Source organism: Streptomyces sp. NPDC006458 (genome assembly GCF_040612135.1).
Classification (GTDB): Bacteria; Actinomycetota; Actinomycetes; order Streptomycetales; family Streptomycetaceae; genus Streptomyces.
The window spans coordinates 57,672-115,342 of the sequence record NZ_JBEXPR010000025.1 but is presented as its reverse complement, the minus strand read 5'-3'; the positions used below and the strand labels follow the sequence as shown (position 1 = coordinate 115,342).

Sequence of the window (57,671 nt, the reverse complement as noted above, 5' to 3'; positions counted from 1 at the left end):
CCTGAAGACCCCCGGCAACCGCCGGGTCGCCGAGGTCGCCCACCACCTGATGCGCGGCGCGGCCTTCCACACCCGGCTCGCCCAGCTGCGCACCGCGGGCGTGCACATCCCGGCCTCCGCCGCCGACTACCGGCCCGTCCCGCTGGAGACCCCGGCGCACGGATCCTCGGTGGGGCTGCGATGAGCGCCCTGACGCCCGAGGAACTGGAGGAGCGGCTCGGCGACCCGGCCGACGACGCCAACCCGCATGGCTTCGCCGCCGCCGTCGCCCGCGACGAGCAGGACGCCTTCCCCGAGGAGCTCTGCGCGGAACTGGTGCGCTGCGGGTTCCACCTGAACTACCTGCCCGCGGCCTGGGGCGGCACCTTCGAGTCCTTCGACCGCAGCCTCACCCTGGTGCGCGCGGCCTCTCGCCGGGACGTCAACATCATGCCCGGCACGATGTTCAGCATCATCGCGGCGACCTGTCTGCAACTGCACGGCAGCGAAGCGCAGCAGCGCAGGGCCGCCGAGATCCTGCGTGGCGGCGGCGCCGTCGCCTTCGCGCTCACCGAGGCCGCGCACGGCAGCGACCTGCTCACCAACGAGGTCCGCCTGAGCCCCGAGGGACTGCTGACGGGCGAGAAGTGGATGGTCGGCCTCGGGCTGCGCGCCGAGGCGGTCTACGTCGTCGCCCGCACCGGGGAGCGCGGCCCGGCCGCCTTCTCCGCGGTCCTGCTGGAGACCGCCCAGACGCCCGAGGGCACGCTGGAGCGGGTGCCCGCACCGCTGACCGGCGGCATGCGCGGCATCGACCTGGCCACCCTGCGCTTCCACGACACACCCGTCCCGCGGGACGCGCTGGTCGGGATGCACGGGGAGGGCCTGGAGGCGGCCGTCAAGGCCCAGCAGGCGGTCCGCCTGATGAGCATGGCCGGCAGCCTCGGCATCGCCGACACCGCCGTACGGCAGGGACTCGACTTCGCCGTCGAGCGCACGGTCGGCCGTACCGTGCTCGCTGAATCCCCGTACCCCCGGCGGGAGCTGGCGGTGGCCTCGGCGGCGCTGCTGGCGGCCGACGCGGTGGCGCTCGGCGCGGCGCGCGGTGTGCACGTGGTGCCCGAGTCGTTCAGCGTATGGGCGCTGGCCGCCAAGCACGTGGTCGCCGAGGCGTGCGACGAGCTGATCCGGCACTGCGGCACGGTCCTGGCCACCCGATCGGTGCTGCGCGAGGGCGAGCGCGGCGCGGGGCTGTTCCAGAAGCTCCAGCGCGACTCGGCCGTCGTCCGCGTCATCGACGCCAGCACACTGTCCAACCTGCGGTCGTACGCGGGTCAGTTGCCGACCCTGACCGGTGGCGACGGCGGCGAGCCGGACCCGGCCGTGCTGGACACCGTGTTCCGGCTGGACGCGCCGCTGCCGCCGTACGAGCCCGCCCGCCTCGACATGTTCGCCCGGGGCTTCGACCCGCTCCTGGCCGGTCTGCCGAAGGCCGCGGCGGAGCTGGCCGGCAGCGAGATCGCCGACCTCGCGGCCGAGCTGACCGAGGCCGTGACGGGCCTGGGCGACCTGGTGCGGGACGCCCAGCAGCGCGGCGCCGACCCCAACGCGCTCGTCGACGCCGCCGAACGGTACGCCTGGCTGCACGCGGCCGCGGCCTGTGTCCACCTGTGGCATGCGAACCGCGACATCTCCCTGTACGGCACCGGGCCCGGCTCCACCGGCTGGCTCGGCGCCGTCCTCGGCTACCTGCTCGCCCGCGCCGACGGCACCGACCCGCGCCGCTGCGGCGCCCGGCTGATCCCCGCTCTCGACGCGCTCCTCGCGCTGCGGGAGGTCAACCGCATGTTCACCGCCCCGCCCGTCCAACTGGCCACCAGCCGATAGGAGTTCCGGATGTCCAAGTCCGATGTGACCGAGCTCGCGACCCGGCTGGAGGAGTACCTCGGCGACCCGCACGACTCCGGCAGCCGGATGCCCTTCGCCCAGATCCTGGACCACGACGTCCGCGGCGAGTACCCCTACCAGTTCGTCAGCCTGCTGCGCCGCTGGGACCTGCACATGCACTGCCTGCCCGCCGAGTACGGCGGCCTGGCCGGCAACGTGGAGACCGGCATCACCCTGATGCGGCTCGTCGCCCGCCGCGACCCGTCCACCGCCGTCGGTCTCGCCCTCAACAGTCTCGGATTCATGCCCGCGTGGGTCCTCGGCACCCGGGAGCAGAACACCGCCCTGATCGCCGACATGAAGCGCGGCAGCTCGGTGTCCTGGGGCCTGTCCGAGCGTGTCCACGGCAGCGACCTGGTCGCCAACGAGGTCAACGCCGAGAAGGTCGAGGGGGGATACCTGCTGACCGGCGAGAAGTGGCCGATCGGCAACGCGACGGTCGCCGACAAGATGGTCGTCTTCGCCCGTACCGGCAAGCGTCCCGGCCCCGCCGCCTACTCACTCTTCGTCCTCGACAAGTGGAAGGCCGACGCCGACACCGTCGAGGACATGCCCTTCGAGGAGCTCTACGGCGTCCGCGCCCTGGACCTCAGCGGGGTCCGGATGAAGGGCGCCTTCGTCCCCGACTCCGCGATGATCGGACACGAGGGCCAGGGCCTGGAGATCGCCCTCAAGACCAGCCAGACCGCCCGTGTGGTGCTCATGCACCTGGCCCTGGCGGCCGTGGACACGAGCCTCCGGCTCGCAATGGACTTCGCCGAGCGCCGCGTCCTGCTGGGCGACGCCATCGCCGACGTCCCCTACACCCGGCGCCAGCTGACCGAGGCTTTCGCCGACCTGATGGTCGCCGACGCGGTGGTCCTCGGCGCCGCACGCGCCCTCCAGGCCGCGCCGGAGCAGATCAGCATCTGGTCGTCGGTGGTCAAGTACCTCGTCCCCACCATGCTCCAGAAGACGCTGTCGCAGCTGACCGTGGTGCTCGGGGCACGCACCTTCCTGCGCGACCACCCGCACTACGGCATGCACCAGAAGATGGTGCGCGACATCCTGATCACCGACATCGCCGACGGGAACACCGTCGTCAACCTGCGCAACCTCGGCCATCAGCTGGCCGGTCTGCTCGCCAACGCCAACGCGCCCGGGCCGGCCGCGGCGGAGGCCGCCGCCGAGCGCGCCGCGACCCTCTTCGGCATGGACCGGGAACTGCCCGTGTACGCGCCGGTGAAGCAGGAGCTGTTCAGCCGCGGACTCGACGACGCCGTCCTGGCCGCGCCGGACGGACTGCGCAGGCTGCGCGCCCTCGCGGAGGAGGCCAAGGGGACCGAACGCGACCGGCTGCTGCGCGCCGCGGACGTGGCGGAGGAGCTCCTCGACCGGGCCGGCCCCATGGCGGAGCGGGCCGCCGCCCTGAAGACCGCCCTCGGCAAGGACTACGCGCAGTCGCCGGAACTCTTCGAGCTGGCCAAGGAGTACTGTCTGCTGCACGCGGCGGCTGCCTGCGTCCTGACCTACGTCCACTCGCACGACGCCGTGGAGGACCCGCTGCCCAGCGGCGCTCTGCTGCTGCTCCAGCTGGAGCGGCTGCGCAAGCAGATCTTCCCCCACGAGTCGGTCACCGACCAGGCGGTCGTCGACGAGGTGATGCAGGTACTGCGCCACTTCCACCAGGAGAACCGGCTGTTCTCGTACTGGCAGATCCCTCTCGCCGAGCGCACCGTCGACCCCGCCGATGTCGTCAGGTGACCACCGCCGACCCGCTGACAGCCCAGCCCTGACGCCCGAGGGCGGCAGGCGGCCCCCCGGGGTACCCGCCGGGGCGCCCCGGGCGGCCGGCGGCCCAGGGGGCAGGCGCCGTGGCGGCTTGCCGCCCCACCGACTTCATCCACGTACGACGACCACAGTTAGACACCGACCCTGAAGGGCCTGACCATGACTGACCCCACCATCCCTCGTATCGCCGTCGTCGGTGCCGGTGTCTCTGGCGTCTCCGCGGCCTACCACCTGCGCAACCACGCGTCGATCACCCTCTTCGACCGTGAGGAGCGCATCGGCGGTCACGCCAACACCGTCGAGGTCGAGGAGAACGGCAAGCTCCTCGGCATCGACACCGCGTTCGTCGTGTTCAACCGGCCCGCGTACACCAACCTGTGCGAGTTCTTCGACGAGCTGGGCGTCGAGCAGGTCGAGCACAAGGGCGCGTTCAACTTCTTCGACCTGGACTCCGGCCTGGAGTACGGCACCAACGAGCTGGGCCTGGAAGAGGAGGAGGTGGCCGCCCGCTACCCCGAGGAGTTCCAGACCATCTGGCGCGAGGCCCGCCGCTTCCACACCGAGGGCCGCCGCGACTTCGTGCGCAAGAAGGCGGACATCCCGCTGGGCGAGTACCTCGACAAGAACGGCTACAGCGAGGCGTTCCGCACCTCCTACGTCATCCTGCTGTGCTCCGCGGTCTGGTCGATCCCGGCCGAGCTGATCTGGCAGATGCCGGCCAGCACCGCCATCGCCTTCTTCATGGGCCACGACGAGGGCGGCCTCGGCGGCCAGCACGTCGACTGGCGCACCGTCGGCGGCGGTTCGATCACCTACGTCCGCAAGGCCCTGGCCGCCATCGACGGCGAGATCCGCACCGGCGAGCCCGTCACCCGCATCCACCAGGACGACGACTCGGTGACGATCACCACCGCCAAGGGCAGCGAGCAGTTCGACTACGTCGTCATCGGCGCCCACGCCGACGAGGCCCTCGCCATGCTGGAGAACCCCACCGAGCACCAGCGCGAGGTGCTCTCCAAGGTCCGCTACAACGCCTCGCGGGTCGTCCTGCACACCGACCCCTCGGTGATGCCGGCCGACCGGGAGCGCTGGGAGGCGTGGAACTACGGCAAGGTCGCCGTCGACGGCGAGGACCGCACCTACGTCGCCTACTACATGAACAAGCTCCACGGGTTCACGGCGGAGAAGGACTACTTCGTCACCCTCGACTACCCCCTCGAGGTGGCCGCGGACACCGCCATCGCCGAATTCCCCTACACCCACCCGATCATCGACAACCCGGTTCGTGAGATGCAGAAGGACATCTACGACGTGAACAACGGAACCCGGGTCAAGCTGGCCGGCGCGTACTTCCACGCGAAGCGTCACGGTGTCGACCAGATCGGTTCCCACGAGGCCGGATACTCGTCCGGAATGGACGTCGCCCAGCGCATCATCTCGGAACTCTGATCACCTCCGAAATCTGAGTATTTCCGGACTCCGAGCATTTCCCGGGAGGGGATCTCCCGGGAAAGCTCTCCCGGAAAAAGCATCGCGCCCCCGCTCCGGCGGGGGCGCGACGCGCGTTTCGTGACACCTCACAACGCGGTGAGGGCCTTTCCGTTGAACAGCTCCTGGAGATAGCCGGCCACCGAGAACACGGGCGGCGGCTCGACCGGATCAGCGGCCCGCGCGTGCGCGGCGCCGTCCCGGGGCAGCGCCGTCGGCGCCGCCAGGACGGCGGAGCGGGCACCGATCTGCTCCAGACGGGCGGTGAGCAGCGGCGTACGGTCGGCGCCGCCGGGCAGATGGCGGCGGGCCCGCCGGTAGGCGGCGATGGCCTCGGCCTCCCGGCCGCAGCGGCACAGGGCGAGCATCAGCTGGTCGTGGAACGGCTCGTGCAGCGGATGCGCCGCGGTGACCTCCTCCAGCTCGGACACGATCTCGCGGTGCCGGCCCGCGCGCAGGGCGCAGTCGAAGAGCAGCTCCAGGGCTTCCTCCCGCTCCTCCTCCAGCCGGGCCGCCAGATGCGCCCCCAGCGGGCCGTGGACGGCCCCTTCCAGCGCCGCGCCGCGCCACAGCCCGAGGGCGTCCCGCAGCAGCCCGTAGGCACCCTCGGGATCCTGCACGGCCGTGGTGCGGGCCCGCTCCAGACCGTGCCGGAACATTCCGAAGTCGGTTTCGCCCGGCCGGACATGGAGGAGATATCCGGAGTCCCGGGCGACCAGACGCGGCGCCTGGGCGCGCTCCGGCTCCGCCGTGCCCAGCGCCCGGCGCAGCAGGGAGGCGTGGGCGTTGAGGGAGTTCGCCGACTTGACGGGGGACCTGACTCCCCAGAGTTCTCGGACGAGTTCCTGTCTTGGTATCGGCTCGTTGGGCCGCGTGAGCAGTGCGCCGAGAAGCCGTCGCTGTTTGGGGGCGCTCAGCGGGGTGCTGACCCGGCGGATACCGTCGTACAGCTCGGGTGAGCCCAGAATCCGGAACTGCATCGTCATTGCCTTCCCGGTGACGAGGGAGCGGTGGCGCATTGCGCCGACCATTTCGTCTTGAGAAGACCATGCGGGAGGCCGGTACCGCATGAGTGCGATTACTTAATCCTGTGCCGCGCGCCGAGTGGTGGGAATTCCCGAACCGCCCCGGGAGTGAGGCCGGTTGAGTACCCCTCACTCAGGCCGGGTCCGACTCCGGCCGGGCCGCCTCCGGGACGCCGTAGCGCTGGTGCGACTCGGCCTCCTGGGCGAGCCGGCGCAGGGCGAGCAGGGCGGGTTCGAGGAGGAAGGTCAGCAGCACGGCCTGCTCGGCCTTCTCCAGCGGATCGCGCGGGGACCGCAGTTGGTCGAGGTCGAGCGCGGCGATGCCGTGGACGAGGCGCGCGTAGGGGAGCAGGAACCGCCAGTCGTAGTCCATGCCCAGGGAGCGCAGGGTCAGCAGGGTGTGGTCGAGGACCTGGCGCGCGGGGTTGTGCAGGGAGACCGACCAGCCGAGTTCGGCGAGCAGTGCGTCGGTCTCCGAGTCCCCGGGCGCGTTCTCGCAGAGCGTGTCGCCGCCCGGGTCGGCGCCCAGTGGCCACATGCCCGACACGAGGCCGAGCAGGGTGTGGACGTCCGTCTGTTCCGCGGCGACGGCGTTCACTACGTTCCTGGCGGCGCTGACCGACAGTCCGCGCACGCCGATCAGAGCGCGGACCAGCTTCAGTCTTCGCACATGCTGTTCGTCGTACTGGGCCTGGGTCGCGGCCGTGGGCCGGCCCGGGGGCAACAGGCCCTCGCGGAGGTAGTACTTGATGGTCGCGACGGGGACGCCACTGAGCCGGCTCAGTTCCTTGATGCGCACGGGTTTTCGCTCTTCCCTGGCTATTGGGTAGTGCCACTGTCTAAACTGGAGAGTGTGACTCGCCAACTGGGGAGGCGATGCTACCGCGCTCGCGTCCGCCCGCGGTAGCGCGGTCGTCCCACCCCTTGAGCGCACCCTGAGCACCCGGCCCGGAGAAGCCCCCGCCTCCGGGCCGGGTTCATTTTTTCCCATGCAACTCCATGTGCCTGACCTGCGGTTCACCGCGACGCGCCGCAGGGGCTGCCCGGATGTGCCGGGCAGCCCCTGCGGTGGTGGCGCGATGCCGGACCGTCTTCTCGGCCCGGTCCGGGCGCTGGTGACGCTACATCAGACGGACTTCAGAGCGCGGTCCTCGCCGACCTCGGACGCGTCCGTGGCCTGCGTCGGGACCGCTCCGGCCGACGGCCGCACGACGAGCAGGACGAGCACACCGGCCAGCAGCGCGGCCACCCCGCTCGCCAGGAACGCCTGGTCCAGACCGGCGGCGTAGGCGTCCTCCACGACATTGCCCGCCGCGTCGCGCGCGTCGGCGGCCACCTGCGCGAGCGCGCCCGAGGACTGGCCCGCGGTGACGAGCTCGGCGGCCCCGTCGGCGTCGCGGAACAGGTCGCTGTCCTCCAGCCGCGTGGTGACCGTGGCGGAGACGATGGCTGCCACGGCCGGGATGCCCAGCGCGAAGCCCAGCTGGCGGAAGGTGTTGGCGGCGCCGCCCGCCATGCCCGCCCGGTCGGCCGGTGCCGAGGCGAGCGCGGCCGAGGCGAGGATCGGCGAGGCGATGCCGACGCCGATGCCGGTGACGATGAAGCCGGGCAGCAGCGCGGTCCAGCCGGAGGAGCCGGTGACCATCATCTCCAGCAGCGAGCCCGCGCCGATCAGCAGCAGACCGCCGCCGATCGGGATGTGCGGCGGCATGTTCGACAGGAACCGGCCCGCGAGGCCCGCCGCGACGAACGACATGCCGCTCAGCGGCGTCAGGATCAGACCCGCCTTCACCGGGCTGAGGTCCAGCACGGACTGCGCCCACACCGAGACGAACACCAGGTTGGCGAAGGCGGCCGCGCTGAACACGGCGGCGCCGAACATCAGGCCGCCGAAGGACGGTGAGCGCATCAGGCCCAGGTCCAGCATCGGGTCCCGCTTGCCGCGCTCCACGAGCACGAACAGCAGCAGCGCGGCCACGGTGCCGCCGAACAGCAGCAGGGTGCCGGTCGCCGTCCAGCCGTCCTCGCCGGCCCGGATCAGGCCGTAGATCAGCAGGGTCGAGGCGAGGGTGAATGTGAGGGTGCCGGGCAGGTCGAGGCGGCTCTGCGGGCGGGTGGCCGCGCCGGCGAGGTGCTTGGCGCCGAGGAACAGGGCGACCGCGGCGACGGGGAGGTTGACCAGGAAGATCCAGCGCCAGTTGAGGTGTTCGGTGAGCAGACCGCCGATGATCGGGCCGGCCGCCGCGGCGGCGCCGTTCACCGCGCCCCACAGGCCGAACGCGATGCCCCGGTCGCGGCCCTCGTAGTTGCCCGCCAGAAGCGCGGTGTTGGTGGCGAACATGGCCGAGGCGCCGAGGCCCTGCACGGCCCGCGCCGCGATCAGCATCTCGCTGCTGTTGGCGAGGCCGCAGGCCAGCGAGGCGACGGCGAACACGGCGAGACCGGCCAGATAGACCCGGCGCGAGCCCTTGATGTCCGACAGCGAGCCGAGCGCCATCAGCAGGGCGGCCAGGACGAGCACGTAGACGTCCACCACCCACTGCAGGGAGGTGAAGGACGTGTCCAGCGAGTCGGTCATCGACGGCAGCGCGACGCTGACGATGGTGACGTCTACCAGAAGCATGAAGGTGCCGAGGCACACGGCCAGCAGCGGCATCCATTTGCGCATGGAGGGCCTCTCGGGGCGGAGGTCGGAGCGCGGCGGGGCAGCGAGCAGGGGCCGGCGCTCCACACGGCAGGGAAAAGTGCTGAGAGTGAGCGGCAGCGTGGTGCGGAGAGCCGGTCCCATCCCAGTTAGACAGTGACTAATAGCCTACAACACCGTCTTAGACACTGACCAATAGGCTAGGGTTGGATCTCCCCCCAAACTCCTTCAGAGCCGCCACACACCCGTCCTCGTACGGGTGGTCCACAGCGTGAGGTAGTCGCCATGTCGCAGACGACGTCCCGCCGAAGGTCCCGCGCCTCGGCAGGGTTGCCGCCGATCACAGCGGACAAGATCATCGAAGCCGCGACGGAACTGACCGCCGTGCACGGCCTCGACGGCTGGTCGATCCGCCAGATCTCCACCAAGCTCGACGTCTGGCCAGGCGTCGTCGCCCACCACGTCGGCGATCGGGAAGCCGTCGTCATGGGCGTCGTCGACCGGGTCATCTCCAGAATCCCGGTGCCCGACCGGCAGCTCCCCTGGCGCGAGTGGTTCAGCGCGCTGATGATCGAGGGGCGCGGCGTGCTGCGCGGCTACCCGGGCGTCGCCCGCCGCATGGTCGTCGTCGGACCCAACGTCCCGGCCGCCCTGCAGACCATCGACACCGGGATCAACGTGCTGCTGGCCGCGGGCTTCGGCGAGCAGTCCACCCTCATCTACCGCTACCTGCTGAACAGCGCCTTCATGCTCGTGGCCGTCGAGGACGACCGGGCCAACTTCCCCACGGCCCGGGTCGACATGCACCGCGCGATGGCCGCCTTCGCCGACGACCAGGCCCGTCCCGGCCTCGCTGCGGCCGGCGCCGAAGCACTCAGCCAGGTCCGCGACCCGGCCGAACTCGCCCAGGAGGAACTGCGGTTCTTCCGCTTCACGGTGGAGCGCTCGCTGGACGGCGCCGAGGCGATGCTCACGGGCCACTGAACACGGCGGAGGGGCCGGACCCTGGTGGGTCCGGCCCCTTTGTCGAGCCTCTCGGCTCAGACCGCCGATGTCGCCGGGACCGCTCGCGGCCCCGGCCTCGGCCGCCGTCCTCGCCCGGACCGGCCGCACCCGGTCGTCGTCGGCGAGGACGGCGGCAGCTCTGTGGCGCCGGTCAGTGCGCCATGTTCTGCTCCTGCTCGCCCGCGTGGGCCGCGGTGAGCAGGTCCACCAGATGGCCGGCGATGGCGCTGACGGTGGGGTGGTTCCACAGCAGCGTGGCCGGGAGGGCGACCCCCAGGTCACGCTCCAGCGCCACCCGGATGGCCGCGGCGAGCAGCGAGTCGACCCCCGCCTCCGTCAGCGGCCGGTGCACCGAGACCGCGTCCGGCTGCGCGCCGAGGACGTTCGCCACCCGGCGCCGCACCTCGTCGAGCAGATACGCCGCCAGCTCCTCGCCCGCCAGCTCCATCCAGTCCGGCACCTCGGCCGGCTGCCCCGAGTCGTCCCGGGCCAGCTCCGAGAGCAGCGCGGGCCGCGGACCGGTGTGCCCGCGCAGCAGGCCCAGCACCGCCACCACCGCACCGGAGGGAGCCGCGGCCGTCTGGTCGAAGGCCCGCAGCGCCTGGTCCGGGACGATGTCGCAGGTGCCGCGCGCGGCGAGCTCCACGTCCGTGGCCTCGGCCGCCGTGGCCATGCCCATGCCGCGCCAGCTCGTCCACGCCAGGGCCACCGACTCGGTCGCCCCCTCGGCCCTGCGGTGCGCGGCCAGCGCGTCCAGGTAGGCGTTGGCGGCGGCGTACGCGCCCTGACCGGGCAGACCCAGCAGCGGGCCGGCCGACGAGAACAGCACGAAGAAGTCCGTCGAGCCGGGCGGGAACAGCTCGTGCAGGACCAGCGCGCCGTCCACCTTGGGCCGCATGACCGCGCGGATCGCGTCCTCCTCCAGCTGGTGCAGCAGCGCGCTGTGCACCGTACCGGCGGCGTGCACCACACCCCGTACCGGCGGCAGGTCGAGCGCGTCCAGAGCGGCCTTCGTCGCGGCCGCGTCCGTGATGTCGGCGGCGACCGTCCGCACGGTCACACCCGCCGCCTCCAGCCGCCGCAGGGCGTCGACCCGCGGGTCGCCGTCCGCCCACTGCGCGCGCGGCGGGACCGGCGTACGGCCCAGCAGGACGATCCGGCGCGCGCCCCGTGCGGCGAGGTGGCCGGCCAGCTCCAGACCGAGCACACCGAGACCACCGGTGATGAGGTACGTGCCGTCCGGGCGGCAGGCGAACTGCGTGCCGTCCGCGGCCGGTTCGGCGGGCAGCAGACGCACGGTGTGCACCTCGTCGCCCACCACGGAGAGCACCGGCTCGGCGGGCCGCAGATGCAGCAGCGCGAACAGCGGTTCCACCGGAAGCTGCGACCAGGACTCGGCGGGCAGGTCGACCACGCCGCCCCAGAAGTCGGGGTGCTCGCTGGCCGCGACCCGGCCCAGACCCCACAGCGGTGACCCGGCGAGCGAGGACGCGTCCGCGCCCTCCCGCACCCCGCGCGTCAGGCACCACACCACCGGCTTACGGCCGGGCAGCGCGGCCACCTCCGCCATCAGACGCACGAACTCCGCCGCCACCACGGCCGGTTCGGCACTGTCGGGGGCGTAGAGGACCTGGTCGGCCTCCTCCAGCCGATGGCGCGAGACGCTCACCGTCACCCCGCGCGCGGCGGCCTCCGGCACCAGCGCGCACGCCAGCTCCGTCGGGCCCAGCACCAAAAGCGTGCCGCCGGGCCGGTTCGAGTGGGCCGTGGTGTCCAACGGGAAGGGCTGCCAGACCAGTTCGAAGCGCTCGGCGCCGGTGCGCTGCTCGTCGGACAGGTCGCCGTCGAGCTCGCCGTAGCGCAGCCCGCGCAGCGTCACGACCGACTCCTCACCGTCCACCTCGCCGCGCACGTCCACATGCACGGTGAGCGGCTGGTCGGGGTCGAGCCGGACGTCGATGACGGCGTCGCGCGGCGCCGGGCCGCTGCGGGTGACCTGGTCGATGTAGGCGGGCATCCGCAGCACGGCCGGGCCGGAGAAGATCACCGAGGCCATGGACAGCGCCGCGTCGAGCACCGCCGCCCAGGTGGCGTCCCGGTCGGCGCGCACGGACGCCGTCAGCGTGCCGTCGCCGCTGTACAGCTCCTCGATCGTCCACGGGTAGCCCATGTCGGCCACGCCGAGCTGGGCGAGCCGGTCCACCACGTGGTCGGGGTCGAGCGCGTCGGAGGCGCCGGTCGGGCCGAGCGGCTCGGTGGGCGCCGACCGCTCCCCGAGGGTGGCCGTCGTGTGGGTGAGCCAGGCGTTGTCGGGTGAGCCCAGCGCGCGCGAGACGAGCCGCAGTCCGCTCTCGTCGAACACGATCTGCACCTGCCGGGTGTCCTCCTGCGGCACCACCACCGGCTGGCGCAGATGGACGTCCGTCAGGGTGTCGGTGCGGCCCGCGGTGAAGAAGGTGTTCAGCAGCACGGTCGCCGGCACGATCTCCGTGCCCAGCACCGGGTGCCGCCGCGGGTACGGGCGGGTGCGCAGGTCGAGCGTGGTCTGCCAGACCCGCACGTGCGAGCCGTGCACCGCCGCCTCGGTACCGAGCAGGGTGTCCTGCGGCGAGGGGCTGTCGAACCGGCCGTCCACCCAGTGCCGCTCGTGCCGCCACGCCGTGGTGGGCAGGTCGGCGAGCGTGCCGCCGGGCTGGAGCACGGCCCAGTCCACGGGTGCGCCGTGGCAGTGCAGCCGGGCCAGCGAGGTCAGCAGCGTCAGCCGCTCCGGCTTGCCCCGCCGCAGGGACGGCACGACCAGCGCGTCGCCCGCGCCGCCGAGGGTCTCGGTGATCGAGTGGCTGACCACCGGGTGCGCGGAGACCTCCAGGAACAGGCGGTGCCCGTCCTCGATCGCCGCCTGCACCGCCTGGTGGAAGCGGACCGCGTTGCGCAGGTTCCCGGCCCAGTAGCGCGCGTCCTGCCGCAGCCCGGCCCGCGGGTCCTCCACGGCCGTCAGATACAGCGGCACAGTCGGGGTGCGCGGCTCCAGCTCGGCGACCGCGGCGGCCAGTTCACCGCTGATCAGGTCCATCTGCGGGCTGTGGAAGGCGACGTCGGAGTCGATGCGGCGGATCGTCCAGCCCAGCTCGGCCCACTCCTCGGCGGCCTCGTCGACCGCCGGGATGTCACCGGCGACCACGGTCGAGGCGGGAGCGGCGGCGATCGCCGCGCACAGCGCATCCGTCACCCCGATGTGCTCCCGGACCTCGTCGAAGGGCCGGTCCACCATGATCATGGCGCCCTGTCCTGCCACCTTGCGCAGCAGGGCCGAGCGGCGGCACACCAGCCGCGCCCCGTCCTCCTCGGTGAGCGACCCGGCGGTGACCGCCGCGGCGATCTCACCGACGGAGTGCCCGATGATCGCGGCCGGCTCGACACCGTGGCGGCGCCACACCGCGGCCAGCCCGATCTGCACGGCGAACAGCATCGACTGGATGATGTCCACCGAGCCGAGGTCGCCGCTGGTGAGCACCTCGCGGGGCGTGACGCCCAGCTCCTGGGCGAAGACCGGCCCCAGCCGGTCGATCGCGGCGGCGAACACCGGCTCCTGCTCCAGCAGTTCACGGCCCATGCCGGACCACTGGGCCCCGTGCCCGGAGAACACCCACACCGGCCGGTCCGACCGCCCCGAGAACTCTCCGGTGACGACCCGCTCGTTCGCCTCACCGGCGGCCAACGCGGCGACCGCGGCGGCCAGTTCCGTCTCGTCCGAGGCCAGGACCACCGCACGCGCGCCCAGGTGGGCCCGGCGGTGGGCCAGGGTGTGGCCGAGGTCGGCCGGGGAGTGCGTGCCGAGCGTCTCCTGGATGCGGGCGGCCTGGGCGGCGAGGCCCGGGGCGGTCGCCGAGGACACCGGGTAGAGCAGGGGACCGCCGGCCTCGGCCGACGCGGCGGGGGACTGCGCGGCCCCGTCCGCCGGGGCCCCGGCGTCGGGCGCCTGCTCCAGCACCACGTGCGCGATCGTGCCGCCGTACCCGTAGCTGGCCACACCCGCGAGCCGCGGGCGCCCGGTCTCGGGCCACGGCGTCGTCTCGGTCACGACACTCAGCCCCGAGGTCTCCCACGGGATGTCCCGGCGCGGCCCCTCCACCGTCACGGTGGGCGGTATCAGGCCGTGGTACATCGCGAGCGCGGTCTTCACCAGACCCGCGACACCCGCCGCCGCCTCGCAGTGACCGATGTTGGTCTTCACCGAGCCGATCAGGCAGGGCTGTCCGGTCCCGCGTCCGGCGCCCACGACCTCGGCCAGCGCAGATGCCTCGATCGGGTCGCCGACCCGGGTTCCGGTGCCGTGCGCCTCGACGTAGTCCACCTCGGCCGGGTCCACGCCCGCCGCGGCGTACGCCTTGCGCAGCAGATGCGCCTGAGCGGAGGAACTCGGCGCCATGATGCCGTCGGTGCGGCCGTCCTGGTGCACCGCGCTGCCGCGGATCACCGTGATGACGCGGTCGCCGTCGCGTTGGGCGTCGGACAGCGTCTTGAGGACGACGACCGCGCAGCCCTCACCCCGGCCGTAGCCGTTGGCCGCCGAGTCGAAGGCCTTGGAGCGGCCGTCGGGCGAGATGGCGCCCGCGTGGTCCAGGACCGTCGTCAGACCCGGGCCCGCCATCAGCATCACACCGCCCGCGAGCGCCACCGGGGTCTCCCCGGCACGCAGCGCCGCGCACGCCTGGTGGATGGCCACCAGCGAGGACGAGCAGGCGGTGTCGACGGCGACGGACGGGCCGCGCAGGTCGAAGGTGTAGGAGATGCGGTTGGGCACCCCGCACAGCGAGGAGCCGATGCCGGTCCAGGCCTCGACGCCGGGCAGGTCCTCCAGCAGGCGCCGGCCGTAGTCGTCGGTGCCCACGCCGATGAACACACCGGCGTCGCTGCCGGCCAGGGTGGGGGCGGGGATGCCCGCGTGCTCCAGGGCCTCCCAGGCCACCTCCAGCGCGAGCCGCTGCTGCGGGTCCAGCTGGCGGGCCTCGGTCGCGGAGATGCCGAAGAAGGAGGCGTCGAACCCGGCGATGTCGTCGAGGAACGAGCCGTGGTCGGTGACCCGGGAGAGCACCGCGGCGTTCTCGCGGGACTGAGCGCGCTGCGGCGCCCAGCGTTCCTCGGGGATCGGGCCCGACACGTTCACCGCGTCGAGCAGGAGCCGCCACAGGGCGTCGGGGGAGTCGGCACCGGGCAGGCGGCAGCCGATGCCGACCACCGCGATCGGCTCAGCGGGACTCGACGGCTGAGGGTTGAGGTCGTTCATGGCGTCACCGCTCACGGGTCGGCGTCGGCCGCTGTCGGCGACGCGGGGAAGGCAGGGGGCGGGGGAGAGGAGGGCGCTCAGGCATACATGACCGCCTTGTCCCAGTCCTCGCCCTCGGCGAAGAGATAGCGGGCCTTGAGAATGTCGCGCTGGGCGGTGAGGGCGGAGGCGGGCACCAGCGTGCCCAGCGGCAGCGCGGTGATGCGGTGCGGGACACCCAGCTCGCGGTCGATGGCCGCGCCCAGCTCCTTGGCCGCACGCTCACGCACCGCGTCGGGCGCCTCGAACTCCAGGACCACGGCGTCCCGTTCGGCCCTCGCCCGCCAGAACAGCACCTCGTACTCGACCGGCAGGGAGAAGACCAGCTCCTCCAGGTGCTGCTGGGTCACCGAGGCGGAGCCCACCGGGTGGGCGGTGCCCGCGCGGCCCAGCACCCGCACGGTGGGCAGCAGCCAGCCGCAGCGGCACGCCGTGTCGGACACCTCGACCTCGTCGGCGAGGTTGTAGCGCAGCAGCGGCATCGCGTCGCGGTACAGCGGCGTGACCACGATCTGGCCGCGCCCGGTCGGGGACAGTGTGCCGGTGGCCGGGTCGTACACCTCGAAGACCGCCCGGTCCGCCCACAGGTGCAGCACTCCCTCGGGGCACTGCCCGGCGATCGTACCGGTCTCCGTGGAGCCGTACTCCTCGACGAGCGGGATGCCGCCCCAGACCTCGCTCAGCCGCCGCCTGCGCACCTCGGTGAGCGGCTCGGCGGCGGTGTAGAAGCCGCGCAGGGCCGGGAAGTCGCGCTCCGGGCGCAGCCCGGCGGCCTTCGCGGCGGCCGCGAGCATGGCGATCTCGGTCGGGTTGCACCAGACCAGCGTCACGTCCAGGGAGCTGAGCACCCGGACCATGCGCGACAGCGGGGTGGCCAGCGAGCGGGCGTCGCCCGGGACCACGGTGGCCCCGCGCAGCCGGCCGGCCGCCTGGGCCAGATGCCCGGTGATGACCAGCCCGTAGGGCGTGCGCACCAGGAAGGTGTCGGACGGGCCGATGCCCACCCACTTGCGGGCGAACCGCTCGGCGAGGTCGGTCCAGTCGCCGTCGGTGTAGTAGGAGGCGGTCGGCTCGCCGGCCGTGCCGCTGGACTCGTGGTAGGTGGCAAGCTCCTCGCGGGGCACGGCCAGCATCCCGAACGGGTACTGGTCGCGCAGGTCCTGCTTGGTCGTGAGCGGGACCTCGGCGAAGTCGTCGGCGGAGCGGGGTACTTCACGGCCCTCGTAGCGGGCTGAGTAGAACGGCGAGCGCAGTGCCTGGGCGAGCACCCGCGGCAGCTGGGCCCTCTGCAGTTGCGCGAGTTCGGCGGGACTCGACCAGTCGCCCTGCTCCGGACGCGACCTGGACATGACTGCTCCCCTCGTGGATGCCTGGCCGCCGGCGGGGACACGGCTCGGCGGGATCGCGGCCAGCACAACATCCGGGGCGCGCACGGATCGCGAGTAGTGGCTACTTATTCGGGCCGCCACGGGCACCCTGCGCAGGCCGTGGGCGGGTTCCACCCACGTGCCGCGGCCGTGCGGCGGGTGACCGGATGAGTACTGGCCACTCATGAGCGACGACCACGCGTGATGTTGTGCTGGCGACCAGGCATCCCCTGCCGCTTGCACACGGATCGAGCCAAGAAGGAGTCGGCGCGATGAGGACTGCGCACCTGTACCTCGCCGGGATCGGCAGCCACCTGCCGCCCCTGTTCCCGGCCGAACAGGCGGTCGCGGAAGGCCTGTACGACGACGTGGCACGGGAGGTGTCGGGCATGGTCTCGGCCGCCGTGAGCGAGGCCACCCCCGCGCCGCAGATGGCGATCGAGGCCGCCCAGGTGGCCCTGGCCGGCTCCGGGCACGACCCGGACGACATCGGCGTCCTGCTGCACAGCTACACCCACCACCAGGGCCCCGACGGCTGGTCCGCGGTGCACTACATCCTGAACAACACCGTGAACCGGCCCATCCCGGCCGTCGAGGTCAAGCAGGGCTGCCTCGGCATGATCGCCTCCCTGGAGATGGCCGCCAGCCGGCTGATCGCGAACCCCACGCACGACGCCGCGCTGATCACGACCGGCGACAACTACTCCACCCCGGGCGTCGAACGCTGGCGCGCCTCGGGCCTGTTCGTGCTCGCCGACGCGGGCTCCTCGGTCGTGCTCTCGCGCCGCTCCGGCTTCGCCGAGCTGCTGGCCGTCGGCTCGCTGTCCGACTCCTCCATGGAGATCCTGCACCGGGCCGGCGAGGAGCTGTTCCCGCCCGGCGTCACCCGCGGCCGCGGCCTGAACTTCGCCGAGCGTGCCGAGAAGGTCCGTGAGCAGTGGGCCGAGGGCCAGGCCCCGCCCATCAAGAACTTCGGTGACCGGGTCGCCGAGATCACCGAACGCACCCTGAAGGAAGCCGAGGTGACGTTCGACCAGATCACCAAGGTGTGCCACGTCGGCATGGGACGGCCCGCCCTGGAGGCGATGTTCCTGCTGCCGCTGGACGTGCCCGAGGAGAAGACGGTCTGGGAGTACATCAGCACCATCGGCCACACCGGCGCCGCCGACCTCTTCCTCGGTCTGGAGCACGTCTGGCGCACCGGGCAGGTCGTCCCCGGCGACCACGTCCTGCTGATCGGCGCCAGCACCGGCATGGAGGCCGGCGCGGCCGTCGTGCGCATCACCGAGCCCGCCCCGGAAGCCGAGTAGGAGCCCGAGATGCTCGACGGATGCACCCCCTGGCCGGAGGATGTCGCCCACCGCTACCGCGAGCAGGGCATCTGGACCGGCGAGACCCTCGGCGCGGTGCTGCGCGACCTGGCCGCCCGGCACGGTGACCGCACCGCGCTCGTGCACGGCGAGGGCCGCGTCTCCTACGCCGAACTCGACCGCTGGGCCGACCGGCTGGCCGCCGGCTTCGCCGCGCACGGTGTGAACGCCGGCGACCGGATCGTGGTCCAGCTGCCCAACGTGCCCGAGTTCGTGGCCATCGTCTTCGGGCTGCTGCGCCTCGGCGCCAAGCCGGTGTTCTCGCTGCCCGCCCACCGCTCCACCGAGATCACCCACCTGGTGGAACTGAGCGGCGCCGTCGCCTACGTGGTGCCCGAGACGCACCGCGGCCACGACCACCGCGAGCAGGCCCGCCAGGTGCAGGCCACCACCGGCACCCTGAAGTCCCTGTTCGTGCTCGGCGAGAGCGCCGAGGGGTTCGTATCGATCGCCGAGGTGGAGGCCGCCGCCCCCGAGAACCCGGCGCCGCTGCCCGAACCCGACCCGGCCGACGTGGCGTTCTTCCTGCTGTCCGGCGGCACGACGGCCCTGCCGAAGCTGATCCCGCGCACCCACGACGACTACGTCCACATGTCGCGCCGGGCCGCCGCTGTCTGCGAGTTCACCGAGGACGACGTGTATCTCGCCGTCCTGCCCATCGAGTTCAACTTCGCCTTCGGCTGCCCGGGCGTCGTCGGCATCCTCCACGCGGGCGGCACCGCCGTCCTCGCCGACACCCCCAACCCCTCCGACTGCTTCCCGCTGATCGAGCGGCACGGCGCCACCGCCACCGCGATGGTCCCCTCCATCATGGCGCTCTGGCTCGACGAGGCCTCCTGGACCGACGCCGACCTGTCCACCCTGCGGCTGGTGCAGGTCGGCGGGGCGCGCATGCTGCGCGAGTTCACCGAGCAGATCGAGCCCACGCTCGGCGCGAAGCTCCAGCAGGTGTTCGGCATGGCCGAGGGACTGCTCACCTTCTCCCGGTCCGACGATCCGGCGGAGTCGGTGCTCACCACTCAGGGCAAGCCGGTCTCCGAGGGCGACGAGCTGCGCATCGTCGACGACGAGGGCCACGAGGTGCCGGCCGGCACCGTCGGCGAGCTGATCACCCGCGGCCCCTACACCCTGCGCGGCTACTACCGCGCCCCCGAGCACAACCGCCGGGCCTTCACCGAGGACGGTTTCTACCGCACCGGCGACCTGGCCCGGCTCACCACCGACGGCGACCTCGTCATCGAGGGCCGGATCAAGGAAGTCATCATCCGCGGCGGCGACAAGATCAACGCCGGGGAGGCCGAGGAACTGCTGCTGCGGCAGCCCGGCATCGTCGCCGCCGCCGTCATCGGCGTGCCCGACGAGTTCCTCGGCGAGCGGATCTGCGCGTACCTCGTGGCCGAGGGCGACGAGATCCCGCTCGCCGACATCAAGCGGGCCGTGCACGCCCAGGGCGTCGCCGAGTACAAGCTGCCCGACGTCGTGCGCTATGTGCCCGAACTGCCCCTCACCCCGCTCGGCAAGGTCGACAAGAAGGCGCTGGCCGCTTCGGCCGCGGCCGGAGAGAAAGGCTGACGTGGACACCATGACGCCGCCCACCGAACACGAGCTGCGCGCGATCCTCGCCCCCGTGCTGGGCATCGAGCCCCGCGCCATCGACCCCGACACCAGCCTCGTCGTACTGGGCATCAGCTCGCTGGAGGTCATGCGCCTGGTCAGCCGCTGGCGCAAGCAGGGCATCCGGGTCGACTTCGAGGCGCTCATCGGCGAACCGACCCTCAAGGGCTGGCTCGCCCACTTCGCGTCCCTCGCCGGACCCGAGGGCCCGGCCGCCGGGGAGGCACGATGAGCACCCTGCTGATATCCGGCGGCACCGTCTACACCGCCGACGCCCAGGAGTCCGTGCACGCCCGCGGCGCCGTCCTCGTCGTCGACGACAGGATCGTCGCCGTCGGCCCGGCCGCCGAGGTCGAGCAGGCCGTCGCCGCCCTCACCCCCGGACAGCGCGGCGAACTGCGCACCCTCGACGCGAGCCGCATGATGGTCCTGCCGGGCCTGGTCAACGACCACTGGCACGAGATGTTCGCCATGGGCTTCCCGCTGCGCGGCGCCCTGCGCCCGGCCTCCGACCGCGAGGACCAGGTCGCCTTCCTCGGCGGCGGCGGCAACATGCACGAGATCTCCGCCACCTTCGACCGGTTCGACGGCCTCATCGCGGGCCTCACCCCGGACGAGGCCCAGGCCATCGCCGAGTACTCGATGTGGACCCAGCTGCGCGGCGGCGTGACCACCCTCGGCGACATGGGCTCCCTCAACCGGCCCGCCTCGATGGTCGCCGCCGCCCGCCGGCTCGGTCTGCGCTTCTCCGCCAGCACCTGGGCGAGCGACGCCGTCTGCCCGGCCGACGGAACCGAGTTCAGGCGCACCCGTGACGCCGACACGATCCTGTCCGGTGTCGAGGAGCTGATCGGCCAGGTCGCCGGGGACACCACCGGCCGGCTGCGCTGCCGCCCCAGCATCGCCTACGTCACCAACATGACGGACGAACTCGCCACCGGCATGGCCGAGCTGATCGCCCGTCACGACCTGCCGTTCGCCACCCACGTGGGCGCCCTGCGCCACGAGGCCGACGTCCTGCGCGCGTACTACGGAACCACGGGACTGCGCCGCCTCGCCGAACTCGGCCTGGTCGACGAGCGGCTGACCGCCGCGCACGCCGCGTTCCTCGACGACGACGAGCAGAAGCTGATGCTCGCCGGGCAGGCCCACATCAGCCACTCGCCCGCCAAATACGGCCCCTCCGGCGAGTCCGCGGTCACCGAGACCGGAGTCGTGCCGGCCCTGCGCCGCGCCGGACTGGACGTCTCCCTGTCCACCGACGGCTCCTCGCTGCCCAACGCCGGTATGGCCGAGGCCATGCGCGCCGCCTGGCAGATGTACAACGAGCTGAGCGCCGACCAGACCGAGGTGCTGCCCACCGACGCCCTGGCGATGGCCACCCGGCTCGGCGCCAAGGGCCTGCGCTGGGACGACCAGGTCGGCAGCCTGGAGCCCGGCAAGCAGGCCGACCTGGTGCTGATCCCCACCCACGACTACCGCTACCTGCTCAACTCCCGCCCGCTGGAGAGCTTCCTGTGGCTCGGCGGGTCCGCGGACGTCGACACCGTCATCGTCGGCGGGCGCACCCTGATCTCCGGGGGCAAGGGCGTGGAGGCCGACGAGAACGGGCTGCGCGAGCGCTACCTCGACGCCCTGCGCGGCTTCACCACCCGCGTCCTGCGCATCCCCGACGAGGTCGTCGGACGCGTCCTCGGGCAGGTGTCCCGATGACCGCCCTGGTCACCGGCGCGGCCGGCGGCATAGGCACCGAGATCGCCCGCGCCATCGCCGCCTCCGGCGCCCCGGTGGCCCTGCTCGACCGGGACGCCGAGGCGCTCGGCGAACTCGCCGAGTCCCTGGAGAGCGAGGGCCGCAGGGTACTGCCGCTCCCCGTCGACGTCACCGACAGCGCCCAGGTGGACGCCGCCGTCGCCAAGGCGGAGGCCGAACTCGGCGCCGTGGAGAACCTGGTGAACGCGGCCGGGGTGCTGCGCAGCGGCCCGGCAGGCGACCTCAGCGACGAGGACTGGAACACCACGTTCGCCGTCAACGTCACCGGGGTCTTCCACACCAGCCGCGCCGTGGCCCGCCTGATGGTGCCGCGCGGCCGCGGCGCCATCGTCACCGTCGCCTCCAACGCGGCCGCCACCCCGCGCATGTCCATGGCCGCCTACGCCGCGTCCAAGGCGGCCTCCGCCATGTTCACCAAGTGCCTGGGCCTGGAACTGGCCGCCCACGGCATCCGCTGCAACGTGGTCGCCCCCGGTTCCACCCGCACCTCCATGCTGACCGCCCTCCAGGGCGACGCGGCCGAGCGCGCCTCCATCGACGGGGTCCCCCAGGACTACCGGGTGGGCATCCCCCTCGGCCGCATCGCCGAGCCCGAGCACATCGCCGACGCCGTCCTGTTCCTGCTGTCCGAGCGCGCCGCCCACATCACGATGCACGAGCTGACCGTCGACGGCGGAGCGGCCCTCGGAGTCTGACCGGCGGCCGAGGACCCGGGGTTCACCACCGGGCCTTCGGCCCCCGGACCCCGACCGGGGCCGCCCTCGGACCTCTCGGACCCTGACCCGACCAGGCCCGGGAGCGGCCCCTCCCGCCCCCGCCGCCCTTCCCCGCCCTGGAAAGGACCCCACGTGGCGATCGCGCCGATCGATCCCTATCCGATGCCGTCCGCGGCCGAGCTCCCGGTGAACACCGTCTCCTGGTCCGTCGACCCGCAACGGGCGGTGCTGCTCGTGCACGACATGCAGCACTACTTCCTCGCCCCGTTCGCCGAGCACGCCCGGCCCCGCACCGATCTGATGGACAACGTCACCGCCCTGCGCGAGCGCTGCCGGGCCCTCGGTGTGCCCGTCGTCTACACCGCCCAGCCCGGTGGCATGAGCGACGAACAGCGTGGCCTGCTCAAGGACTTCTGGGGACCCGGCATGTCCGCCGACCCGGCCGACCGCGAGATCCCGGGCCCGATCGCCCCGCGCTTCGGCGACACCGTCCTGACCAAGTGGCGGGCCAGCGCCTTCCACCGCACCGGGCTGCTCGACCTGTTGCACGAGCAGGGCCGCGACCAGCTCGTCATCTGCGGGGTCTACGCGCATGTCGGCATCCTGCTCACCGCCTGTGACGCGTTCGCCCACGACATCCAGCCCTTCGTCGTCGCCGACGCCATCGCCGACTTCAGCCCCGAGTACCACCACATGGCCCTGGAGTACGCCGCGACCCGGTGCGCCGTGACCCTGCCCACCACCACCGTCCTGCGGTCGCTGACCGCGGCGGCGTTCGCCGGCGCCGGAGGGGCGTGATGGACACGCTGGAGGAACTGGTCCGCACCGGCGGGCCGTTCGCCCTGCTGCACCGCCCCGAACGCGGGGCCCCGGGCCATGTCGAGCTGCTGACCGGTGAGTTCACCGAGGTCGCGAGCACCCAGGAACTTCCGGTGCCCGACTTCGGCGACCCCGACACCCACGAGGTCCTCGCCGTCCTGCCGTACCGAGTGGTCGGCGAACGCGGATACGAGCACCACCCCCACGACGACGCCAAGGAGCCGCTGCTCGCCATGCGGGTGCGCGGCCAGGCGCAACTGCCCGTCGCCGAGGTGCTCGACCGCGTCCTGACCTGGCCCGTCAGCACCGAAGAGGGCAGCTTCCACCCCGACGACGAGGCCTACGGCGACCTGGTCCGCCGGGTCCTCGCCGAAGAGATCGGCCGCGGCTCGGGCGCCAACTTCGTCCTCAAGCGCAGCTACATCACCGAGATCCACGACTGGTCCGTGCGCACCGCGCTCGCCCTGTGGGGCCGGCTGCTGCGCGGCGAACCGGGCGCCTACTGGACGTTCCTGATCCACACCGGCACCCGTACGTTCATCGGCGCCAGCCCCGAGCGGCACGTCAGCCTCGACGACGGCGTCGCGGCGATGAACCCCATCAGCGGCACCCACCGCTACCCGCAGGGCGGCCCCACCGAGGAGTCGGTGCTGGCCTTCCTCGCCGACGCCAAGGAGACCAACGAGCTGTACATGGTCCTCGACGAGGAACTGAAGATGATGAGCCGCGTGTGCGACACCGTGCACGTGGTCGGGCCGAACCTCAAGGAGATGGCCCATCTCGCCCACACCGAGTACCACATCGTCGGCACCACCACCCGCGACGTCCGCGACATCCTGCGCGAGACGCTGCTCGCCCCGACCGTGACCGGCAGCCCCGTCGAGAGCGCCTGCCGGGTCATCGCCCGCACCGAGCCCACCGGCCGCGGCTACTACTCCGGCGTCGCCGCCCTCATCGGCCGCGACGCGGCCGGCCGCCGCCGCATGGACTCCGCCATCATGATCCGTACGGCGGACATCGACGAGACCGGCCGGATGGACCTCGGCGTCGGCGCCACCCTCGTGCGCGACTCCGACCCCGCCAAGGAGGCCGCGGAGACGGCCGCCAAGGCCGCCGGACTCCTCGGCGCCCTGGACCGCACGGGCGGCACCGGCGGCACGGCCGCACCCGCGGCCAAGCTCGGCGGCCTGCCCCGCGTGCGCGAGGCCCTGGAGCGGCGCAACGCCCCCCTGGCGCCCTTCTGGCTCGGTGCCGCACCCGCCCGGCCCACGTCCGGACAGAAGCTGCTCATCGTCGACGCCGAGGACACCTTCACCTCGATGTGCGCGCTCCAACTGCGCAGCCTCGGCCACGAGGTGGACGTCCGCCGCTTCGACGAGCCCTACCGCATCACCGGCTACGACCTGGTCCTGCTCGGCCCCGGCCCCGGGGACCCACGCGAGCGCAGCCACCCGAAGATCGCCCATCTGCGCGCGGTCACCGGCAGCCTGCTCGACCTGCGCATCCCGTTCGTCTCCGTGTGCCTGAGCCACCAGGTGCTCTCCGGGCTCCTCGGCCTGGACCTGCACCGCCTGCCGTTCCCGAACCAGGGTGTGCGCCGCACGATCGACCTCTTCGGCGCGTCCACGCCCGCGTACTTCTACAACACCTTCGCCGCGCACAGCGACACCGAGCGACTGGACAGCCCGCTGTGCCCCGGCACCGTGGCGGTCGCCCGCGACGCGGCGACCGGTGAGGTGCACGCCCTGCGCGGCCGCGGATTCGCGTCCGTGCAGTTCCACCCCGAGTCTGTGATGACCCGTCACGGCACGGAGATCCTCGACACCCTGGTCACCGGCGCACTGGCACCGGTGCCGCACGAAGCGGAGCTCTTCGCGTGACCACTGTGGCCGACCTTCCCGACGCCCACCTCGTGCAGAGCTGGCGTGCGCTGCCCGCCCGCCAGCAGCCCCCCTGGCCCGACCGCGCCGCCCTCGACGCGGCCGTCGCCACCCTTGAGGCCGGCCTGCCGCTGGTCGTACCCCGTGAGTGCGACCGGCTGCGCAGCAGGCTCGCCGAGGTCGCCCGCGGCGAGGCCTTCCTCGTCCAGGGCGGCGACTGCGCCGAGTCCCTGGACGCCGCCAGCGCCACCTCCATCTCGCTGACCGCCGGTCTCCTGCAACAGCTCGCGACCGTCCTCGGTTACGCCCTGTCCCGCCCCACCGTCACCGTCGCGCGCATGGCCGGTCAGTACGCCAAGCCGCGCTCGAACCCGACCGAGGCCCGAGGCGGCGTCGAACTCCCGGTCTACCGGGGCGACGCGGTCAACGGCCACGCCTTCACGGCCGCCGACCGCACCCCCGACCCGCACCGGCTGGTACGCGCCTACCACGCCTCGGCCGCCACCCTGAATCTCGTACGGGCCTTCGGCAACAGCGAGTCGGCCGGCTACGCCCACGCACTGGAGGGCATCCTCGCCTTCGCCGGATCCGGCCCGAACGCCGCCCGGCGGCAGCCGCTCGCCCGGTCGATCGCACACGCGGGCGGCTTCACCGGCTCCGGCGGCTGGCACACTCCCGGCGAACTGTTCATGTCCCACGAGGCCCTGCTCCTCGACTACGAGGCCGCGCTGACCCGCGTCGACCCCGCGACCGGGCACCCCTACGCCACCTCCGGCCACCTGCTGTGGATCGGCGAGCGCACCCGTGACCCCGACGAGGCGCACGTCGACTACTGCGCCCGGATCGCCAACCCGCTGGCCGTGAAGGTGGGTTCCGGCATCTCGGGCGACGAACTGCTGCGTCTCATCGACCGTCTCTCGCCGGACAACGAGCCCGGCCGGCTCACCCTCGTCTCCCGCATGGGCGCCGGGCGCGTCCGTGAGGCGCTGCCCGCGCTGGTGGAACGCGTCGTCAAGGAAGGCCGGGCCGTCGCCTGGGTCTGCGACCCGATGCACGGCAACACCATCACCGCGCCCACCGGCCACAAGACCCGCCGCTTCACCGACGTCCTCGACGAACTCATGGGCTTCTTCGAGGTGTTGGGCTGCGCCGGAGCCCACCCGGGCGGCGTGCATCTCGAACTCACCGGCGACGACGTCACCGAGTGCGTCGGCGGCGACACCGGCATCGACTTCGAGGACCTCGACACCCGCTACCTCTCGCTGTGCGACCCCCGGCTCAGCGGCGAACAGGCCCTGGAACTCGCCTTCCGCCTCGCCGAACGGCTCACCACCGGGGGCGCGTCGTGATCACCGACGTCCTGACGGGCGCCCCCACGGCGCCCGGTCCGGCGGGCACCGCCACCGTGACCGGCCCGGTCACCACGACCGGGCTGCTCGCGGGCATCCTGCCCACCACCGCGGCGACGGCCGAGACGCGAGGCGGTGAACTCCCGGACAGCGAACTGTTCCCGGAGGAGCGGGCTTTGATCACCCGGGCCCTGCCCAAGCGCCGGGCCGAGTTCACCTCCGGCCGTGGCTGCGCCCACCGGGCCCTGGCCGGACTCGGCATCGCGCCGGTGCCGGTGCTGCGCGGACCCAAGCGCGAGCCCCTGTGGCCCCCCGGGGTGATCGGCAGTCTGACCCACTGCCACGGCTACCGCGCGGCGGCCGTGGCGCGGGAGTCGGACCACGCCTCGATCGGCATCGACGCCGAGGAGGACAAGCCGCTGCCCGAAGGGGTCCTCGACCGCATCGCCCTGCCGGCGGAGCGTGCGCAGCTCACCCGGCCGGGCGGCCCGCACTGGGACACCCTCCTGTTCAGCGCCAAGGAGAGCGTGTACAAGGCCTGGTACCCGCTGACCGGCCGCTGGCTCGGCTTCGAGGACGCCTACCTCACCCTCCACCCCGGCGGCACCTTCGAGGCCCGCCTCCTGGTCGCCGGCCCCGTCCGCGTCTTCCACGGCACCTGGGCGGCCCGCGACGGCCTGCTGGTCACCGCCATAGCCCACTCGGCGGCACAGCACCGCTGACCCCGTACCGAGGCACCGCACGACGGCCGCGCGGGCAGCCCGGACTCCCTGCCCCGCGGCCGTCGGTCATGGCGGCGGCGGGGCAGCGCAGCGGTGCGTACGATCGGCGCGTGACGATCACCCACGAGTGGCGCGGCGACTTCGACGACGACGCCCTCGACGCCCTGCACGCGGAAGGCTTCGGCGGCCCGGCCGGCCGCTCGAACTGGCGTGCCCGGCTCGACCGGCACAGCCTCGGCTGGGTCTGTGCCCGTGCGGACGGCGACCTCGTCGGCTTCGTCAACGTCGTCTGGGACGGGGGAGTCCACGCCTTCCTGCTGGACACCGTCGTCGCCGAGCGGCACCGCTCGCGCGGTGTCGGCGCCCGGCTCGTCGCCGTGGCTGCCGAAGAGGCCCGCGCGGCCGGCTGCCAGTGGCTCCATGCCGACTTCGAGGACCGGCTGCGCCCGTTCTACTTCGAGGCCTGCGGCTTCCGGGAGACGGCCGCCGGGCTGATCTCCCTCTGAGGTCCTCCCCGAGGGGACCGTCCTTCCCCCCGGTACCGAGGGGAAGCCGAGCCGGGTGGTGCGCGACGGTCAGACCGCGTCGGAGAGCGCCGCGAACTCCTCGTCGGTGAGGGCGAGGGACGCGGCCCGGAGGTTCTCCTCCAGGTGCGCCACGCGCGAGGTGCCGGGGATCGGCAGCATCATGGGGGAGCGGCGCAGCAGCCAGGCCAGGGCGAGCTGCGACGGCGTGGCGTCGTGCTGCCGGGCGGCGGCGTCCAGCGGGCCGCCGGGGCGGGCCAGTTGGCCGGTGGCCATGGGGAACCAGGGGATGAAGGCGATGTTCTCCGCCTCGGCGTAGTCGAGGACGTCCTCGGCGGCGCGGTTGGCGAGGTTGTACAGGTTCTGCACGGAGACGATCTCCGCGTGCACGCGGGCCTCCTTCAGCTGCTCGACGGTCACCTCGGAGACGCCGATGTGCCGTATCTTGCCCTCGTCCTGGAGCAGCCTGAGCTCACCGAGCTGGTCGGCGAGCGGCACCTGCGGGTCGATGCGGTGCAGCTGGTAGAGGTCGACGCGCTCCAGGCCGAGGTGGCGCAGGCTCAGTTCGACCTGCTGGCGCAGATACTCGGGCCGGCCCACGGGCCGCCAGTCGCCCGGACCGGAGCGGGTCAGGCCGCCCTTGGTGGCGATGACCAGGTCGTCGGCGTAGGGGTGGAGCGCCTCACGGATCAGGCGCTCGCTGACGAAGGGGCCGTAGGAGTCGGCGGTGTCGATGAAGGTCACACCGAGTTCCACGGCCCGTCGCAGGACGCGTATCGCCTCGTCCGGGTCCTTGGGCTCGCCCCAGACGCCGGGGCCGGTCAGCTGCATGGCGCCGTAGCCGAGCCGGCGGACGGGCAGATCACCGCCGAGAGCGAAGGTGCCGGAAGCGGCGACGGGGCGGTCGCTCGAGGGTGTGCTCATGAAGGCGTTCCTTGTCATACGGTCGGATGTCGACGGCGGCTGCTGAGCGCCGACCGGAGGCCGCGCACGTGGCCCGGCCGCCAGTCTGCACCACCCGACGGGGCGTTCGGCGGGGACGGGCGTGAGACGGGCCCCACCTTGTCAAGTCGGGGTGGGCCGCCTCCCCGGTACGCCCGTCAGCCGACCGCCGCCGGTGCGCCCAGCAGCCCGGTCAGCAGGGCGTCGGCGGCGGGGCCGAACAGCGCCCGGCCGTCCTCGACCGACTCCAGTCCGATGACCAGGGCGATACAGATGTCGGCCGCCTCGGCGGGCTCGACCCCGGGCGCGGTGCCCGCCTCGCCGAACAGGCGGATCAGCAGCCGCCGCAGGTCGGCGGTGAAGGAGGCGCAGATCCCGCCGAACAACCGGGCCTTGGTGTCCAGGAGTTCGGCGGTGTGCGGGGAGGGGCCGCTCAGTTCGACGACCAGGTCGTGCTTGGCGGCCAGGACGCCCCGGACGCGCTCCGCGCAGGGGGCGTCCGGGTCGTCCGCCGCCCGCCGGGCCCGCTCCAGGGCGCGGGTGTGCAGACGGGCGGCGAGCCGGCGGAAGGCGTCGTCCTTGCCGCGGACGTACTGGTAGACCGCTGACCGGGACACGCCCATGGTGGCGGCGATGTCGTCCATCGTGGTGCGCCGTACGCCGTACCGGGTGAGGCAGTCGTACGCGGCGTCGAGGACCTCGTCGAGCCGGTCGGTGCCCATCGTCAGGCCAGCTTCTTGAGGACCTCGGCCGCGAGCGGGGCGGAGGAGGCGGGGTTCTGCCCGGTGACCAGGTTGCGGTCGACGACCACGTTGGGCACCCACGGCTCGCCGGCCCGGACGTCGACGCCTGCCTCGACCAGACGGGTCTCCAGCAGCCACTTGGCCTTGTCGGCGAAGCCGGCCTGGGTCTCCTCGGCGTTGGTGAACGCGGCGACCCGGTAGCCGGCGAACGCGTTGGAGCCGTCCTCCAGGGTGGCGGCGAGCAGCGCGGCCGGGGCGTGGCAGACCACACCGAGGGGCTTGCCGGAGGCGAGGGCGTCGATGAGGAGCCGGCCGGAGGTGGCGTCGACGGCGAGGTCCTCCATGGGGCCGTGGCCGCCGGGGTAGAAGACGGCGTCGTAGTCGTCCAGACGGGCGTCCTCCAGCCGGATCGGGTTCTCGATCTCGGCGAAGGAGCCGAGGGCGGCCGCGATCCTGTCGGCGTTCTCCTCGCCGCCGTTGACCTCGGGCGCGAGGCTGCTCTTGTCGACGGTCGGGACGACACCGCCGGGGGTGGCGACGACGATCTCGTGGCCGGCGGCCCTGAACACCTCGTAGGGGGCGACGGCCTCCTCGGCCCAGAAGCCGGTGGGGTGCTGGGTGCCGTCGGCCAGCGTCCAGTGGTCGGCGCCGGTCATGACGAAAAGGATCTTGGACATGGATGTCTCTTTCGAGGGTGCGGGTCCGACGGGGGCCCGGCGGACGGGACGGCACGCTCCGACGTTCTGCGAGATCTGACGTTTCGCGTCCAGATCGTCAGTGCGGCGATGTCCTCGAAGGTAGGCCGGTGGGGCGCGGGTGACCAATGGGGAATCCAATGCCGGCCATCGGAATTCCGATGGTTTCCGCGGGAATACCCGCCGCGGGATCAGCCGAGCGCCGCGGGGGAGTGGGCGTTTCGCAGCAGCCGGCGCGGAGAGCCGGAGCCGTCGGCGGGCACGGACCAGACGTCCTTGGTGCCGTCGTCATGCTGCTGGACATAGGCGAGCGTGGAGTCGTCGAGCCAGGCGGCCTGGTCGTCGACGCTGCGGGTCTCGGCGGTGCGGGTCACCCGCCTCGTCGCCAGGTCGAGCACGGACAGCCGCCAGCCCTTCGCCGAGTCGCCGTCGACGGGCGACTTGAACGCGATCCTGGTTCCGTCGGGCGAGAGCGAGGGGCACTCGACCCCGTCCCGCAGGGTGCGGACGGTGCGCTCGGCGAAGTCGCCCTGGACCAGGTAGCGATGGCCCTTGGTGTACATGGTCGCGTAGAAGGTGTTGTCGTCGCCGGTGAAGGTGACGCCCCAGTAGTTGACGTCGAGCGACTGGTAGGGCTTGCCGTCCTTGACGACGTGGAAGGTCTCCAGGGTCTTGAACAGCGTGCCGGTCCTCGTGTCGTAGATGCCGGTGCGGGTGGCGAAGTTGAGGGTGGCGTAGCTGTCGCCGCCGACGAACGCGGTCCAGGAGACCATGCGGCCGCTGCCGGAGACCCGCACCCGGTTGGGCACACCGCTGACCGGGATGGTTCTGCGTTCCTTCAGGTCCGGGCCGAGGACGCGCATCGTGACGGTGCCGAGGACGCCGTCGGCGTAGAGGCAGGCGACGGTGCCGGCGGCGGCGTAGACGCGGTCGCACTTCGTCCCTGACACCGCGCGCGGGCCGCCGGGGTCGTTCCTGTCGACCGTGGTCACCTGCCCGGTGCTGGTGAGAGTGAGCAGGCGGGGGCCGGGTGCCAGCGACAGCTTCTCGGTCGTGGCGGGCGTGTCGGGGGTCTTGGCGGAGGAGCTGAGCTGCACATATCCGACCGCCACGCCGGTCAGCGCGACGGTCGCGGCGACCGTGGTGAGGATGCGAGCCGTGCGCCCGGACCGGGGCCGTGCGGGGGGAGGGGTGGGCTGCGGTTCGCTGTCGGTGTTCGACGGCCGGCTCATGCGGTCACCTCGGTGTCGGTAGGAGGGGTGGATCGGTTGATCAGCAGGAACGCCGTGGCCACGACGGCCAGTGCGGCGAGGACGGCGGCGCCCCGGACGGCGGCGGCCGGGCCCCACATCTGCCAGGCGAGTCCGAACAGGACGGAGGAGACGAGGTAGGCGAGGGCCTGTCCGGTCTGGATCAGCGCGATGCCGGTGGTGCGCAGATGCCCGGGCAGCACCGGCCCCGCCAGCGCCATCAGCACGCCGTCGGTCGCCGCGTAGAAGAAGCCGTACAGCAGCAGCACCAGGACGGGCAGCGGCCAGCCGTGCAGGGGGCTGAACAGGAGCAGATAGACGACGACCAGGGCCGTGTACCCGCCGAGCACGACGGGTGCCCGGCCGATCCGGTCGGCCAGGGCTCCGAGCGGCATCGCCAGCAGCAGATAGGCCAGGCTGGTGCCGACGGCGAGCAGGGGGAAGCTGCCGAGGGAGAGGTCCTCGCGGCGTTGCAGCAGCAGGTAGACGAACCCGTCGCCGATGACGGCGAAGCCCAGCAGACACGCCGCGCCGAGCAGCCTGCGCACCGGCGCGGACCTCAGCAGGGTCAGGGCCTCGCGCGGGCTGGCCCGGGCCGCGGGCGGGCGTTCGTCGCGCCGGTCGCGGACGAACAGGACGAGGACGAGCACGCCGAGTGCGGCGATGCAGCAGCTGGTGACCAGGACGGCGTCGACGGCCTGCCCCGAGGCCGCGAGCACGCCCAGGGCGACGAGCGGGCCGAGGAAGGCGCCGACGCTGTCCATGGTCCGGTGCACGCCGAAGGCGCGGCCGAGCGCGTGCGGTGGGGCGGAGAGGGTGATCAGCGCGTCCCGGGGCGCCGTGCGCAGTCCCTTGCCTGCCCGGTCGACCGCGATGACCAGTCCGATCGCCCCGGCGGAGCGGCCGACCACGAGCAGTCCCAGCTTGGTGACGGCCGACAGCGCGTAGCCGAGTCCGGCGACCGCCTTGGGCCGTCGGATCCGGTCCGCGACATATCCGCCGACGAGCCGCAGCAGCGCGGTCGCGCCGGTGTGGATCCCGTCGATCATGCCGTACGCCAGCGGGCTCATGGATAGCCCGAACACCAGGTACACCGGCAGGATCGCGGTGACCATCTCCGCGGAGACGTCGGTGAGGAGGCTGACCGTGCCGAGCGCGAAGACATTGCCGCCGACGGCCTTGAGCCCGCGCAGGCGGGAGCGGGGGCCCGCGTCCGGCGCGGCGTCGGACCCGGGCCTGTCGATGGAGGACAGATACATGCGGGCGGACCTTTCTGGAAAGCGGTGACCGGGTGGGAGGGTCCGGCGGGGAGCCCGGGAGCCCGGGAGCCCGGGAGCCGGGGAGCCGGGGAGCCGGGGAGTCCGGGAGCCGGGGAGCCGGGGAGCCGGGGAGTCCGGGAGCCGGGGAGTCCGGGAGCCGGGGAGCCGGGGAAGGCCCGGGGCGAGCCGGGGGGTGCCCTCCCCTGCGGGGCGGGCACCCGTCACGGGGAGGGCCGGTCAGTGACAGCTGTTGGTGCCGCTGTCGGTGAAGGTCTTGCCCGCCTGCGGCACGAACTGCCAGTCGTAGCCGCTCGCGTGCAGGGTCAGCTTCAGCACGCCCCAGGTGCTGCTGTTGCGCACCTCGCTGTTGGGCTGGATGGTGCCGAAGCCGCCCAGGCCGGTGCCGCCCATGCCGGCCACGAACTGCCGGATGCCGCGGGCGTTGTCCACACCGCCGGTGGCGTTCATCGGGGCGAACCGCTCGTAGTTGTGGTTGTGCCCGGTGACGACGACCTCGGCGTTGTTGTCGTACAGCGCCTGGTACAGCGGCTGCACCGCGGTGTTGGGGCCGTGGCTGGCGCCGGAGGTGTAGCGGGGGTGGTGCCAGTAGGCCACGGTGCACGGCTTGGTGCTGGCCGCCAGGTCGTTGCGCAGCCACTGCTCCTGCGCCGAGCCGGCCGAGCAGGAAACGATCGAGCAGTTGGAGTTGAGCGCGACGACATGCCAGTTGCCGAGGTCGAAGGAGTAGTACCCCTTGCCGGCCGCGCCCGCCGAGGCGCCGTAGTAGTTGAAGTACCCGGACGCCGCCGCCGTCCGGGGACCCGGTGCTGGTCGGCGCCGGGGACATCGCCGACTGCGGCACCGGCGGCGACGAGGCCACCGCCAACCTGCTGGACGGCAGCGCCGCGACCGCGGCGGTGGTCGTGCCCACCGCTATGTGACCGACCGCCTGACCGTCACCCTCGACGGCGCCGACTGCGCCGCCCGGCTCGACGGCACGGGCATCACACGGCGACAGCAGTTCCTCTACGCCCGTCTGCTCCTGGTCCATCGCTGCCCGGGCTCCGGGAAGGGCGAGTTCGTGGTGCGCTACGACGTGTTCGCCGAGACGGCCGCCCTCGGCGCGGAGCACACCAATGTGGTCGACTACGAACTCGGGGGTGCCGGCGGGAGCGACGTCTTCGACACCGGTCACCGTGAACTGCGGGTGGGCCGGAGCGCGGCGGGGGCCGCCGACTCCGGCCATCTGCCGCCGTCGACGGGCCGTTTCGTGTCCCTGGGCCTGGAACACATCCTCTTCGGCGTCGACCACGTGCTCTTCCTGGTGCTCCTGCTGCTCGGCGCCCGCGGCCGGCGCAGCGTGGTCCGGCTCGCCACCAGCTTCACCCTGGCGCACAGCGTCACCCTCGCCCTGGCCGTGCTGGGCTGGGTGGAGGTCCCGGCGAAGATCGTCGAACCGCTGATCGCCCTGTCCATCGTGTATGTGGCGGTGGAGAACATCGTGCGCGGCGAGACCCGGCACCGCACCCTGGTGGTCTTCGGCTTCGGCCTGCTGCACGGGCTCGGCTTCGCCGGGGCCCTCAGCTTCACCGGCCACTTCTCCGGGCGGCTGCTGCTGTCGCTGCTGAGCTTCAACCTGGGTATCGAACTGGGCCAACTCGCGATCGTCCTGGTGGTGTTCCCGCTGGTCCTGCTGGCCCGCCGCTATTCCTGGGCGACCGTCGTCCAGGCCGCGGCCGCGGCCGTCGTCGGCTTCATCGGCCTGGTCTGGTTCCTCGAACGCGTACTGGCCCCGGCCGGGGCGGCCTAGGGGCCGTACCGCGCCCCTTCCGCGAAACCCTCCCGGGCCGCCGTCGAGGGCCCCCGCGAGAAGGCGCCCGCCGACCCGACCGCCACCTTCAGCACCCGGATCCCGGCGCCCCGGTTCCCCTCCGGCGAGCTCTGGAGCTTGCGGGGCTCCTGGCTCACCGACACGGTGTTCGCGAAGGTCACCGGCTACGAGATCCAGGGCTGGAGGGCCGGTTCCGAGGAACGGATCTGGACGCTGCCCCTGTCGGGCCTGTCGTGCGCGGGCTCGACGGAGGCCGGCGACGGCCACGTGGGCCTGATCGTCCACGAGGAGGGCAGACGCGGCAAGGGCAACGCCTATCAGCCCTGTGCACAGGTTACGGCGTTCGACCTGGACACCGGCCGGCGGCTGGGGAACCACACGGTCACCGGCACCACGGGCGACGTCCCCGTGGCCTTCGACCGCCTCGCGATCAGCGGCGAGACCGCCGCCGTCGCGGGTGTGCACGGCGGCGCGGCCTTCGACCTGCGGACCGGAAGGCTCCGCTGGCGGCCCGGCGCCTCCTGGTGCGTCGACGAGGACTGTGCGGGCGGCCCGCGCCTGGTCGCGGTCGTCGGCTGCTACGACACCACCGACGAGGCGACCTACCACGTCCAGCTCCTCGACCCCGCCACCGGCGACGTCCGCTACCGCCTACCGCCTACCGCCTACCGCCTACCGCCTACCGCGCGGCGCCCAGCGCCCCCGCGTGCTGTCCACCCGTCCGGTCGTCCTCGCCGCGGTCTCGGGGGACATCGCCAGTTCCACCGGGCAGGACGTCTTCGCCCTCGACGAGCGCGGCCGCCTGCGCTCCAGGTTCACGGTGGAGGACGACGTGTACACCCTGGACTGCTCGGCCGACTCCGGCCGCACCGGCGCGGTCGTCGGCAACGAGCGCTCTACGTCGGCACCGAGCGCGACGCCGCCGCCCAGGTGGTCGCCTTCTCCCTGGCCGCGGGCAGACCCACCGGGCAGCGCACCGACGGCCAGGGAGCGCCGTTCGACCTCCTGCGCACGGACGGCCCGAACGTCCTCGCCCACCAGATCGGACCGGGCGGCCCCCGCGTGGTGTCCCTGGACGGCCGGACCCTGCGCTTGAGCACCCTGCTGCAGGACGCGGACGGCGGCACGGTGCCCGGCGACGCGAGCGAGGTCCGCTACGCCCACGGCCGCCTCTACCTGAGCTCCGAACTCCTCTACGGCCCCTCCGCGAGCGACGACTCCGGGCAGTACCTGGCCTACGGCTGCGCCACCACATCGTGACCCGTGGGGCGTGCGTGAAAAGATGATTCGGTCATCCCCGTGAGAAAGGCGCGTTTCCATGTCCAGGGTCAAGCTGACGACGAACCACGGCAGCATCGTTCTCGAGCTCGCCGACGCCGAGGCGCCCAAGACGGTCGAGAACTTCCTGACGTACGTCAGGAACGGTCACTACAACGGAACGATCTTCCACCGTGTGATCAACGGCTTCATGGTGCAGGGCGGTGGCTTCACCGCTGAGATGGCGCAGAAGCCCACCCTGGCCCCGATCACCAACGAGGCCGACAACGGCCTGAAGAACACCGCGTACACCGTGGCGATGGCGCGCACCGGCGACCCGCACTCCGCGACCGCCCAGTTCTTCGTCAACGTCTCGGACAACGACTTCCTCGACTTCAAGGCGAAGAACCCCAACGGCTGGGGCTACACCGTCTTCGGCCGGGTCGTCGAGGGCCAGGACGTGGTCGACCAGGTCAAGGCGGTGCGTACCGCGACCGTCCGCGGCCACCAGGACGTGCCCACACAGCCCGTCGTCATCGAGTCCGCCGAGGTCGTCGGCTGACACCGACGGCACGCCTTCCGTTCTCGCCTTCGACCGTCGAGCCGCATCAGCGGCCGGCGGTCGAAGTGCGTGGAGAACCGGCCCGATTCCGGTCCGCCGAACATGCGGAACCGCTCGTTCGGCCGGACAATCGAAGGTGGGGGGTTCCGAGTTGGACAGGGTGCGCGGGCCCCTCGAATCCGCGGACATTCGTAGGGCATCGAGCACCTTCCACACGTGAGGAGTCGCCATGCCCATGCTTCTGATCAAGGGCTTCTACGACGTCAAGGGCACCCAGCCGGACGGGGACACGGTCGCCTTCACGGCCGAGAACCCGGAACACTGGGACCTCGTCGGCGGCGGTCGCGGGCGGGCCGTCGAACACAGCGTCACCGGCCGGGCGAAGCTGCGGCTCGACGCCGTCGACGCACCCGAGACGCACTACGGACCCAACCGGGTCCACCAGCCGCTGAAGTTCGCCCACGCGGCCCGTGACGAAATGCTGAGCTGGCTCGGTTTCACCGATGTCCAGCGCGCGGGAAACGAGACCGTGACCGCCACCACCCCGGAGACGGTGCCCGGGTTCGTCCTCACCCGCAACGCCGACGTCCACGGCCGCTGCATCGCCCTCGCGGGCCGCGGCACACACGACGTGGAGAGCGGCCGGGAGATCGACGTCGACGTCGCGCAGCTCGCCTCGACCGTCAACCACCATCTCATCGCGGACGGTCTCGCCTACCCGATGTTCTACCGCAGCCTGTTCACCTCGCTGCGGGTGGAACTGGCCGCCAGGACCGAGGCGGCCCGAGACACCGGCCAGGGCCTGTGGCCGAGCGACTTCACGCTGACCGGCGCGAAGATCACCGGCCTGAGCACGCTGACCGACGAGGCACTGCTGTTCCCCAAGCTGTTCCGCCGCATGGTGGACTACCTGGCCCTCGGCATGCCGCTGGGCTGCCTCCCGGCCTATCTGGCCGGCGGAGGCGACCGCTACTCGATCCTGTCCACCGGTGAGCGCTGCGTGGGCCTCCACCGCGTCGTGGAGGTCACCGACGGCGAGACCGTGCGGATGACCCGGCCGCCCGAGGACCTGCTCTTCGAGGACGCCTGAGTGAGTGACGTCTGAGCGGGTCGGGACGCCGACGGAGGGCCAGGACCGAGGTCCTGGTCCTCCGTCGAGCTCCGGGCCTGGTGGGCACCCGTCGACCGGGCAGGCCCGGAGCCCGTCTGGTGCCCGTCACCAAGCGGGCTTCGCGACACTGCCGTAGGACCAGTTGGAGCCCTTGGACATCTCGAAGTGCAGGTGCGGGCCGGTGGAGTTGCCCGTGCTGCCGACCTTGCCGAGCTGCTGTCCGGCGCTGACCTTCTGGCCCATCTTCACCTGACGCTGCGAGAGATGGCAGTAGGTGTAGATGTGGCCGTTGTCGGCGGCCAGCCCGATCCACTGCCCGTACGCGCCGCCCTGGCCGTTGGACCAGGCGATCCTGCCACCGCGTACGGCGACCACGGGGACACCCGTGGGCGCGGCGAAGTCCTGCCCGGTGTGCCTGCCGACACCGTCGGGCTTCCAGGCGTAGGAGCCGCGCTGGAAGAACTCGAAGCTCACCTTGTGGCCGGGCACGGGCGACTTGACCTTGCCGCCGGCCGGACGCGGCGCGGCGGCGGGGCGGGCGCCCCGGCAGTCGACCTTGAAGCCGGCGTGGCGGCCGAGCGTGGTCAGCGAGGTGCAGCCGGGCACGCCGTCGGCGTCGGCGCCCTTGAATCCCTGGGCGACCTGCTCGGCGCGGTAGGCGGCCTTGGTCTGCGGCCCGAACTGGCCGGTGGCCCCGTCGGGAATCTTGCGACCCCGCTTGATGAGGGCCTTCTGTACGGTGCGTACGTCCTCGTTCCGCTTGCCGAACTGGACATTGGACAGAGCGACCATGAGGGCTCCTAGTACCAGTGGGGAGCCCGGCGCGAATCGGCCTGTTGGACGCGGGCGGCGAAGTTCGAGCCGGACTGGTTCACTTGATAGCGGTCGCGTACGTAGTTGATCGTCGCGCACATGCAGGCGACCACGTCGTACGGCGTGGTGGCGGTACCTGACTGGTGGTAGGTGGCGAACGTGACCGGGACGCACTGCGTGGCACCCCGCGAGCAGTTCCGCGGGTGGCCGTCGGCGGCCCTGCCGCCGCGGGCGTTCATGTCCGTCGTGTTCACCCGGAACCTCGGATGATTGCTGGCGGACTCGCGCTTGGCGATGGTGGTGAGCGCCGGGACACCGAACCTCGGCTCCATGCCGGTCAGTTCGCACGCCCTGCGCGCGTACCGCCGCATCGCGTCCTCGCCGCTCTCGTCCCCGGGATCGCGGTACGTCACCTGGCTCAGCACGAGCCGTCCGCCGCCGCCCGCCGAGACCCGGGCGCAGTCGACCTCGAAGCCGCCGAGCCGCCCGAGGACCGTCAGGGACGCACACCCCGGCACACCGTCGGCGTCCGCACCTTTGAAGCCCTGGGCGAGTTGTTCCGCCCGATACGCGGCTCTGGTCTGCTCGCCGAACAGCGCGGTGGCGCCGTCGGCTATCCGGCGGCCCCGCGCGATCAGCGCCTTCTGCACGGTACGCACGTCCTCGTTCCGTTTCCCGAACTGGACGTTCACCAGAGCGACCATGACGACTCCGCTCCTGGTCTCTTCCCACGTCCGGCCGATCGGCCGGAACCCTTCGGGCTGCGTGGCACCGACGGGAGCCGAGCCACACACCACGTTCACGGTACGGAACCGGTGTCATCGCGGCGTCACGCCCGCGTCATCGCCGCGTGAGCGGGGCCGGGCCGAATTGCAGGCGCTGAGCGGCGGGCGGAAGATGGTGAGGGGACGGCGCGTTGGGAGACTGGTGGTGACTGCTCCTCCCCGGCTGCGACTGCTCGGCCAGTTCCACCTCGAACTCGGCGCCGAGACGGTCGAGCTTTCCCGCAACGGCCAACGGGTCGTGGCATACATGGGACTGCGCGGGCAGGTCTCGCGCACGGTCCTCGCCGGCACCCTGTGGCCCGAGGTCACGGAGGAGCACGCGCGCGGCAGCCTGCGGACCACTCTGTGGAAGCTGCCCCGTGGCGAACCACCCCTGATCGGCTGCTACGGCGACACCCTGCTCATCACACCCGCCCTGCGCGTGGATGTGCACGTCCTGACCCGGACGGCACTGCGGGTGGTACAGGGCGGCGCCGAGGAGCTCGACGAACTGCCCCCGCCGGGCATCCTGACCGGGGAGGACCTGCTGCCCGGCTGGGACGAGGACTGGGTGCTGCTGGAGCGCGAGCGGCTGCGTCAGCTGCGTCTGCACGCGCTCGACGCGCTCGCCGAGGCCCTGGTGCGGCAGGACAGGCCGGCCCTCGCCATGGAGGCCGCCTGGGCGAGCGTCCGCGCGGAACCGCTGCGGGAGAGCGCTCACCGGGCGGTGGTCTCGGCACATCTCGCGGAGGGCAACCTCGCCGAAGCGGTCCGTCACTATGAGGCGTTCCGGCGGTTGCTCGACGAGGAACTCGGCGTGGAACCCTCGCCCCGGTTCGCCCGCATGCTTCCCGAGTGCTCCGGGGTCTCGCTCAGGAAGGCAGCATCATGCACCAGAGCGTTCGCGACTACTGGATCAGCTTCAACGACCCCCTCGAAGGACGCGTCCACTTCATGTACCTGGACGTCAAGGGATACGTGAGCACCGGTATCGGCAACAAGATCGACGAGACCGCGCGGGACAACTCGGCGCCCACGGAGGGTGAGCGGGCCCTGTCCCTGGCCGCCGCCGGCCGTCTGCGCTGGCTGGTCGACGGCGTGGACACCGAGGCCACGCCCGAGGACGTCGCCCTCGACTGGGACACGGTGAAGTCGCACCTGGAACTGGCGCCCTCCGGGCTGCACGGCGGGTTCGAGGAGTTCACCCGCCTGCACGTGGACGACGCCGAGATCGACCGCCATGTCTTCGCCAAGCTCGACGAGATGGAGTCGGTGCTCCTCGGCCGGGAGGGATTCGGCGGCTTCGCCACCTGGCCGGCCAGCGCCCAGCTGGGCGCGATGAGCATGTGCTGGGCCATGGGCCCGAAGTTCCGGTTCCCGAAGTTCCAGGGACATGTGGGGGCGCGGGACTGGGTGCTCGCCGCGGACGAGTGCCACTTCACCCCCGACGTGGGCACGATCAGGATCCGCAACAGGCTCGACCGGGCCCACTTCCTGCTGGCCCGCGCCGTGGAGGACCGGGGTCTGCCCCCGGAACAGGTCGCGTTGGACGTGTCGGACGTGTTCGGCGTGCAAGGAGCGCTGCTCGCGCTGGACTTCAAGCCCCTGTCGCAGGACGGCGGGGACGGCCCCCTCACCCAGGGCAAGGTCAGGGAGTTCCAGACGGCCAACGGTCTGGCCGAGAACGGGGCGTTCGACGACCCCGACACGGTGGCCGCGCTCGCCTCCCAGCTCTCCGGCCGCGGCTTCACCGTGTTCGGGGCCTGAGCGTCTGGGCGGAGGCGGCCGAGCGCGCATGTAGCGTCTGGGCGGAGGCCGCCGAGGGCGTGAGCGTCTTTGCGCCGGCGGCCGAGCGGATGAGCGTCTTGACGGAGGCCCCCGAGCGGCGTGGCGACCAAAGTCGGCGAAAGCCGGCTCAGCCGCACGGCGGAGGCTGCTCGCGCTCGGCACACGGCGTCGCTCGGCACACGGCGTCGCTCGGCACTCGGCGTTGCTCGGCACTCGGCGTCGCTCAGCACACGGTGTTGGGGTTCAGCAGCCTGCGCAGGAAGTCCTCCGGGTCGGGGATGAGATCCGCCGCCGTGCCGAGGTCGAGGCCCGGCACCAGTTCGAGGGGCAGGGCGAGCGGGCCGAGCACCAGGGGCGCCAGGAACTGCCAGTTCTCCATCGCCTGGAGGGAGCGCAGCAGCTCGCGCAGGGTCTCGCGCCAGTCCACGGCGGGAACCTGCGCGGGCACGGGGAAGCCGACCAGGTGGCCCGTCTTGCCGCCCGCCGTGGGCATGCGGGAGAGCCCCACCAGCGCGTCCTCGTGCAGCGACGGGTCCTCGTTGAGGTGCTCTCCCCAGATCTGGGTGCGCAGATCACGCACGGACACGCCGACCCGGTGCGGCACACCGCCCATGGTGCCGTCGGCCAGCTCCGTGTCGAAGACCGCGAGCTGAAGCTCCGAGTCGGTGGTGTGGGACCGGAAGTTGAGGTTGGCGCTGCCCGCGGCGACGTACTGGTCGTCGACGATCATCAGCTTGGCGTGCACGTAGACCTGGAGCGTCGTCGCGGCCTGTTCCAGATGGAAGCAGTGGACGTTCCCGGGCGCGGCGGAGGCGATGCGCTGGAGGGTCTCGGCCCGCAGGGCCTTGTGGACGTCCCCGAGCCCCGGCGCGTCGAAGTCGCGTGCGGTGACCAGGACGACCTGCACGCCCCGCGCCGCGGCGTCCCGCAGGTCGTCGACGACGGGTGAGGGCCACAGGTACTGGTCCTCGATGTAGATGTAGTGCCGCGCCCGGCGGATGGCCTTGCGGTAGCTGGCCGTGACGGTGAACTCGCCGCCCGGCAGGAAGGAGTAGACGCCCTTGCAGGTGAGCGTGCGCAGCACCTGGACGGCCTGGGTGCCCGCGGCCGGTGGTCCGGGTGCCTCGGAGGAGGGGATCGGCGGGGGAGCGGCGTCGATGCGGCTGGGCCGGGTGGGATCGTTCCAGCGGTCGACGAGGGCCTGCCAGACCTGCTGGACGGCGGGCCCGAACACCGCGCACTGCACATCGTGCCAGCCGGGCTGGGTGATCTTCTTCCCGAGGAAGTCGGGCTCCCGCTGCCGTACGGGCGGGTCGATGTGAGCGGCGTTGTCCCAGCGGTCGAGGCAGACGTCGATCCCGCCGACGAACGCGCAGGGCCCCTCCACGGCGCCCTGCACCACCGCGCACTTCTGGTGGTGGGAGCCGAACTCGCCCACCCTGGCGTCCAGTACCGCCTGCGCCCCCGCGTCGACCAGGCCGGTGCGGAAGTCGAAGTTGTCCTTGGACGGCAGGGTCGGAATCCTGGGCCTGCGCACCGGCAGCGTGGAGAACGCCGAACCGTACAGCAGCGCGCGCACGACGACACCGTCGGCGCGGAGCTTGAGCAGCCGGTCGAGGATGCCCGGTGACCCGGTGGCAGCCGGACGCAGCATCTGCTCGGGCGAGAACCGCCAGCCCGCGAACAGCACCCGGTCCCCGGAGGTGAGGCCGTCCAGCCGCGTGGCCAGGGTCTCGTAGTAGGCCTCGCCGTCGACGAAGAACAGCACGAGGCTGTCCCGGCTGAAGGCGGGGGAGCGGAAGGGGCCCATCTCGGCGTCGGTCAGCAGCCAGTCCTCGGGGACGACGGTCTCGGCGGGCGGGCGTTCGGAGGCCGCGCGCATCTCGTCCAGCTTCAGGACGGTCTGGGGCCCGACGTCGTCGATCACCTCGGCCGGGGGAACCCCGAGCACCTCGATCTTGAACCGGGCGACCGCCCCGGCGGTCTCGTCGCCGTAGTCGCCGTCGGCCCCGAACCGGGGCAGGCAGTCCGGATCCCGGTCGAGCAGGGCGGTCTGCACCTTCCGTACGGCCGGATCGGTGCGGTGCCGGGTCCGTGAGATGCGGTCCCGGTCCTCGGCGATCGCCTCCAGCAGCGGATCGCCGGCGAAGAGTGCGCAGGTGAGCATGCCGGATCTCCTTCAGCCGAGGCCGAGCGGGCGCGGCCGGGCGCCCGTCGGCGACCGGGGGCCGTGGTGGTGTTGGAGTAGTGGTCTTCAGGTGGCGCGGTGCAGATCGTCCGGCGCCCCGGCACCCGCTCCGCTGTCGCCCGTCGCACGGGACGCGGACGGCAGGGGCGGCAGGCCCTCGGCCAGGCCCGGCAGCAGGACGGGCTCCAGCCGGACCTTGTCCTGGACCTCCAGGTACCGTGCCAGCTGCTCGGGCCGGTAGTCGCCGAGCCGGTCCCAGCGCTCCTTGGCGGGCACCGCCAGGAACTCGTTCCCGTCGGGCCGGCCCTGCTCGTCCACCGCCTGGCCGATCGGCCGGTCGTACGGCTTGGACATCCGGTACATCCCCTTGCGCGAGATGTGCAGCGGGCCCGAGCCGTCCGGCCGCACCCGGAAGTCGATGCACTCCTCGGGCTTCATCACCTTCGGCCCGGCCTCGCTCAGCGCGTCGGCGTTGAACTCCAGCCCGTACCGGCGGGCCTGATCGGCCATCCACAGCAGCGTGATGTCGGACAGTCCGGTCTCCTTGTAGCTGCCACCGACATCGCAGTGCACCCCGGCGAACCACACCTGCTTCAGCTCCTGGCCCTGGCGGTCCGCGCCGGGCTGCTGGTGCCAGAGGGCCGGCCGGAACGCCGAGCGCTTCTCGTCGACGGCCAGCGCGTGGAAGGCGGCCCTGATCCAACTGCTCAGGTCGGTGCCGTGGAAGGCCCAGCGCGCGTTGCACCGGTTCGCGGCCGGCTGGAGCCAGGACGCGCCCGGGTACGGGATGCCGAGGGCGCCGACGGTGTCCCACACCCCGATGAAACGTATCTCTGTCTCGCGCGCGTACGAGCGGCGGAACAGCGTGGAGGCCGCCCCGTTCGGTGACTCGATGCGGTCGCGGTACAACGCCCAGGCCTGCGGGATCCGGTCCGCGTGGTCCCGGCGCAGGATGCCGCAGTTGCGCACCAGCCCCGACAGACTGCGGGCGGTGAACGCGCCCCGGCTGAAGCCGAACAGGAACAGCTCGTCGTCGGGCTCGTACGTCTCGACCAGGAACCGGTAGGCGTCCACGACGTTGTGCGACAGGCCCGCGCCGAACGCGCCCCCGCGCAGCCGGTCGCGGCGTTGGGTGCCGACACCGGTGTGGTAGTAGACGCGCTGTTCCTTCCCGGCGGCGGTACCCGGGACCACGGACAGGGCAACCTTGGCGACGTTGGTCTTGCTGGGCTGGTCGGCGAAATTCCACGTGCCGTCACAACAGACGACGAGACGCTTGGCCATGACCATCCCTCCTCGCGAGAGCGCGGAGCGGCGCACAGAACCACTTCCATGCTTGCACCACACGGCGGACCGCGCCATGCGACAGATGCGCGGCGACGCGCCGCCCTTCCTCTACCCTGCTGACCTTGCGTGACGTTCGATCACACACCGTCATTCATGGCGCGCTCATCGGAAGGAGCCCCTGTGGCGCGGGTCCGGACGGTGTTCTTCTTCAGAGGCGGCAAGTACGTCCGCTACGAGATCGATCCGACGACCGGGGCGGAGACGGTCAACCACGACGTCTACCCCCGACAGGTCGCGGAGGCGTGGACCGCGATGCCCGCCTCCTTCGCGAGCGGCTTCGACGCGCGGTGCTCAACTGGCCCGACGGCTTCGTGTACTTCTTCAAGGGCCCCGAGTACGTCCGCTGGGACGCGACCGACGACACGGTCGACGCCGACTTCTATCCGCACGACACGGCCGAGCAGTGGCCCGCCCTGCCCGCCTCCTTCGCCGCCGGCATGGACGCGGCGATCAACTGGGGAGACGGGCGGGCGTTCTTCTTCAAGGGCTCCAAGTACGTGCGCTACGACATCGAGAGCAACACCGTCGACCACGACGTCCACCCCCGCGACATCGCCGACGGCTGGCCCGACTTCCCCGCCGCCTTCACGACCGGCGTGGACGCCGCGGTCAACTGGGGCAATGGATCGGCGTACTTCTTCAAGGGCGGCAGCTACCTCGACTACGACATCGCGAACAGCAAGGTACGCCCCGGATATCCCGTGCCGGTCCCCGAGCCCGGCAAGTGGCCGGAGCTGGTCCGGGCAGGCTTCACCGGCCCCTTCGACGAGGTCATCGAGTGGCCCCAGGCCGATGTGGCGAGTGTCGACATTCCGGCTAGGCTGGTGAGTTGCCGCAAGCGCACGGAGCCGACTGTGAGCTGCGGCGGCGAATTCGAGATGCACGCCGTGTTCGCCGACGCCGATCCGTCGATCCCCGCATGCGGCGAATACCGGCAGTACCTCCGCGGTGACCTCGAAGTGAACGGCCGGCCCGTGCGCTTCATCACCAAGGAACACGGCGTTCCGACACCCCGTCTCGTGCGCTCCCGCCCGGGCCCGGGTTCCACCGACGACCACTTCACCGAGGACGGTCAGGCCGCGTCCAGCCCCGCCAACAAGTTCCACGTCGACCTTGACTACGGCCACCGCAACACCTCGATCGGGAACGGCAACCTGTTCGACATGTATCTGGTCAAACGGCGTTCCGGGGCGCAGTACGCAGGCCGGGACATCCCGCAGGGCGTCGGGTCGCCCGGCACCTTCTTCAAGATCGATGTCGACTTCCGCGGGCAGCTGACCGATGTGTGCAACGGCGGAAGGGTCCTGTTCACCCGCGAGTGGACCGTCAACTGCCAGGTGCCCTAGGAGCCCCATGAACGACGAAACCCCCCAGCTCGCCGGTGACTTCTGGGTGTACCCGTCCCTCGGCGAGGTGACCGGCACGTCGGTGCGTGTCAACGTCGCCATCGCCGTGGAAGAGCCCTTCGTCCTCCAGGACACCGACGTCGCCGTCGAACTCGTCGCCGGCGGACAGGCCCTGGGCATCGCGGAAGCGCCCTCGGCGGGCCCGCTTCCCGCCATCCAGATGGCCGGCACCAACGCGTACGCGCTCTACCGCTTCGACAACCCGGACGGTCTCGCCCCGGAGACGGAGACGGAGACGGTGACGGTGACCGTGCGCGGCGCGAGCGCGGCCTTCGACGTCTCGCTGCCGGTCGTGTAGGCACCCAACCGTCCGGACGCGGAGTCGGCCGGGCAGAAGCAGGAGCCGTCATGAGTGAGCCCGGTACCGTCGCACTCCCTCCCGTCCAGCAGGAGGGTTCCGTCCAGGCCATCGCCTTCAGCCCGGACGGCAAGCGCTTCGCCAGTGGCGGCAGCGACACCCTCCTGCGGGTGCGCCCGGTCGGCATCGGCACGCCCCTGGACGTGACCGTCGGCGGTTCCGTGACCGGCATCGCCTTCAGCCCCGACGGCGGCAGGATCGCGGTGGCCGACTTCGAGCAGGTGTCCCTGCACGACAGCACGACGGGCAAGGCCGTCTGGCAGGGCTCGCTCGACCCGGGCAACTCGGTGAACTCCGTACGGTTCGCCCCGGACGGGCGGATCGTCGCGGCCACCGACACCCTGATCGCCGTCCTCGACCAGGCCTCCGGGGAGATCAAGCAGCGGATCACCGTCGACCGGCCGCTGATCGCCGATGTGGACCTGAGCCGGGACGGCACCCGGATTGCGCTGGCCGTCGACGAACGGCACGGCGGCAACCACCGCAACGAGGGCTCCGCCCGGGTGCACGAACTGGCGACCGGAAAGGAGATCGGTCGGCTCGCCCCGCGCAGCGCCGTCCTCGCGGTCGCCTTCGACCCGGACGGCTCCCGGGTGCTGTGCTGCGCCACCGACGACACCACCCGGATGTTCGAGGCGAAGGACGGCAAGCAGCTGTGGCCCACGGCGGACAACGTCGTCGAGCCGATCATCGGCCCCAACTGCCTGGCGTTCGACCCCAAGAGCAAGTGGACCGTGGTCGGCGCCGCCGACGGCACCGCCCGGGTGCTGGAGGCGGACACCGGGACCAAGAGGGGCCAGGTGCCCCTGCAGAACCCCGGGGCCAGGGGCCCGGGGCCGGGGGCCGTCACCCACGTGGCGTTCAGGGCGAACGGCAAGCACGCCGCCAGCGCCAGCATCGACAACGTCGTACGGCTGTTCAACCTAGAGGGCAAGGAGCGGTACAGCGTCCCCACCGACGAGGTTCTCGCGCTGCGGTTCAGCCCGGACGGCCGCTGGCTCGGCGTCGGCACCATGAACGGCGCGCTGGTGATCGACAACGGCGAAGCAAGCCAGGGGTGAGCCGCCATGGACCCGCACGCACTCCTCCAGCAGGTCGCCGGGCCACTGCGCGCACTGGCCAAGGACGCCGTGGAGGGCCTGCTCCGGACGCTGCCCGAAGTCGGCGAGGACCCCTCGGCCGCGGGCACCGTGCTCGCCGGCCGACTGCTCGCCGCGCACGACCGGCTGCCCGCCGGGAACTCGCTGGTGGAACTCCTGCGGGAGGTGCTGGGCGACCTGGACTCCGCCTCGCCCGTACGGCTGCACGGCTGGCGGCGGGCACCCGGCGCGCCGCTCGGCGTGGCGCTGGTGCTGAACGACCCCGCCGGAGCGGGAGGCGCGCGGGCGGTCCTCGGAGTGACCCCGGACGGACCGGTGTTCGACGTGGTGGTCACCCCACGGGCGGCCTTGACGCTGCCCCGGACGGACCGGCCGCCCTGGAGTGCGACGGCGACCGTCACGACCGGAGACACGCCCTGGGACGCCGCCTTCGGGCCCGGCGTGCCGCCGGCACCGCCCGGCGGAACCGCGTCGGTCGGGCTGCGCCGCAGCGGCCGTCTCGCCGCCGGGATGTCCGACGGGCCGGGGATCAGCGTGGAGGGCATCGCGCTCACCGTGACCGCCGACCCCACCACCCCCGCCGCCGTCGAACTGACGCTGGACGGGTTCAACGCCGCGATCCTGCCCGCCGCGCTCGCGAGGCTCCTCGGCATCGGCGGCGCCGCCCCGATGTCGGGTCAGCCCCAACCGGTCGTCCTGCGGGCCGACCGCGTCGACGGCCTGCGCTTTGCCGGCACCGGCGGCCTGCGGTTCCCCCTGCCCCTGCGGCTGAACGGCCCGGCCCTGTCGAGCCGGGGCGCCGCCCTGGAGCTCACCTCCGACGGGGACGGGCCACGGCTGGCGCTGTCCGTGTCGGCCAGCGCCGGGCTGCCGGGCCTGCCCGTGCGCGTCGACCTGGAACGGGCCGGGATCGACCTGCCGGTCGCCTTCTCCCCGGGCAGCCGCCCCGGCCTCGACCCGAGCAAGCTGCGCGAGCTGTTCCCGGACGGCATCGGCACCGAGCTCAGGGTGCCGCCCATCTCCGGCGGCGGCCTGGTCCGGCGCACCCCCGACCAGGGCTACGGGGGTCTGATCTCGGTCGACCTGGGCGTGCTGAGCGTCCAGGCGGTCGCCCTGTTCCGGCCACCCGACGGCACGGCTCCCACCAGCTTCCTGGTGCTGCTCGCCGCCCAGTTCCCGGCCCCCGGCATCCAACTCGGCCTGGGCTTCGCCCTGGACGCGGTCGGCGGGCTGGTCGGGGTGAACCGGCGCGCGGACGTCACCGCGCTGCAACAGCTCGTCGGCGACGGCAACGCCGACCATGTGCTGTTCCCCGAGCGGGCGGTGGAACGCGCCCCGCAGATCATCGGCTCCCTCGGCTCGGCGTTCCCGGTGGCCCCCGGACGCATCCTGGTCGGGCCGATGATCCGCATCAACTGGGGCGGCCGGATGGTGTCGCTGTCCGGGGCACTGATCCTCGAACTGCCCGCACCTGCACGCGCGCTCCTGCTGGGACGGCTGGTGGTCGGGCTGCCCGATCCGGTCGTGCCTCTCATCCGCCTCCAGGCCAGCGTGCTCGGCCGTATCGAACCGGCCGTGCCGCTGTTCGAGATGCTGGTGTCGCTGTCCGGCTCGTGGATCGTCGGACTGGCCGTGCGCGGCGAGATCTACCTCCTCGTACGCGGCGGCCGGCAGCCGGAGTTCGTCCTGTCCGCCGGCGGCTTCCACCCCCGCTACACCCGCCCCGCCCGCGTGCCCGCGCTCGACCGGCTCCAGGTCGACCTGGCCCCCGGCAACGGCTTCGGACTGCGCATGGAGGCCTACTTCGCCGTCACCTCCAACGCCGTCATGTTCGGCGGCCAGGTCCAACTGGACGCCACCATCGCCGGCTGCGGCGTCACGGGCTGGCTGGGGCTGGACGCGCTGTTCGTCTTCGACCCGGTGTTCGCGTTCTCGGTGCATGTGCGGGCCGGGGTGGCGGTCCGCGCGTTCGGCCGCCGGCTGGCGGGGATCGGCCTGGACTTCACCCTGGAGGGACCGGCCCCCTGGCACGCCTTCGGCACCGGCAGCATCTCGGTGCTGTTCTGGGACGTGGAGCTGGACTTCGACGTGCGATGGGGCTCACCGCCCGCCGTGGGGCAGAAGCCCGGACGCGATCCCCTGGAGGCGCTGACCCCCGAACTGGCGAAGTCCGACGCCTGGGCGGCGGAGCGGCCGGCCGCCGAGCGCACCGCGCTGATCTTCACCCCCCAGGCGAACGAGAGACTGAACGTCGGCAGCCTGGTCCACCCCGACGCCACCCTGCGCGTCACCCAGCGGGTGGTCCCCCTCGGCGTGCCGATCTCCCGGTTCGAGCGACGGCCGGTACCCGTGCAGAAGTGGACGATCAAAGCGGTCACCCTCGGCACACCGCGGCCCGCCGACACCCTGGACTCCCTGCCCGAGCGGTTCGTGCCCGGCGAGTTCTTCGACTTCACCGAGGACCAGCAGCTCACCGAGCCCGCGTTCGCCCGCCACGCCGGCGGGGTGCGGGCACGGGGCGACGGCACCCAGATCGGCACCGGCCACCGCGTCGACGACGGCTACGAGACCGGCTACGAACCACGTCTGGAAGAACTGCAGTTCTCCGGCTGGCAGGGGTTCTTCCACCGCGAGGCAGTCTTCGCGGTCAGCGCCGCCGAGCGGCTGGAGAGATGGCGCACCTCCGAAGCGGCCGTCACGGTACAGCCGCCCACGCTGAGTCTGGTCGACGCCGGCACGATGCGACCGCTGCCGAGCGACATCACCCTGGTGAACGCCATGACCGACACCATGACCGATGTCATGGCCGACGCCATGGACGCGGCGGGCGGACAGCTCGCACGACCGCAGGACGCGCCGCGACTCGTCGAGGCCTGGGAGCTGCCCGTATGAGGGCAACGGGCCGGAACGTGCGGCTGGGCTGCGGCCCCGTCGGCGACCCCATCGGGCGCAGACGCCTGCGACAGTCCTTCGACGCTGCTGGGAGCGGCACATGAGCACGCGGTGGTTCTTCTCCTCGGCGCGGATCGGCGCCGCCGCCTCGGCGAACGGCCAGGCGCTCCCGACCTCGGTGGTCTTCACCCGCGACCTCGACGGCCGCCGCGAGGAGCCGACGGTGCCGGGCCCGACCCTGTCGCTGGTGGGGCCGGGCGACGTACGCGGCTTCGAACGGGCCATGGTGCTGCGCGAGGAACCGCCGCCCGGCACGGCCGACGCCGCGGAGAACGTCATGGCGAGCGTGGAGCTGGCCCATGCCGACCTGCCCTGGCTGCTGTCCCCGGGACCGGCGCAGCCGCCCTTCCCGCCGGTGCCGCAGCCGTGGATCACGCTGGTCGTGCTGGCCGAGGACGAGGCGGCCCCGCCCCGCCCGTCGCACCCGCTGCCCGTTCTCACCGCCCCCGTGGCCGCTCTGCCCCCACTGGCCGAGCGATGGGCCTGGGCCCATGTGGAGGCACGTCTGGCGGACGACGTCACCGACATCGACAGCGCGCGGCGGCTCGTCGAGCAGGCGGTGCGCAACCACGCGGCCGACGTCGTCGGACGACTGCTGTGCCCGCGGCAACTGGCCCCGAACCGCGGCTGGATCGCCGCGGTGGTGCCCGCGACCGCCGCCGGACGGGACGCGGGCCTGAACACGACCCCCGTGGGAGCGGCCACCGCGGACGCCTGGCCGGTCCCCGGCCGGGACACCGTCGATCTGCCTGTTTACCACTGGTGGACCTTCCGCACCGGACAGGCGGGCACCTTCGAGGAACTGGCGCGCCGACTGCGCTTCCGTCCGGCCGCCGAGGCCGGACTCGGCACCCGGATCATCGACGTCGGCCGTCCCTGGCCCGCCGAGGAACCCCTCGGACCGGCCACCGTCGCCATGGACGGCGCACTGCGGCCGCCCGGCACGACGGTGCCCGAGACCTGGTCCGACCCCACGGCACAGGACCGGTTCCGCGCCCTGATCACCGAACGCCTGGACGCGCCCGCCAGGCGCCGCGACGAGATCGTGGAACAGGAGGACCAGGGCGGCGGCCAGGAGGAGCCGAGCGGCGACCGGGACGTCACCGCCGTCGCCCCGCCCCTCTACGGCAGCCACCACACCGGCGAACAGACCGTGCCCGCGGAGCCGGACGGCTGGATGAGCACCCTCAACCTGGAGGTCCGCCGCCGGGTGGCCGCCGCGCTCGGCGCCCGCTATGTGCAGCTGGAGCAGGAGTTCCTGATGGCGCGGGCCTGGGAACAGGTCGGTGAGATCCGGCGGGCCAACCGCATGCTGGCCGCGAGCGAACTCGCCGCCGTCACGGCCGAACGCGCCAGGGACAAGCACCTCGCCAGGCTGCCCGTCGCCGAACTGCTCACCGTCATGGCGCCGGTGAGCGGACGCATGACCCTGGCCGACGACGAGTCCCCCGACAGGCCCACCCTGGCCGCCGTACTGGCCGCCGCCCAGACCGTGCCGACCGGATCGACCAGCACCCCCTTCGGCCGGCTGACCCGCGCGGGCGGCGCGCTGGCCCGCCGCGTCGGCCGCGCCACGAACGGCGACGCCGGCGACGGCACTTCGAACGAACCGATCGTCGAACAGGGCCTGCGAGGGATGGGCATGGAGGTCGGGGGCCTGCTGACCGAACGGCTCAGCCCCACGCGTCTGCAGGTGCTGCGCATGGCCGACCGCATCCCCGGCGAGTTCTGGGCACAGCGCGGCGAGGACGTCACCCGGCCGCTGCGGCCGATCATGGCCCACCCGAAGTTCACCGTGCCGATCGCCGAGGAACTGCTGGCGCGCTGGCCGGAATGGGCACTGCCGGGCCTCGGCGCGATGCCGCCGGACTCGGTGACCCTGCTGGAGACCAACCCCGAGTTCATCGCCGCGCTCCTGGTCGGGCTCAACCACGAGTTCAACCGGGAGCTGCTGTGGCGGGAGTTCCCCACCGACCAGCGCGGCACCCCCTTCGCCCGGTTCTGGCCAGGCGCAGGCGAGGACGTGGAGGAGATCGCGCTGTGGCCGCCGGACACACCGCTGGGGCTTCAGTTGCGCACCGGCGGCGAGGGTGATCTGGCGCTGCTCGTACGGGGTGACCTGCTGCGCCGCTTCCCCGGTACCGCCCTGCTGGCCGTACATGGTGTGGAGGGCAGGCTGCCGCCCACGTTCGACGGTGTGCCGGGCACACCGCTGGCGCTGGACGAGTCCACCGTGCTCTACCTGTTCGCCGACCTCGACGAGCAACAGGCCCGCGCCGAGGACTGGTTCTTCGTCTTCCGTGAACCGATGCGCGGCACCCAGTTCGGCTTCGACTCCGGCCCGGCGCCCACCGAGATGAAGACCTGGGCCGACCTGACCTGGAGTGGCCTCGGCCTGGACGCCGCCCGGTGCGTCCGGCTCGGCACCGTGCCCGGCCCCCCGACCGGGCTCACCCAGCCCGACCCGCCGCTGTGGGCCCGGGACCCGGCCGACATGGCCCGTATCGCCTTCCAGCAGCCCTTCCAACTGGCCTTCCGGGCCACCACGTTGCTGGGCGGCTGAGTACCGTGCCGAGGACAGGAGCAGTGGGGACATGACCGACACGTTCGCCGCCCGCGCGCAACTCGACCGGGCCCGCACCGATGCGTTCGCCGCGCAGGCCCGCGCGGACGAGCAGCAGGCCGTCGTACGGCGCCTCCAGGACCACATCGAGGCCGGACTGCCCGATCCCGTCCTGGAGCCGCGCCCGTCCGCCGAACTGCTCTCCGAGGCCGAGTTGGCCCAGCAGGAACTCCAGGGCACCGCCGACCAGTTGAACGGCTTCCTCGCCGACGCCCAGGAGGAACTCACCCGCGCCCTGGGGGAGGGCACGGCACTCTTCGCGGAGGACAACACCGCGCCGATCGCGCTGCTCCCGGTACGGGTGGAGACCATCTGGTGGGAGCCGCGCACCCTGCGGGTGCGGATCTATCCCGACGACATCCTGCTCTCCCGGTTCGAGCCCGCGCTGACCCCCGCCGAGGCGGCCGCCGCAACCGCGTACTGGCAGAACCCCGGCCCGGAAGCCTGGCGGAAGGTGCTCACCGAGCTGCGCCCGGCCCGCGCGTCCTGGGCGGTGCGCGCCTGCCGCCCCGGCGCCCCGCCGCCCGCCGAACGCTCCGACGACCCGGGGGAGCACTCCGCGCGCTCGGTGCCGATGCCCCGGAAATGGCGCTTCCTCGGGCTGGCCGACGGCCAGGTGGTGGTGGACACGATGGGCCGCCCGGTTCCCGACCCGCTGCCGATCGGGCTGCTGCGGGCCGACGAGGAGGGCTGGGAGACCGACTGGTTCGAAGCGGTGAAGGCCGGTATGGGCGTCGAGCTGATCGTCCCGCCGGAGAACGAGGAGCGACTGGACCAGCTGCTGGTGGTCGGCGTACGCGAAGACGCGCCGGCGGACGGCGCGGCCCGGCTGCGCGACCTGCTGCACGGACACCGGTTCGGCGGCGGACTCGGTCTGCTGCCCTCAGGAACACCGACCAACAACACCCCGCGGGCCCGCTCCGGCTGGTCCTCCGCCCCCGCCTACCCGGGCCCGGACCCCGATCCCGAGGCGGGGGAGCGGCCGGTCGCCGACACTCTGGCCACCGCGCTCGGCCTGCCGGACGCCGCCTTCCTGCGCGGCTGTTCCGGCGCCACCGACACCGACCCCTCGGCCCTCTCCGCGCTGACCCTGCTCACCTGGCCCACCCTGGGCAAGGGCTTCGCCGAGGAGGCGCTGACCAAGCTCCATCTGGGCACCAGACAGGAGACCGAGGTCGCCCCCGAACGGCCCTGGCGCGCGGTCCGCGACCACCTGGCCGAGCATGTCCGGGGCCGCGGCCCGCTGCCGATGCTCAGGGTCGGCCGCCAGCCGTACGGAGTCCTGCCCGTCACCGCGCTCGACGACTGGCGCGCCGAACGCGTCGACGACGCGGACGGTCTGCTCGCGCCCTGGCTGCTGCGGCTGCGCGAGGTCTGGCGCGCGGCGGTGCGCAGCGAGGACGAGCTGAGCGCCATCCCCAGAGTCGTGCCGGGCAAGCCGGTGGACCAGGTCGCGGTGGAGGCGCTGGAGCGGCTGCCGGTGGCGACCGGGCTGGCCATGGTCCGCATGGACGGGCCGGCGCGCTCCGTGTCCGAGACGCCGCGCGATCAACCCCCCGCGCAGCTGGGCGTCCCCGGCCTCGCCCCGGACGGGGCGCTGCGCTGGACCACCACCGGCGACGGCTGGACCTCGCTCGGCTGGAACACGGACCCGAAGACGGGGGCCCCGGAGTTCGTCACCCGGCTCGCCCCGGACCCCGAGGCCTTCCCGGCCCGGGCGGCGGCCACCGCCGACTATCTGGGTGCCGCCCGCGCCTTCCTCGCCGGTGAACTGGACGCCGAGGCGTACGACCTGCAGTGGCCGGTGGAGCTGTCCACCGGCCGGGAGATCCCGCCTCGGCGCAGTACGTTCTTCGAACTTCCCTTTGTGGACGAGGAGTTGTCGGGCGAGGGGGAGCAGCCGGGGGAGGGCGAGGGTTCGGATTCCGGCTCGGCTTCGGATTCCGGCTCGGATTCGGCCTCGGGGGAGGGCGAAGGCGGGGAGCCCGTCGAAGGTGAGGGCGTCGGCGACGGAGCTGTCGAAGGCGAGGGTGCCGGCGAGGCCGACGGGGCCGTCGAAGGTGAGGACGGCGTCCCGGCCGAAGGCGAGGACACACAACCCGACCTGAGCGGCGTGCTCGACGCCCTGCTGTTCCTGCCCAACTGGTTCCCCTTCCGCGGGGACGACGACGTGAACACCGACGACCCCCTGCGCCGTGCCCTGGCCGTCCCCAGCGAGGTCGACCAGCTGGTGGCCGACGTACTGGAGGGACTGAGCGACGAGGAGCGCGCCGAGCGTGTCGCGGCCTTCGGCCGCACGGCCGACGCGCTGCCCCGGCTGGAGCAGGCGATGCGGACCCTGGCCGCCGTGCCGGTGACCCGGCTGCCCGAGCTGCTGCTGGAGGTCATCGACGTCCACTCGCACCGGCTGGACGCGTGGATCACCTCCCTCGCGTCGAAGCGTCTGGCCGACCTGCGGGCGGCGGGGACCGAGGGCGTCCGGTTCGGCTGCTACGGCTGGGTGGAGGATCTGCGCCAGCCGGTGGAGCGGGAGCGGTTCGAGATCGAGCTGGACGACGAGCCGACCACGGTCGAGGTGTCCCCGCAGGACGGCTACATCCACGCGCCTTCGTTGCACCACGCGGCCACGGCCGCGGTGCTGCGCTCCGGTTTCCGCAGCAACGCCGACGAGCAGAGCTACGCGGTCAACCTCACCTCCCGCCGCGCCCGGGTCGCCCGCTGGCTGCTCGGGGGCGTACGGCAGGGACAGAACCTGGGGTCGCTGCTGGGCTACCGGTTCGAACGCGCCCTGCACGACGCCCAACTGGACCATCTCGTCGAACGGTTCCGCCGTCAGTTCCCCCTGCCGGTCGTGCCCGAGCCGGCGGCGGCGGAACCAGACGCGGACCTGTGGGCGCGCAGCGCCGAGGCGGTCTCCGCGCGCAACGTCGTCGACGGCATGGCCCTCGCGCGGGCCGGGGCGGGCGCACCCGACCTGGTCAGCGTCATCGACCAGGCGCCGGTGGTGGCGTCGGAGAGCGACCGCGCGGCGGTGACACCGCTGCTGGACGACCTCGCCGACGCGCTCGACGCGGTCGGCGATCTGATCCTGGCGGAGAGCGTCCACCAGCTGGTGGGAGGCAACCCGATCCGCGCGGGTCTGACCGCGGACACCCTCGGCCGCGGTGAGGACGTGCCGGACACCTTCCGTGTTCTGCGCACCCCGCACCGGGCCCGCGCCCTCACCCACCGCACGGCCGCGCTCCTCGCGGCCGAACCGGCCGGACCGACGGGCTGGCCCGCCGATCCGCTCGCCGCGCTGCAACCCGCGCTGGAGTCCTGGGCCGCCCATCTGCTGGGCCCCGCGGCGGGCTGGACACTCGCCGGCCGACTGGGCGCCAAGCAGGAGTTCGAACTCACGGCCGACCGGCTCGGTCCGGGCGCGCTGAGCACCGTACTGGACGCGGCCTCCGCCGAACCGGCCGCACTTCACAGGGTCGTTCAGAACGCCATGGGCGTCGCGCCGGACACCCCGGTCACGTTCGCGGGACCCGGCTGGAGCGCCCTGCACGGCCGGGCGGTCCGGATCCGGTCCCTGCTGTCCACGGCACAGCCCTTGCTGCCGGCGCACCTGCCCGAGGAGCCCGCCGGGCGGTCCGCCGACACGGCCGCGCTGCGGACACGGCTGGCCGCCTTCGCCGGGAGCCCGGCGGTCGCCGCACACCCCGCCGCGGCCGAGCTGCGCGATCTGGCCGCGGAGCAGGTCACGCCGGAGACGGCCGACTCCTGGCTCTCGCGGGCCCGCACGGCGCTGTCCTCGGTGCTCGGCGCGGACATCCCGCTGCTGCCCGCGCTCACCGCCCCGACGCCCGCCCCGGCGGGGCGGACCGGTCTGCCCGGCGCCGAGATCGAGGACTGGCTGCGCCGCAACGCGGCCGTACGACCGATGGCGCGCACCCTGCACGAGACGCTGCTGCTCGCCGGAGTCCGGGCCGAGCGGGTGGAACGGCTGCGTGCCGCCCAGCATCCGACGAGCGAGGGTGACGCCTGGATCGGCGGCCCCTTCCCGGCCGGACAGCGCCCGCCCGCCACCGTCCATCTCGTGTGGCACGCACCCGCCGACATCGCGCCCGACGCGGCCGTCTCCGGTGTCGTACTGGACGAATGGATCGAACTCCTGCCCGGTGCGGACCAGCCCGCGCCGACGCCGGAACCGGCCCCGCAGACCGAACTGACCGGGGTCGCCTTCCACTTCGACCGCCCGGACGCCAAGGCCCCGCACAGCGTGCTCGTCGCGGTTCCGCCGGACCTCGGTCGCGGCTGGACCGCCGACGGCCTGGCGCAGGTGCTGTGCGAGACCCTCGAACTGGCGAAGCTGCGCGCCGTGGACCGCGACGACCTGCGGCCGTGGGCGACGCACCTGCCCGCCGTACGCATCCCCCAGAACGGGGCGACCGGCCGGGCCCTGGCCAGGATCGAGACCTTCAGACGGGGCACCGACCCGGACGGCCCCTTCCGGCTGGAGTCGCGGCACCGGACCCTCGACCAGCAGTCCAGCAGCGTGGAGGCCGGCCTGGCAGCCCGGGTGCACGACCCGCTGTGGCTGCTCACCCGGCAGTGGCAGTTCGGGGAGTTCACCGCCCAGGACGCCGGATCGCCGGCGGTGGTCCGGATGTCCGGCAGCAGCGCGCCGATCGACGCGTGGCGGCCGGGCGGGGCCACCGACTGGGTGCCCTACGAACTCGGCCACGGTCCGCTGGACACCCACATCGAGGACGAGCCCGTCCGGATCGACGAGCGGCTGCGCGCCGAGGGCGGCGCCGCGCTGCTGCGCATGTCGGACGACGCGGGACTGCTCTCGGCCGCCCTCACGGCCCTGGCCCCGCACCTGCTCCGGGCCGCCGCCGAGCCGGACGCGAGCCTGATCGGCCTGCTCGACGCCCGGCTGCCCGACGCGGCGGCGGTGGACGCCGCCCTGGACGCGGGCACCTTCGACGCCGGAGCCGCCCCGGGCCTGGCCGAGGTCGCCGCACGATGGCGGACCTGGTGGGCCGTCCAGCTGGCGGAGCGCGGCCCGGACTGCTTCGACCCGCACCGCGGCGAGTACGCCGCCGAGGTGTCCGCCGCGGGTACGGTGCTGCGCGCCCCGGAGTACCAGGGCGACGGCCTGGACTGGTACAGCCTCGACGTCCACCCCGACCCGGAGACCGAGGCGGCACCGCCGGGGGAGAGCCGCGCGTTCTCGGAGGAGGGCCTGCCGTCGACGGTGCGGTACGGCGGACTGCCGGCCGACCGCTTCTGGGAGATGGAGGACGCGCGGGTCGACCTCGGCTCGGCGGACGTGTCCACGCTGGACACCGGACGGCTGCTGCTGATCTCGTTCGC

41 protein-coding genes and 1 pseudogene (2 of these 42 cut by a window edge) are annotated in these 57,671 nt (G+C 72.7%); 27 read left to right on the top strand and 15 right to left on the bottom strand.

What is annotated here, in order from left to right:
* The 4 genes from ABZZ79_RS29725 to ABZZ79_RS29710 form a co-directional block, all read left to right on the top strand.
* Window positions 1-184 carry the end of a PfaD family polyunsaturated fatty acid/polyketide biosynthesis protein gene (locus ABZZ79_RS29725; protein WP_356693900.1) on the top strand. 1,442 nt of this gene lie to the left of the window's left edge, so the window shows 184 of its 1,626 coding nt (coding positions 1,443-1,626); its start codon lies off the left edge, out of view; it ends in the stop codon at window positions 182-184.
* A complete protein-coding gene (locus ABZZ79_RS29720) occupies window positions 181-1,866 on the top strand; it encodes an acyl-CoA dehydrogenase family protein (RefSeq protein WP_356693898.1) in 1,686 nt (561 codons plus the stop codon). The genes ABZZ79_RS29725 and ABZZ79_RS29720 overlap by 4 nt, the downstream gene beginning before the upstream one ends.
* A gap of 9 nt (window positions 1,867-1,875) precedes the next feature.
* The gene (locus ABZZ79_RS29715) at window positions 1,876-3,669 is read left to right on the top strand and encodes an acyl-CoA dehydrogenase family protein (RefSeq protein ID WP_356693896.1); all 1,794 of its coding nucleotides are present in this window, start codon (window positions 1,876-1,878) and stop codon (window positions 3,667-3,669) included.
* Window positions 3,670-3,855: 186 nt separating this feature from the next.
* The gene (locus ABZZ79_RS29710) at window positions 3,856-5,145 is read left to right on the top strand and encodes an FAD-dependent oxidoreductase (protein WP_356693894.1); all 1,290 of its coding nucleotides are present in this window, start codon (window positions 3,856-3,858) and stop codon (window positions 5,143-5,145) included.
* Window positions 5,146-5,273: 128 nt separating this feature from the next.
* Here the strand turns inward: ABZZ79_RS29710 and ABZZ79_RS29705 are convergent, their stop codons facing one another.
* From ABZZ79_RS29705 to ABZZ79_RS29695, 3 genes are all read right to left on the bottom strand, one after another.
* Window positions 5,274-6,203, bottom strand: a complete 930-nt coding sequence (locus ABZZ79_RS29705; protein WP_356693892.1) for a BTAD domain-containing putative transcriptional regulator — start codon at window positions 6,201-6,203, stop codon at window positions 5,274-5,276.
* A 139-nt stretch (window positions 6,204-6,342) separates the two neighbouring features.
* Window positions 6,343-7,008 (bottom strand): MerR family transcriptional regulator, encoded by a 666-nt coding sequence (locus tag ABZZ79_RS29700; protein WP_356693890.1) that lies wholly within the window; start codon window positions 7,006-7,008, stop codon window positions 6,343-6,345.
* A gap of 327 nt (window positions 7,009-7,335) precedes the next feature.
* Window positions 7,336-8,877, bottom strand: coding sequence for an MFS transporter (locus ABZZ79_RS29695; RefSeq protein ID WP_356693888.1), 1,542 nt, complete (start codon window positions 8,875-8,877; stop codon window positions 7,336-7,338).
* 261 nt (window positions 8,878-9,138) lie between these two features.
* Here ABZZ79_RS29695 and ABZZ79_RS29690 point away from each other — a divergent pair, with 261 nt between their 5' ends.
* The gene (locus tag ABZZ79_RS29690) at window positions 9,139-9,837 is read left to right on the top strand and encodes a TetR family transcriptional regulator (protein ID WP_356693886.1); all 699 of its coding nucleotides are present in this window, start codon (window positions 9,139-9,141) and stop codon (window positions 9,835-9,837) included.
* A gap of 172 nt (window positions 9,838-10,009) precedes the next feature.
* On the opposite strand, the gene ABZZ79_RS29685 is transcribed toward ABZZ79_RS29690, so the two are convergent.
* Both ABZZ79_RS29685 and ABZZ79_RS29680 read right to left on the bottom strand, forming a co-directional pair.
* Window positions 10,010-15,145, bottom strand: a complete 5,136-nt coding sequence (locus ABZZ79_RS29685) for an SDR family NAD(P)-dependent oxidoreductase (protein WP_356693884.1) — start codon at window positions 15,143-15,145, stop codon at window positions 10,010-10,012.
* 77 nt (window positions 15,146-15,222) lie between these two features.
* On the bottom strand, window positions 15,223-16,533 hold the full coding sequence (locus ABZZ79_RS29680; RefSeq protein WP_356693882.1) for an AMP-binding protein: 1,311 nt from the start codon (window positions 16,531-16,533) through the stop codon (window positions 15,223-15,225).
* Between the two features lie 290 nt (window positions 16,534-16,823).
* Between ABZZ79_RS29680 and ABZZ79_RS29675 the strand changes: the two genes are divergently transcribed.
* From ABZZ79_RS29675 to ABZZ79_RS29630, 10 genes are all read left to right on the top strand, one after another.
* On the top strand, window positions 16,824-17,861 hold the full coding sequence (locus tag ABZZ79_RS29675) for a ketoacyl-ACP synthase III family protein (protein WP_356693880.1): 1,038 nt from the start codon (window positions 16,824-16,826) through the stop codon (window positions 17,859-17,861).
* Window positions 17,862-17,870: 9 nt separating this feature from the next.
* Window positions 17,871-19,493, top strand: a complete 1,623-nt coding sequence (locus tag ABZZ79_RS29670; protein WP_356693878.1) for an AMP-binding protein — start codon at window positions 17,871-17,873, stop codon at window positions 19,491-19,493.
* A 10-nt stretch (window positions 19,494-19,503) separates the two neighbouring features.
* A complete protein-coding gene (locus tag ABZZ79_RS29665; protein ID WP_356693910.1) occupies window positions 19,504-19,767 on the top strand; it encodes a phosphopantetheine-binding protein in 264 nt (87 codons plus the stop codon).
* A complete protein-coding gene (locus ABZZ79_RS29660) occupies window positions 19,764-21,248 on the top strand; it encodes an amidohydrolase family protein (RefSeq protein ID WP_356693876.1) in 1,485 nt (494 codons plus the stop codon). The genes ABZZ79_RS29665 and ABZZ79_RS29660 overlap by 4 nt, the downstream gene beginning before the upstream one ends.
* Window positions 21,245-22,003: a 2,3-dihydro-2,3-dihydroxybenzoate dehydrogenase gene (locus tag ABZZ79_RS29655; protein ID WP_356693874.1), complete on the top strand. Its 759-nt coding sequence runs from the start codon at window positions 21,245-21,247 to the stop codon at window positions 22,001-22,003. The genes ABZZ79_RS29660 and ABZZ79_RS29655 overlap by 4 nt, the downstream gene beginning before the upstream one ends.
* A gap of 153 nt (window positions 22,004-22,156) precedes the next feature.
* Complete coding sequence (locus ABZZ79_RS29650; protein ID WP_356693872.1) at window positions 22,157-22,822, top strand: isochorismatase family protein; 666 nt, start codon at window positions 22,157-22,159, stop codon at window positions 22,820-22,822.
* Window positions 22,822-24,723 (top strand): anthranilate synthase family protein, encoded by a 1,902-nt coding sequence (locus tag ABZZ79_RS29645; protein ID WP_356693870.1) that lies wholly within the window; start codon window positions 22,822-22,824, stop codon window positions 24,721-24,723. Before ABZZ79_RS29650 ends, ABZZ79_RS29645 begins: the two co-directional genes overlap by 1 nt.
* Window positions 24,720-26,072 (top strand): 3-deoxy-7-phosphoheptulonate synthase class II, encoded by a 1,353-nt coding sequence (locus tag ABZZ79_RS29640; protein ID WP_356693868.1) that lies wholly within the window; start codon window positions 24,720-24,722, stop codon window positions 26,070-26,072. Before ABZZ79_RS29645 ends, ABZZ79_RS29640 begins: the two co-directional genes overlap by 4 nt.
* A complete protein-coding gene (locus ABZZ79_RS29635; protein ID WP_356693866.1) occupies window positions 26,069-26,794 on the top strand; it encodes a 4'-phosphopantetheinyl transferase superfamily protein in 726 nt (241 codons plus the stop codon). Before ABZZ79_RS29640 ends, ABZZ79_RS29635 begins: the two co-directional genes overlap by 4 nt.
* Window positions 26,795-26,904: 110 nt before the next feature.
* Window positions 26,905-27,300, top strand: coding sequence for a GNAT family N-acetyltransferase (locus ABZZ79_RS29630; protein WP_356693864.1), 396 nt, complete (start codon window positions 26,905-26,907; stop codon window positions 27,298-27,300).
* Between the two features lie 69 nt (window positions 27,301-27,369).
* On the opposite strand, the gene ABZZ79_RS29625 is transcribed toward ABZZ79_RS29630, so the two are convergent.
* The 6 genes and pseudogenes from ABZZ79_RS29625 to ABZZ79_RS29600 form a co-directional block, all read right to left on the bottom strand.
* Window positions 27,370-28,242 (bottom strand): aldo/keto reductase, encoded by an 873-nt coding sequence (locus ABZZ79_RS29625; RefSeq protein ID WP_356693862.1) that lies wholly within the window; start codon window positions 28,240-28,242, stop codon window positions 27,370-27,372.
* 176 nt (window positions 28,243-28,418) lie between these two features.
* On the bottom strand, window positions 28,419-28,982 hold the full coding sequence (locus ABZZ79_RS29620; RefSeq protein WP_356693860.1) for a TetR/AcrR family transcriptional regulator: 564 nt from the start codon (window positions 28,980-28,982) through the stop codon (window positions 28,419-28,421).
* 2 nt (window positions 28,983-28,984) lie between these two features.
* A complete protein-coding gene (locus tag ABZZ79_RS29615; RefSeq protein WP_356693858.1) occupies window positions 28,985-29,680 on the bottom strand; it encodes a type 1 glutamine amidotransferase domain-containing protein in 696 nt (231 codons plus the stop codon).
* A gap of 209 nt (window positions 29,681-29,889) precedes the next feature.
* On the bottom strand, window positions 29,890-30,930 hold the full coding sequence (locus ABZZ79_RS29610) for a hypothetical protein (protein ID WP_356693856.1): 1,041 nt from the start codon (window positions 30,928-30,930) through the stop codon (window positions 29,890-29,892).
* Entirely contained in the window at window positions 30,927-32,207 is a 1,281-nt protein-coding gene (locus ABZZ79_RS29605) for an MFS transporter (RefSeq protein ID WP_356693854.1), read from the bottom strand. The genes ABZZ79_RS29610 and ABZZ79_RS29605 overlap by 4 nt, the downstream gene beginning before the upstream one ends.
* 237 nt (window positions 32,208-32,444) lie before the next feature.
* A pseudogene (locus ABZZ79_RS29600) lies at window positions 32,445-32,945 on the bottom strand (metallophosphoesterase); the annotation flags it as partial.
* 199 nt (window positions 32,946-33,144) lie between these two features.
* On the opposite strand from ABZZ79_RS29600, the gene ABZZ79_RS29595 reads away from it, so the two are divergent.
* The 4 genes from ABZZ79_RS29595 to ABZZ79_RS29580 all read left to right on the top strand — a co-directional run bounded on the left by ABZZ79_RS29595 (window position 33,145) and on the right by ABZZ79_RS29580 (window position 36,947).
* Window positions 33,145-34,017 carry a HupE/UreJ family protein gene (locus tag ABZZ79_RS29595; protein WP_356693852.1) on the top strand — a complete coding sequence of 291 codons (873 nt, stop codon included), beginning with the start codon at window positions 33,145-33,147 and terminating at the stop codon, window positions 34,015-34,017.
* 138 nt (window positions 34,018-34,155) lie between these two features.
* Window positions 34,156-35,298: a hypothetical protein gene (locus ABZZ79_RS29590; protein WP_356693850.1), complete on the top strand. Its 1,143-nt coding sequence runs from the start codon at window positions 34,156-34,158 to the stop codon at window positions 35,296-35,298.
* A 58-nt stretch (window positions 35,299-35,356) separates the two neighbouring features.
* A complete protein-coding gene (locus ABZZ79_RS29585) occupies window positions 35,357-35,857 on the top strand; it encodes a peptidylprolyl isomerase (RefSeq protein WP_356693848.1) in 501 nt (166 codons plus the stop codon).
* Window positions 35,858-36,086: 229 nt separating this feature from the next.
* On the top strand, window positions 36,087-36,947 hold the full coding sequence (locus ABZZ79_RS29580) for a nuclease (RefSeq protein ID WP_356693846.1): 861 nt from the start codon (window positions 36,087-36,089) through the stop codon (window positions 36,945-36,947).
* 126 nt (window positions 36,948-37,073) lie between these two features.
* On the opposite strand, the gene ABZZ79_RS29575 is transcribed toward ABZZ79_RS29580, so the two are convergent.
* Complete coding sequence (locus tag ABZZ79_RS29575) at window positions 37,074-37,760, bottom strand: peptidoglycan DD-metalloendopeptidase family protein (RefSeq protein WP_356693844.1); 687 nt, start codon at window positions 37,758-37,760, stop codon at window positions 37,074-37,076.
* An 8-nt stretch (window positions 37,761-37,768) separates the two neighbouring features.
* Window positions 37,769-38,485 carry a hypothetical protein gene (locus ABZZ79_RS29570; RefSeq protein ID WP_356693842.1) on the bottom strand — a complete coding sequence of 239 codons (717 nt, stop codon included), beginning with the start codon at window positions 38,483-38,485 and terminating at the stop codon, window positions 37,769-37,771.
* 193 nt (window positions 38,486-38,678) lie between these two features.
* Between ABZZ79_RS29570 and ABZZ79_RS29565 the strand changes: the two genes are divergently transcribed.
* Window positions 38,679-39,527: a BTAD domain-containing putative transcriptional regulator gene (locus tag ABZZ79_RS29565; RefSeq protein ID WP_356693840.1), complete on the top strand. Its 849-nt coding sequence runs from the start codon at window positions 38,679-38,681 to the stop codon at window positions 39,525-39,527.
* The gene (locus ABZZ79_RS29560) at window positions 39,434-40,312 is read left to right on the top strand and encodes a peptidoglycan-binding domain-containing protein (protein ID WP_356693838.1); all 879 of its coding nucleotides are present in this window, start codon (window positions 39,434-39,436) and stop codon (window positions 40,310-40,312) included. Before ABZZ79_RS29565 ends, ABZZ79_RS29560 begins: the two co-directional genes overlap by 94 nt.
* A gap of 244 nt (window positions 40,313-40,556) precedes the next feature.
* Here the strand turns inward: ABZZ79_RS29560 and ABZZ79_RS29555 are convergent, their stop codons facing one another.
* Together ABZZ79_RS29555 and ABZZ79_RS29550 are read right to left on the bottom strand one after the other, a co-directional pair.
* A complete protein-coding gene (locus tag ABZZ79_RS29555; RefSeq protein ID WP_356693836.1) occupies window positions 40,557-42,500 on the bottom strand; it encodes a phospholipase D-like domain-containing protein in 1,944 nt (647 codons plus the stop codon).
* Window positions 42,501-42,587: 87 nt separating this feature from the next.
* Window positions 42,588-43,805: a DUF2235 domain-containing protein gene (locus tag ABZZ79_RS29550; protein ID WP_356693834.1), complete on the bottom strand. Its 1,218-nt coding sequence runs from the start codon at window positions 43,803-43,805 to the stop codon at window positions 42,588-42,590.
* Window positions 43,806-44,110: 305 nt separating this feature from the next.
* On the opposite strand from ABZZ79_RS29550, the gene ABZZ79_RS29545 reads away from it, so the two are divergent.
* The 6 genes from ABZZ79_RS29545 to ABZZ79_RS29520 form a co-directional block, all read left to right on the top strand.
* A complete protein-coding gene (locus ABZZ79_RS29545) occupies window positions 44,111-45,214 on the top strand; it encodes a hemopexin repeat-containing protein (protein WP_356693832.1) in 1,104 nt (367 codons plus the stop codon).
* Window positions 45,215-45,221: 7 nt separating this feature from the next.
* Window positions 45,222-45,572: a hypothetical protein gene (locus tag ABZZ79_RS29540; RefSeq protein ID WP_356693830.1), complete on the top strand. Its 351-nt coding sequence runs from the start codon at window positions 45,222-45,224 to the stop codon at window positions 45,570-45,572.
* A gap of 50 nt (window positions 45,573-45,622) precedes the next feature.
* Window positions 45,623-46,693: a PQQ-binding-like beta-propeller repeat protein gene (locus tag ABZZ79_RS29535; RefSeq protein ID WP_356693828.1), complete on the top strand. Its 1,071-nt coding sequence runs from the start codon at window positions 45,623-45,625 to the stop codon at window positions 46,691-46,693.
* 6 nt (window positions 46,694-46,699) lie between these two features.
* On the top strand, window positions 46,700-49,624 hold the full coding sequence (locus ABZZ79_RS29530; RefSeq protein ID WP_356693826.1) for a DUF6603 domain-containing protein: 2,925 nt from the start codon (window positions 46,700-46,702) through the stop codon (window positions 49,622-49,624).
* Between the two features lie 100 nt (window positions 49,625-49,724).
* Window positions 49,725-52,247, top strand: coding sequence for a hypothetical protein (locus ABZZ79_RS29525; protein WP_356693824.1), 2,523 nt, complete (start codon window positions 49,725-49,727; stop codon window positions 52,245-52,247).
* A gap of 31 nt (window positions 52,248-52,278) precedes the next feature.
* Window positions 52,279-57,671, top strand: partial view of a hypothetical protein gene (locus tag ABZZ79_RS29520; protein ID WP_356693822.1) — the 5' portion only. Its footprint extends 718 nt past the window's final position; only the first 5,393 of its 6,111 coding nucleotides appear in the window; the start codon lies at window positions 52,279-52,281; its stop codon lies off the right edge, out of view.

Excerpts from the sequence above, each read along its gene's own strand:
- ABZZ79_RS29570 (WP_356693842.1), bottom strand. The coding sequence starts at position 38,485 with ATGGTCGCTCTGGTGAACGTCCAGTTCGGGAAACGGAACGAGGACGTG.
- ABZZ79_RS29565 (WP_356693840.1), top strand. The coding sequence starts at position 38,679 with ATGGTGAGGGGACGGCGCGTTGGGAGACTGGTGGTGACTGCTCCTCCC.
- ABZZ79_RS29625 (WP_356693862.1), bottom strand. The coding sequence starts at position 28,242 with ATGAGCACACCCTCGAGCGACCGCCCCGTCGCCGCTTCCGGCACCTTC.
- ABZZ79_RS29710 (WP_356693894.1), top strand. The coding sequence starts at position 3,856 with ATGACTGACCCCACCATCCCTCGTATCGCCGTCGTCGGTGCCGGTGTC.
- ABZZ79_RS29645 (WP_356693870.1), top strand. The coding sequence starts at position 22,822 with ATGGACACGCTGGAGGAACTGGTCCGCACCGGCGGGCCGTTCGCCCTG.
- ABZZ79_RS29525 (WP_356693824.1), top strand. The coding sequence starts at position 49,725 with ATGAGCACGCGGTGGTTCTTCTCCTCGGCGCGGATCGGCGCCGCCGCC.
- ABZZ79_RS29675 (WP_356693880.1), top strand. The coding sequence starts at position 16,824 with ATGAGGACTGCGCACCTGTACCTCGCCGGGATCGGCAGCCACCTGCCG.
- ABZZ79_RS29560 (WP_356693838.1), top strand. The coding sequence starts at position 39,434 with ATGCACCAGAGCGTTCGCGACTACTGGATCAGCTTCAACGACCCCCTC.
- ABZZ79_RS29705 (WP_356693892.1), bottom strand. The coding sequence starts at position 6,203 with ATGCGCCACCGCTCCCTCGTCACCGGGAAGGCAATGACGATGCAGTTC.
- ABZZ79_RS29615 (WP_356693858.1), bottom strand. The coding sequence starts at position 29,680 with ATGTCCAAGATCCTTTTCGTCATGACCGGCGCCGACCACTGGACGCTG.
- ABZZ79_RS29620 (WP_356693860.1), bottom strand. The coding sequence starts at position 28,982 with ATGGGCACCGACCGGCTCGACGAGGTCCTCGACGCCGCGTACGACTGC.
- ABZZ79_RS29680 (WP_356693882.1), bottom strand. The coding sequence starts at position 16,533 with ATGTCCAGGTCGCGTCCGGAGCAGGGCGACTGGTCGAGTCCCGCCGAA.
- ABZZ79_RS29690 (WP_356693886.1), top strand. The coding sequence starts at position 9,139 with ATGTCGCAGACGACGTCCCGCCGAAGGTCCCGCGCCTCGGCAGGGTTG.
- ABZZ79_RS29695 (WP_356693888.1), bottom strand. The coding sequence starts at position 8,877 with ATGCGCAAATGGATGCCGCTGCTGGCCGTGTGCCTCGGCACCTTCATG.
- ABZZ79_RS29550 (WP_356693834.1), bottom strand. The coding sequence starts at position 43,805 with ATGGCCAAGCGTCTCGTCGTCTGTTGTGACGGCACGTGGAATTTCGCC.
- ABZZ79_RS29715 (WP_356693896.1), top strand. The coding sequence starts at position 1,876 with ATGTCCAAGTCCGATGTGACCGAGCTCGCGACCCGGCTGGAGGAGTAC.
- ABZZ79_RS29720 (WP_356693898.1), top strand. The coding sequence starts at position 181 with ATGAGCGCCCTGACGCCCGAGGAACTGGAGGAGCGGCTCGGCGACCCG.
- ABZZ79_RS29660 (WP_356693876.1), top strand. The coding sequence starts at position 19,764 with ATGAGCACCCTGCTGATATCCGGCGGCACCGTCTACACCGCCGACGCC.
- ABZZ79_RS29585 (WP_356693848.1), top strand. The coding sequence starts at position 35,357 with ATGTCCAGGGTCAAGCTGACGACGAACCACGGCAGCATCGTTCTCGAG.
- ABZZ79_RS29655 (WP_356693874.1), top strand. The coding sequence starts at position 21,245 with ATGACCGCCCTGGTCACCGGCGCGGCCGGCGGCATAGGCACCGAGATC.
- ABZZ79_RS29575 (WP_356693844.1), bottom strand. The coding sequence starts at position 37,760 with ATGGTCGCTCTGTCCAATGTCCAGTTCGGCAAGCGGAACGAGGACGTA.
- ABZZ79_RS29580 (WP_356693846.1), top strand. The coding sequence starts at position 36,087 with ATGCCCATGCTTCTGATCAAGGGCTTCTACGACGTCAAGGGCACCCAG.
- ABZZ79_RS29555 (WP_356693836.1), bottom strand. The coding sequence starts at position 42,500 with ATGCTCACCTGCGCACTCTTCGCCGGCGATCCGCTGCTGGAGGCGATC.
- ABZZ79_RS29540 (WP_356693830.1), top strand. The coding sequence starts at position 45,222 with ATGAACGACGAAACCCCCCAGCTCGCCGGTGACTTCTGGGTGTACCCG.
- ABZZ79_RS29685 (WP_356693884.1), bottom strand. The coding sequence starts at position 15,145 with ATGAACGACCTCAACCCTCAGCCGTCGAGTCCCGCTGAGCCGATCGCG.
- ABZZ79_RS29610 (WP_356693856.1), bottom strand. The coding sequence starts at position 30,930 with ATGAGCCGGCCGTCGAACACCGACAGCGAACCGCAGCCCACCCCTCCC.
- ABZZ79_RS29535 (WP_356693828.1), top strand. The coding sequence starts at position 45,623 with ATGAGTGAGCCCGGTACCGTCGCACTCCCTCCCGTCCAGCAGGAGGGT.
- ABZZ79_RS29665 (WP_356693910.1), top strand. The coding sequence starts at position 19,504 with ATGACGCCGCCCACCGAACACGAGCTGCGCGCGATCCTCGCCCCCGTG.
- ABZZ79_RS29605 (WP_356693854.1), bottom strand. The coding sequence starts at position 32,207 with ATGTATCTGTCCTCCATCGACAGGCCCGGGTCCGACGCCGCGCCGGAC.
- ABZZ79_RS29530 (WP_356693826.1), top strand. The coding sequence starts at position 46,700 with ATGGACCCGCACGCACTCCTCCAGCAGGTCGCCGGGCCACTGCGCGCA.
- ABZZ79_RS29670 (WP_356693878.1), top strand. The coding sequence starts at position 17,871 with ATGCTCGACGGATGCACCCCCTGGCCGGAGGATGTCGCCCACCGCTAC.